The organism is Halomonas kalidii (assembly GCF_030010475.1).
Lineage (GTDB): Bacteria > Pseudomonadota > Gammaproteobacteria > Pseudomonadales > Halomonadaceae > Halomonas > Halomonas heilongjiangensis.
On record NZ_JASCQN010000040.1, the window covers coordinates 222634 to 279676 of the forward strand.

Annotated in this window: 50 protein-coding genes (2 of these 50 running past the window's edge); 27 read left to right on the forward strand and 23 right to left on the reverse strand. The window is 68.4% G+C overall.

Annotated features, from left to right (window positions below):
• The 17 genes from QLQ85_RS12095 to QLQ85_RS12175 all read left to right on the forward strand — a co-directional run.
• On the forward strand, window positions 1–714 hold the 3' portion of the coding sequence (locus QLQ85_RS12095; RefSeq protein ID WP_282739289.1) for an ABC transporter ATP-binding protein. The gene continues 210 nt to the left of window position 1, outside the view; only the last 714 of its 924 coding nucleotides appear in the window; its start codon lies off the left edge, out of view; its stop codon occupies window positions 712–714.
• Window positions 711–1472 carry an ABC transporter permease gene (locus QLQ85_RS12100; RefSeq protein WP_282739218.1) on the forward strand — a complete coding sequence of 254 codons (762 nt, stop codon included), beginning with the start codon at window positions 711–713 and terminating at the stop codon, window positions 1470–1472. The genes QLQ85_RS12095 and QLQ85_RS12100 overlap by 4 nt, the downstream gene beginning before the upstream one ends.
• Before the next feature lie 119 nt (window positions 1473–1591).
• The gene (yejK, locus tag QLQ85_RS12105; RefSeq protein ID WP_282739219.1) at window positions 1592–2614 is read left to right on the forward strand and encodes a nucleoid-associated protein YejK; all 1023 of its coding nucleotides are present in this window, start codon (window positions 1592–1594) and stop codon (window positions 2612–2614) included.
• Window positions 2615–3134: 520 nt separating this feature from the next.
• Complete coding sequence (locus QLQ85_RS12110; RefSeq protein WP_282739220.1) at window positions 3135–4241, forward strand: GGDEF domain-containing protein; 1107 nt, start codon at window positions 3135–3137, stop codon at window positions 4239–4241.
• Window positions 4242–4488: 247 nt separating this feature from the next.
• Window positions 4489–6969 carry an NAD-dependent epimerase/dehydratase family protein gene (locus QLQ85_RS12115; protein WP_282739221.1) on the forward strand — a complete coding sequence of 827 codons (2481 nt, stop codon included), beginning with the start codon at window positions 4489–4491 and terminating at the stop codon, window positions 6967–6969.
• Window positions 6970–7113: 144 nt separating this feature from the next.
• Window positions 7114–8919, forward strand: coding sequence for an ABC transporter transmembrane domain-containing protein (locus tag QLQ85_RS12120; RefSeq protein WP_282739222.1), 1806 nt, complete (start codon window positions 7114–7116; stop codon window positions 8917–8919).
• A gap of 144 nt (window positions 8920–9063) precedes the next feature.
• Window positions 9064–10134 carry an ABC transporter substrate-binding protein gene (locus QLQ85_RS12125; RefSeq protein WP_282739223.1) on the forward strand — a complete coding sequence of 357 codons (1071 nt, stop codon included), beginning with the start codon at window positions 9064–9066 and terminating at the stop codon, window positions 10132–10134.
• Window positions 10131–10913 (forward strand): ABC transporter ATP-binding protein, encoded by a 783-nt coding sequence (locus tag QLQ85_RS12130; protein ID WP_282739224.1) that lies wholly within the window; start codon window positions 10131–10133, stop codon window positions 10911–10913. The genes QLQ85_RS12125 and QLQ85_RS12130 overlap by 4 nt, the downstream gene beginning before the upstream one ends.
• A complete protein-coding gene (locus QLQ85_RS12135; protein WP_282723983.1) occupies window positions 10910–11671 on the forward strand; it encodes an ABC transporter permease in 762 nt (253 codons plus the stop codon). The genes QLQ85_RS12130 and QLQ85_RS12135 overlap by 4 nt, the downstream gene beginning before the upstream one ends.
• Before the next feature lie 17 nt (window positions 11672–11688).
• Entirely contained in the window at window positions 11689–12066 is a 378-nt protein-coding gene (locus QLQ85_RS12140; protein ID WP_282739225.1) for an iron-sulfur cluster assembly scaffold protein, read from the forward strand.
• Entirely contained in the window at window positions 12063–12401 is a 339-nt protein-coding gene (locus QLQ85_RS12145) for a SaoD/DsrE family protein (RefSeq protein ID WP_282739226.1), read from the forward strand. Before QLQ85_RS12140 ends, QLQ85_RS12145 begins: the two co-directional genes overlap by 4 nt.
• A gap of 49 nt (window positions 12402–12450) precedes the next feature.
• Window positions 12451–13386 (forward strand): NAD(P)-dependent oxidoreductase, encoded by a 936-nt coding sequence (locus tag QLQ85_RS12150; RefSeq protein WP_282739290.1) that lies wholly within the window; start codon window positions 12451–12453, stop codon window positions 13384–13386.
• Between the two features lie 79 nt (window positions 13387–13465).
• Window positions 13466–14320 (forward strand): AAA family ATPase, encoded by an 855-nt coding sequence (locus tag QLQ85_RS12155; RefSeq protein WP_282739227.1) that lies wholly within the window; start codon window positions 13466–13468, stop codon window positions 14318–14320.
• Window positions 14321–14323: 3 nt separating this feature from the next.
• Window positions 14324–15502: a vWA domain-containing protein gene (locus tag QLQ85_RS12160; protein WP_282739228.1), complete on the forward strand. Its 1179-nt coding sequence runs from the start codon at window positions 14324–14326 to the stop codon at window positions 15500–15502.
• Window positions 15503–15604: 102 nt separating this feature from the next.
• Window positions 15605–16270 (forward strand): hypothetical protein, encoded by a 666-nt coding sequence (locus QLQ85_RS12165; RefSeq protein WP_282739229.1) that lies wholly within the window; start codon window positions 15605–15607, stop codon window positions 16268–16270.
• Complete coding sequence (locus QLQ85_RS12170; RefSeq protein ID WP_282739230.1) at window positions 16267–17022, forward strand: DUF3307 domain-containing protein; 756 nt, start codon at window positions 16267–16269, stop codon at window positions 17020–17022. The genes QLQ85_RS12165 and QLQ85_RS12170 overlap by 4 nt, the downstream gene beginning before the upstream one ends.
• Window positions 17023–17025: 3 nt before the next feature.
• Window positions 17026–17946 (forward strand): peptidoglycan recognition protein family protein, encoded by a 921-nt coding sequence (locus tag QLQ85_RS12175; protein WP_282739231.1) that lies wholly within the window; start codon window positions 17026–17028, stop codon window positions 17944–17946.
• 22 nt (window positions 17947–17968) lie between these two features.
• Here the strand turns inward: QLQ85_RS12175 and QLQ85_RS12180 are convergent, their stop codons facing one another.
• Window positions 17969–18406, reverse strand: a complete 438-nt coding sequence (locus QLQ85_RS12180) for a hypothetical protein (protein WP_282723995.1) — start codon at window positions 18404–18406, stop codon at window positions 17969–17971.
• A 129-nt stretch (window positions 18407–18535) separates the two neighbouring features.
• Here QLQ85_RS12180 and QLQ85_RS12185 point away from each other — a divergent pair, with 129 nt between their 5' ends.
• From QLQ85_RS12185 to QLQ85_RS12200, 4 genes are all read left to right on the forward strand, one after another.
• Window positions 18536–19129, forward strand: coding sequence for a GNAT family N-acetyltransferase (locus QLQ85_RS12185; RefSeq protein WP_282739232.1), 594 nt, complete (start codon window positions 18536–18538; stop codon window positions 19127–19129).
• 298 nt (window positions 19130–19427) lie between these two features.
• Window positions 19428–21149: a proline--tRNA ligase gene (locus tag QLQ85_RS12190; RefSeq protein WP_282739233.1), complete on the forward strand. Its 1722-nt coding sequence runs from the start codon at window positions 19428–19430 to the stop codon at window positions 21147–21149.
• Window positions 21130–21813, forward strand: a complete 684-nt coding sequence (locus QLQ85_RS12195; protein ID WP_407650383.1) for a transglycosylase SLT domain-containing protein — start codon at window positions 21130–21132, stop codon at window positions 21811–21813. The genes QLQ85_RS12190 and QLQ85_RS12195 overlap by 20 nt, the downstream gene beginning before the upstream one ends.
• A gap of 22 nt (window positions 21814–21835) precedes the next feature.
• Window positions 21836–24520 (forward strand): bifunctional diguanylate cyclase/phosphodiesterase, encoded by a 2685-nt coding sequence (locus tag QLQ85_RS12200; protein WP_282739234.1) that lies wholly within the window; start codon window positions 21836–21838, stop codon window positions 24518–24520.
• Window positions 24521–24529: 9 nt separating this feature from the next.
• Here the strand turns inward: QLQ85_RS12200 and QLQ85_RS12205 are convergent, their stop codons facing one another.
• From QLQ85_RS12205 to rfaH, 5 genes are all read right to left on the reverse strand, one after another.
• On the reverse strand, window positions 24530–25744 hold the full coding sequence (locus QLQ85_RS12205; protein ID WP_282739235.1) for a PqqD family protein: 1215 nt from the start codon (window positions 25742–25744) through the stop codon (window positions 24530–24532).
• Entirely contained in the window at window positions 25744–26082 is a 339-nt protein-coding gene (locus QLQ85_RS12210) for a hypothetical protein (RefSeq protein WP_282739236.1), read from the reverse strand. The genes QLQ85_RS12205 and QLQ85_RS12210 overlap by 1 nt, the downstream gene beginning before the upstream one ends.
• Before the next feature lie 196 nt (window positions 26083–26278).
• On the reverse strand, window positions 26279–26392 hold the full coding sequence (gene ccoM / locus QLQ85_RS12215; protein WP_276308844.1) for a cytochrome c oxidase subunit CcoM: 114 nt from the start codon (window positions 26390–26392) through the stop codon (window positions 26279–26281).
• A gap of 128 nt (window positions 26393–26520) precedes the next feature.
• Window positions 26521–27027, reverse strand: coding sequence for an FKBP-type peptidyl-prolyl cis-trans isomerase (locus QLQ85_RS12220; RefSeq protein ID WP_282739237.1), 507 nt, complete (start codon window positions 27025–27027; stop codon window positions 26521–26523).
• Window positions 27028–27076: 49 nt separating this feature from the next.
• Window positions 27077–27613: a transcription/translation regulatory transformer protein RfaH gene (gene rfaH, locus QLQ85_RS12225; RefSeq protein WP_282739238.1), complete on the reverse strand. Its 537-nt coding sequence runs from the start codon at window positions 27611–27613 to the stop codon at window positions 27077–27079.
• A 155-nt stretch (window positions 27614–27768) separates the two neighbouring features.
• On the opposite strand from rfaH, the gene QLQ85_RS12230 reads away from it, so the two are divergent.
• The gene (locus QLQ85_RS12230) at window positions 27769–29136 is read left to right on the forward strand and encodes an AmpG family muropeptide MFS transporter (RefSeq protein ID WP_282724004.1); all 1368 of its coding nucleotides are present in this window, start codon (window positions 27769–27771) and stop codon (window positions 29134–29136) included.
• Window positions 29137–29160: 24 nt separating this feature from the next.
• On the opposite strand, the gene QLQ85_RS12235 is transcribed toward QLQ85_RS12230, so the two are convergent.
• Both QLQ85_RS12235 and QLQ85_RS12240 read right to left on the reverse strand, forming a co-directional pair.
• Window positions 29161–30993 carry an SEC-C domain-containing protein gene (locus QLQ85_RS12235; RefSeq protein WP_282739239.1) on the reverse strand — a complete coding sequence of 611 codons (1833 nt, stop codon included), beginning with the start codon at window positions 30991–30993 and terminating at the stop codon, window positions 29161–29163.
• A gap of 62 nt (window positions 30994–31055) precedes the next feature.
• Window positions 31056–32300 (reverse strand): ABC1 kinase family protein, encoded by a 1245-nt coding sequence (locus QLQ85_RS12240; RefSeq protein WP_282739240.1) that lies wholly within the window; start codon window positions 32298–32300, stop codon window positions 31056–31058.
• Between the two features lie 131 nt (window positions 32301–32431).
• Here QLQ85_RS12240 and QLQ85_RS12245 point away from each other — a divergent pair, with 131 nt between their 5' ends.
• The 4 genes from QLQ85_RS12245 to QLQ85_RS12260 all read left to right on the forward strand — a co-directional run bounded on the left by QLQ85_RS12245 (window position 32432) and on the right by QLQ85_RS12260 (window position 36750).
• Entirely contained in the window at window positions 32432–34372 is a 1941-nt protein-coding gene (locus tag QLQ85_RS12245; RefSeq protein ID WP_282739241.1) for a DNA topoisomerase III, read from the forward strand.
• Window positions 34369–35268, forward strand: a complete 900-nt coding sequence (locus QLQ85_RS12250) for a ketopantoate reductase family protein (RefSeq protein WP_282739242.1) — start codon at window positions 34369–34371, stop codon at window positions 35266–35268. Before QLQ85_RS12245 ends, QLQ85_RS12250 begins: the two co-directional genes overlap by 4 nt.
• Window positions 35269–35366: 98 nt before the next feature.
• Window positions 35367–35945: a hypothetical protein gene (locus QLQ85_RS12255; protein ID WP_282739243.1), complete on the forward strand. Its 579-nt coding sequence runs from the start codon at window positions 35367–35369 to the stop codon at window positions 35943–35945.
• 145 nt (window positions 35946–36090) lie between these two features.
• On the forward strand, window positions 36091–36750 hold the full coding sequence (locus QLQ85_RS12260; RefSeq protein ID WP_102626304.1) for a peroxiredoxin: 660 nt from the start codon (window positions 36091–36093) through the stop codon (window positions 36748–36750).
• An 82-nt stretch (window positions 36751–36832) separates the two neighbouring features.
• Here the strand turns inward: QLQ85_RS12260 and ppc are convergent, their stop codons facing one another.
• The 5 genes from ppc to cysM are packed head-to-tail and all read right to left on the reverse strand — an operon-like array spanning window position 36833 to window position 45001.
• Window positions 36833–39481: a phosphoenolpyruvate carboxylase gene (ppc, locus tag QLQ85_RS12265; RefSeq protein ID WP_282739244.1), complete on the reverse strand. Its 2649-nt coding sequence runs from the start codon at window positions 39479–39481 to the stop codon at window positions 36833–36835.
• Window positions 39478–40410, reverse strand: coding sequence for a nucleoside triphosphate pyrophosphohydrolase (gene mazG, locus QLQ85_RS12270; protein ID WP_282739245.1), 933 nt, complete (start codon window positions 40408–40410; stop codon window positions 39478–39480). The genes ppc and mazG overlap by 4 nt, the downstream gene beginning before the upstream one ends.
• Window positions 40407–42683, reverse strand: a complete 2277-nt coding sequence (gene relA / locus QLQ85_RS12275; protein WP_282739246.1) for a GTP diphosphokinase — start codon at window positions 42681–42683, stop codon at window positions 40407–40409. The genes mazG and relA overlap by 4 nt, the downstream gene beginning before the upstream one ends.
• A complete protein-coding gene (locus QLQ85_RS12280) occupies window positions 42676–44103 on the reverse strand; it encodes a TRAM domain-containing protein (protein WP_282739247.1) in 1428 nt (475 codons plus the stop codon). Before QLQ85_RS12280 ends, relA begins: the two co-directional genes overlap by 8 nt.
• Window position 44104: 1 nt before the next feature.
• Window positions 44105–45001, reverse strand: a complete 897-nt coding sequence (gene cysM / locus QLQ85_RS12285) for a cysteine synthase CysM (RefSeq protein WP_282724015.1) — start codon at window positions 44999–45001, stop codon at window positions 44105–44107.
• Window positions 45002–45117: 116 nt separating this feature from the next.
• Between cysM and QLQ85_RS12290 the strand changes: the two genes are divergently transcribed.
• Window positions 45118–47856 carry an ATP-binding protein gene (locus QLQ85_RS12290; protein WP_282739248.1) on the forward strand — a complete coding sequence of 913 codons (2739 nt, stop codon included), beginning with the start codon at window positions 45118–45120 and terminating at the stop codon, window positions 47854–47856.
• On the opposite strand, the gene acpS is transcribed toward QLQ85_RS12290, so the two are convergent.
• The 10 genes from acpS to QLQ85_RS12340 form a co-directional block, all read right to left on the reverse strand.
• Window positions 47796–48173, reverse strand: coding sequence for a holo-ACP synthase (gene acpS / locus QLQ85_RS12295; RefSeq protein ID WP_282739249.1), 378 nt, complete (start codon window positions 48171–48173; stop codon window positions 47796–47798). The two genes, QLQ85_RS12290 and acpS, sit on opposite strands and share 61 nt — an antisense overlap.
• Window positions 48170–48976 carry a pyridoxine 5'-phosphate synthase gene (gene pdxJ / locus QLQ85_RS12300; RefSeq protein ID WP_282739250.1) on the reverse strand — a complete coding sequence of 269 codons (807 nt, stop codon included), beginning with the start codon at window positions 48974–48976 and terminating at the stop codon, window positions 48170–48172. The genes acpS and pdxJ overlap by 4 nt, the downstream gene beginning before the upstream one ends.
• Window positions 48977–49013: 37 nt before the next feature.
• On the reverse strand, window positions 49014–49715 hold the full coding sequence (recO, locus tag QLQ85_RS12305) for a DNA repair protein RecO (RefSeq protein ID WP_282739251.1): 702 nt from the start codon (window positions 49713–49715) through the stop codon (window positions 49014–49016).
• Window positions 49716–49876: 161 nt separating this feature from the next.
• The gene (gene era / locus QLQ85_RS12310; RefSeq protein ID WP_282739252.1) at window positions 49877–50776 is read right to left on the reverse strand and encodes a GTPase Era; all 900 of its coding nucleotides are present in this window, start codon (window positions 50774–50776) and stop codon (window positions 49877–49879) included.
• Window positions 50773–51462, reverse strand: coding sequence for a ribonuclease III (rnc, locus tag QLQ85_RS12315; protein WP_282724021.1), 690 nt, complete (start codon window positions 51460–51462; stop codon window positions 50773–50775). Before rnc ends, era begins: the two co-directional genes overlap by 4 nt.
• Window positions 51463–51558: 96 nt before the next feature.
• Entirely contained in the window at window positions 51559–52362 is an 804-nt protein-coding gene (lepB, locus tag QLQ85_RS12320; RefSeq protein ID WP_282739253.1) for a signal peptidase I, read from the reverse strand.
• A 14-nt stretch (window positions 52363–52376) separates the two neighbouring features.
• The gene (lepA, locus tag QLQ85_RS12325) at window positions 52377–54194 is read right to left on the reverse strand and encodes a translation elongation factor 4 (protein WP_282724023.1); all 1818 of its coding nucleotides are present in this window, start codon (window positions 54192–54194) and stop codon (window positions 52377–52379) included.
• A 165-nt stretch (window positions 54195–54359) separates the two neighbouring features.
• Complete coding sequence (locus tag QLQ85_RS12330; RefSeq protein ID WP_282739254.1) at window positions 54360–55784, reverse strand: DegQ family serine endoprotease; 1425 nt, start codon at window positions 55782–55784, stop codon at window positions 54360–54362.
• Window positions 55785–55817: 33 nt separating this feature from the next.
• Complete coding sequence (locus QLQ85_RS12335) at window positions 55818–56006, reverse strand: hypothetical protein (RefSeq protein ID WP_282739255.1); 189 nt, start codon at window positions 56004–56006, stop codon at window positions 55818–55820.
• Window positions 56003–57043, reverse strand: the 3' portion of a protein-coding gene (locus QLQ85_RS12340; RefSeq protein WP_282739256.1) for a MucB/RseB C-terminal domain-containing protein. It continues 18 nt past the right edge of the window; only the last 1041 of its 1059 coding nucleotides appear in the window; the start codon falls outside the window, past its right edge; its stop codon occupies window positions 56003–56005. The genes QLQ85_RS12335 and QLQ85_RS12340 overlap by 4 nt, the downstream gene beginning before the upstream one ends.

A 57043-nucleotide genomic window follows, 5' to 3' on the forward strand; every position in this document is an offset into this window, starting at 1 on the left:
CGTGCCGCCCGCCAGCTGATCGGCCTGGTGCCCCAGGAGTTGACCAACGAGGCCTTCACCACGGTGTGGGACACGGTGACCTTCAGCCGCGGGCTGTTCGGCAAGCCGAAGGACCCGGCGCACATCGAGAAGGTGCTGCGGGCCCTGACCCTGTGGGAGAAACGCGACAACCGCCTGCTGGAGCTCTCCGGCGGCATGAAGCGCCGGGTGCTGATCGCCAAGGCCCTGGCCCACGAGCCCCTGGTGCTGTTCCTCGACGAGCCCACCGCCGGGGTCGACGTGGAACTGCGCCGCGAGATGTGGGAAGTGGTCCGCGAGCTACGCCACCAGGGGGTGACGATCATCCTCACCACCCACTACATCGAGGAGGCCGAGGAGATGGCCGACCGCATCGGCGTGATCCGCCGCGGCGAGATCGTGCTGGTCGAGGAGAAGGCGGCGCTGATACACAAGCTCGGCAGCAAGGAACTGACCCTGCACCTGCACGAGCCCTTGGACAGCGTGCCGGAGTCGCTGGCCGGCCACGCGCTGTCTCTCACCGACGACGGCCATGCCCTGGTCTACAGCTACGACGCCGCCAGCCAAGAGCAGGGCTCGACCATCTCTGGGCTGCTGGCCGACCTCGAGGCGGTGGGGCTGCGGGTCAAGGACCTGCATACCCGCCAGAGCTCGCTGGAGGACATCTTCGTCAGCCTGGTTCGGGAGCGTGCATGAACCTGCAATCCGTCAAGACCCTCTATCTCGCCGAGATGGCCCGCAGCCTGCGCACCGTGCTGCAGAGCATCGTCTCGCCGGTGATCTCCACCTCGCTCTACTTCGTGGTGTTCGGCGCGGCCATCGGCACGCGCATCACCGAGGTCGACGGCGTGAGCTATGGCGCGTTCATCGTGCCGGGCCTGATCATGCTGATGCTGCTGACCCAGAGCGTCTCCAACGCCTCCTTCGGCATCTTCTTCCCGCGTTTCTCGGGCTCGATCTACGAGATCCTCTCGGCGCCGATGTCCTACTTCGAGGTGGTGGTCGGTTATGTCGGTGCGGCGGCCACCAAGTCGCTGATACTGGGCGCCATCGTGCTGGTCACTGCGCGGCTGTTCGTGCCCTACTCCATCGACCACCCGATCATGATGCTGCTGTTCCTGGTGCTCACGGCGGTGACCTTCAGCCTGCTCGGCTTCATCATCGGCATCTGGGCCGACGGCTTCGAGAAACTGCAACTGGTGCCGCTGCTGGTGATCACTCCGCTGACCTTTCTCGGCGGCACCTTCTACTCCATCGAGATGTTGCCCCCCTTCTGGCAGGCGGTGACCCTGGCCAACCCGGTGGTCTACCTGATCAGCGGCTTCCGCTGGAGCTTCTACGGCATCAGCGACGTCAGCCCGGTGATCAGTCTGGGCATGATCCTGCTGTTCCTGGGCGTCGCCCTGGCGGTGGTGGCCTGGATCTTCAAGAGCGGCTATCGACTGAAGCCCTGACGCGGGGGTTCTTGATATCAGCCCTGACGCGGGGGTTCTTGATATCAGCCCTGATCCGGGTTTCGACGACAGCCCCGAGGCGGGTATCATCGCGCCTCGCCAACCCGCCAGGAGCCCCCATGCCGATTCTGCACAGCATCGTCCATCGCATCGACAAGGAGACCGGCGAGACGCCGGCGACGCTCGCCCCGGCCACGGTCGAGCTGGCCCCCTCGCCCGCCCAGGACGACCTGCTGGAAGGCATCAACAAGGCCTACCACGCCAAGCCCAAGGCCTGGGGCCACTTCCTCGCCGACGCTGACGAGGAAGACGCCGGAAGCGGGTCCTCCGCCTTTCCCGCGTCACTGGTCGCCTATCTCGAGGACGAGCGGGACTTCGTCGCCTTCAGCCGTGAGCTGGGGGAGCGCATCGCCGCCCTGGTCGCTGCCCACCTGTCGCTCTCCGGCCACCTGCTGGTGGCCCATACCCGGCAGGGCGATACCGAGACCCTGACCCTGGCACTGCTGCACCATCGCGAGGGCTTCGGCATCGGCGACGACCTGGCCGTCGCCCCGGTGCGCCAGCTTAACCTGAGCCAGATGAGCCTGGCCGCGCGGCTCAACCTGAGCCAGTGGCGCGGCGACTCGCCCTCGAAGCAGTACCTCTCCTGGACCCGCGACCGCGGCGGGCGCAAGCTCGCCGAGGGCTTCGCCGAGCTGCTGGGTGCCACCGAAGGCGTCGACGCCACCGGCGAGACCCGCACCCTGCTCAAGGCCTTCAGCGACTACGTCGAGAGCGAGGACATGCCCGAGGAGCGGAGTCGCGAGAAGACGGAGGCGCTGATCGGCTACGCCAGCGACCAGGCCAGCCGCGGTGAGCCGATGACCCTGGAGGAGCTCTCGGAAGTGCTCGACGAGCAGCAGCCGAAGGCCTTCTTCGACCATATCCGCAACGCCGATTACGGCCTCTCGCCGGAGATCCCGCCGGACAGGAAGACCCTCCACCAGTTCCGCCGCTTCACCGGCCGCGCCGGTGGTGTCTCGATCAGCTTCGACTCCCACCTGCTCGGTTCCAGCATCGAGTACGACGAGGCGGCCGACCGGCTGATCATCAAGCAGGTGCCCAAGCAACTACGCGAGCAGCTCAAGCGGCAGGGTGGATGACGTCCTCACCAGTGGACCAAAGTGTGAGGCCGCCGACACGCCTGATTTTTTTCATCCTCGGTCTGAGCCCGATCTCGCGAACCCGGTCCGAGGGGCTCCATACCGACATGGCGCAAGTGCTTAACCAGACGGGAAAAGCTGGGAGATAATGGGAAACAAGGCTTAGTACTCCGCTCATTCATCGACTGTCGGCATTCTCTTACAACCGGCGTTAGGTTCTGCCCGAGAGGCCTCTCGGGTCGCTGGCAGATCGCACCGTTCTTGGCCATGCTTGTTCCGGTGCCCTCAATCAAGTTAGATGCCGGCGCTCTCCGAACCGGCAAGATCACAACACGACGGAAGGCATCCGGCACACCGTTGCCGATCCAGGTGGATGCCGCGACCTCAAGGAATGTGCCGCATGGCTGCTGGCAAGACAGACACTGGGGGTTCGACTGAACTGGGCTGGCGTGCCGAGTTTCATGACTCGGCCCTGGAAGCCCTCTTCCGCCGTACCATGCAGGCACATGATGCCTGCCAGATGCGCCACGCCCTGTGGGTTGCCGCCGGACTGTTTCTCGCCTTCAGCGTGGCCGACTACCACCTGCTGGGCTTCAGCAACGCCTTCTTCGTCCTGATCACCACGCGAACATCGGTGGCACTGGCCTGCATACTGCTGGCCCTCGCGTTGAGGAAGCGAACCGCCCTGGCGCAACGCCCCCTGCCGATCAACCTGATCTGCCTGCTCGGCATCAGCACCCTGCTGCTGACCATCCCGCTGCGACCCGCCCCGGACGGTATTCATCTCGCCTCGATCGTGGTCGCCAGCATGGCGCTCTACCTGTTCGTGCCCAACCGGCTGCCCTGGATGTTGATCTGGAATGTCTACCTGGTCACCGGCTTCGCCATCGTCGTGCCGCTGTGGGATCCCCTTCCCGGCGGACTGATGGCCACCAGCCTGCTGCTGCTGGGGTTCGTCAACCTGCTGGGCTGGATGAGCGTGCTCCGCCTGAACCGGCTGCAGCGTGAGCAGTTCGCCTCGCTGCTGGAAGAGCGCGCCATCAATCGGCAGCTACAGTCCGAGATCGAGGAGCGCAGCCAGCTGGAGGAGCGGCTGCGTTACATGGCCTGCACCGACGACCTGACCGGGATCGCCAACCGCCGCCGCTTCTTCGAGCTGGCCGAGCGGGAGTTGCGCCGCGCGCAGCGCGACCACTCACCCCTGGTGCTGTGCATGGTCGACATCGACCTGTTCAAGAGCCTCAACGACCGCCATGGTCATGCGGTGGGCGACATCGTGCTGACGACCGTGGCGAGCTGCTGCCAGTCGGTACTGCGCGAGACCGACATCATCGGCCGCTATGGCGGCGAGGAATTCGTCATCGCCCTGCCCAAGGCCAACCTGTATACCGCCACGACCATCGCCGAACGGTTGCGCGAGCGGGTCGCCAGCCTGTCGCTGCCGATGGTGCCCGATCGGCATGCGCTGTCGGTGACGGTGGGCATCAGCCGGGTCGAACCCGGCGAGACACGGCTCGACCCGGCCCTGCTGCGTGCCGACCAGGCCCTCTACGACGGCAAGGCCCGGGGCCGCAACTGTGTGGTGGTCGCTCACCACGGCCCCTCGCTGTCTGCCATGGAGGCCTGATTGCGGCATCAGAGCTCGATGCCCCGGTCCGGCACGAACCGTGCCGGCTCGAATTCGCCGGGGTAACCGCCGGGCGCGAGGTGCAGGTCCGGGAGGCTTCTCAGGCGCATTCCCACTCTCCTTGAAACGATGGCAGCGACCCCGGGGAGGCGGTTGCCGGGTCGCGGTGTTCCGAACTAGCTTGAGTGCCAGACCGTCATGCGTCGAGATGAAGGCTTATCACATTTCGGCACAAGGATCTCTTGCCATGCAGGACGAGGAACGAGGGACTCGGCAAAGGCCGGTGGTGGTGATTACCGGTGCCGCTGGCGGCATCGGCACCGCCCTGACGCGCAGCCTGAAACGCGACTACCGGATCATCGGCCTGGACATGCGGCGCGCCGAAGAGGCGGACGACAGCTACGAGTTCGATCTCACCTCGGCCGATTCCGTCAGGCAGGCCATGGAGCGGCTGGCCGACCGCCATGGCAAGGACATCGCCGCCGTGGTCCATCTCGCGGCCTATTTCGATTTCACCGGCGAGGCATCGCCCCTCTACGACAAGGTCAACGTTCAGGGCACGCACAACCTGCTGGCCGCCCTGGGGGGCCTGAACGTGGAACGGTTCATCTACTCGAGCACCATGCTCGTCCACGAGCCCCAGGTCCCGGGCAGGAAGGTGTCCGAGGATACCCCGCTGGCCCCGACCTGGGCCTATCCACGGTCGAAGGCCGAAACGGAAGCGGTCATTCGTGAACAGGCCGGCGACATGCCCTATACCCTGCTGCGGCTGGCCGGGATGTACGACGAAAGCACCTGCGTCCCCACCCTTTCCCATCAGATAGCGCGTATCTACGAGCGCAACCTGAAGAGCCACCTGTACGCGGGCAATACCGGCGCCGGTCAGGCATGCCTCCACAAGGACGACATGATTGATGCCTTCCGACGCACCATCGACAGGCGCCATGACCTGCCGGCGGAGAACGAGATCCTGATCGGCGAGGAGCATAGCCTCAGTTACGAGGCGCTGCAGAACCGGCTCGGCGAACTGATTCACGGCAAGGAGGGCTGGAAGACGATCACCGTGCCCGGGCCGATCGCCAAGGCCGGCGCCCTGATCGAGGAGAAGAGCGAACCGCTGATACCGGACGATTTCGACAAGGGCGAGAAGCCCTTCATCCGGCCCTTCATGATCGACATGGCCAACGATCACTACGAGTTGGACATCCACCGGGCCCGGGAACAGCTCGGCTGGGAACCCCGCCACGCCCTCTTCGATAGCCTGGCGGATATCGTCGACAGCCTGCTGGAGGACCCGCGCGGCTGGTACAAGGCCAATGGCATCACCCCCCCGGACTGGGTCGAGGTGGCCGACAGGAAGGGGCGCGATCCCGAGCGCGTCCTGGAACAGCACCACGAGCAGTTCCTGCGCCAGCACCATCGGAACCTGTGGGCCCATTTCCTGAACATCGCCCTGGGCGCCTGGCTGATCACCTCGCCATCGACACTGGGTTACGCCACCGGCGGCATGGTCTACAGCGATATCGCCTCGGGGCTGCTGCTGATGGTGCTTGCCGCCATCTCCCTCTCCTGGCGCAACGCCTGGGCACGCTGGGCCTGCGCCACGGTCGGCCTGTGGCTGCTGTTCGCCCCGCTGGTGTTCTGGACCGAGAGTGCCGCCGCCTATCTCAACGGTACCCTGGCGGGGAGCCTGGCCATCGGCTTCTCCGTGCTGGTGCGGCCGGCGCCGGGCGTGTCGCCGGTGGCAGCGACCACCGGCCCCACCATGCCGCCGGGCTGGAACAACAACCCTTCGAGCTGGTTCCAGCGCATGCCGATCATCGTCCTGGCGTTCGTGGGCTTGTTCGTCTCCCGCTATCTGGCGGCCTATCAGCTGGGCCACATCGACGCCGTCTGGGACCCGTTCTTCGGCGGCACGCGGGGCGGGCTCAACGGTACCGAGGACATCATCACCTCCGAGGCCTCCGAGGCCTGGCCGATCCCCGATGCCGGGCTGGGTGGCATCGTCTATCTCCTGGAAATTCTCATCGGCCTGCTGGGCACCACGCAGCGCTGGCGCACCATGCCCTGGGTGGTGGCCTCCTTCGGCATCCTGATCGTGCCGCTGGGGGTGGTCTCGGTGACCTTCATCATCATCCAGCCGATTCTCATCGGCACCTGGTGTACCCTGTGCCTGATCCAGGCGGGCGCGATGCTGCTGCAGATCGCCTATGCCTTCAACGAATTCGTCGCCACCGGGGAGTTTCTCCGGCGTCGCCATCGTGCAGGGGCCCCGCTGCTCAAGATCTTCTTCACCGGCGACACCGACGAGGGCCCCAGCGAGCCGGTGGAGGAAGACTTCCAGCGCACTCCCCTGGCCATCGCCGGAGAGGCGCTGCGTACCGGCGTGACCCTGCCGTGGAACCTGGCGCTGTGCATGCTGATCGGCGCCTGGCTGATGTTCACCCGCGTGACGCTGGGCAACGCGGGCACCCTGGCCGACTGGGACCACCTGCTCGGGGCCTTGATCATCACCGTATCCGTCATCGCCATGGCGGAGTCGGCCCGTCCGGCACGCTGGCTGCTGATCCCGCTGGCGTCGATGCTGTTCTTCACCCCCTTCCTGCACGGCGCCGGCCCGCTGGCGACGCTGTCCAGCCTCGTCTGTGGTGCCGCCGTCATCGTCGCGAGCCTTCGCCGTGGGCCGATCCACGGCCGCTACGGTCGCTGGAGCCGGCTGCTGGGGTAGCTTGAACCACGGCATCTGCAGCCGAAGGCATCCCACCCGCGGAGGCCGGGGGCGATGCCGGCGCCACCACCGGGTTCGCGATGCATGCCGTGGCGGACACTGCTATGGTGCCCCTTCCTGCCACCGCTCCGTCCGAGGCGCCCCATGAGCCTACCGCCGGATCCGCGCATCCTGCTGCGACTGCTGGGGTTGCTGCGACCCTACCGTTGGCGCCTGGTGCTGGCCGGCCTCGCCCTGCTGGCCGCCGCCGCCAGCGTGTTGCTGCTCGGCCAGGGGCTGCGCCTGGTGATCGACCAGGGCTTCCTGGCCGAGGATCGCACCCGACTCAACCAGGCACTCGTCATGATGCTCGCCGTGGTGACCGTGCTGGCCTGCGCCTCGGCGCTGCGCTACTACCTGGTGACCTGGATCGGCGAACGCCTGGCCGCCGACCTGCGCCGCCGGGTCTTCGACCACTTGCTCGAGCTGGAACCGGGGTTCTTCGAAAGCGCCCTGCATGCGGACAGGGGAGCCGGCGAGATCTCGGCGCGACTGACCGCCGACACCAGCGTGCTGCAGAGCCTGTTCGGTTCGTCGGTCTCGCTGGCCCTGCGCAACCTGCTGATGCTGCTCGGGGCGGTGAGCCTGATGCTGGTCACCCAGCCGTGGCTCTCGGCCATCGTGCTGCTCGGCATTCCGGTCACGGTGCTGCCGATCCTCTGGTTCGGTCGGCGGGTCCGCCGGCTCTCCCGCTACAGCCAGGACCGGGTGGCGGAGCTGGGCCGCTACGCCGGCGAGTCGCTTGCCGGCATCCGCACCGTGCAGGCCTTCAACCACGAGGCCATGGCGCGACGCGACTACGGCAGGCGCGTCGAAGAGGCCTTTGCCAGCGCCGTCGAGCGTACCCGCCAGCGGGCCTGGCTCACCGGCATCGCCATGCTGGTGGTCTTCGCCGCCGTCGGCGTGATGCTGTGGCAGGGTGGCCAGGCGGTACTGGCCGGCAACATGACCGCCGGCGAGCTCTCCGCCTTCGTCTTCTACGCGGTGCTGGCCGCCGGGGCCGTCGCCGCCCTGGCCGAAGTGGCCGGCGACGTGCAGCGTGCCGCCGGGGCCGCCGAGCGGCTGCTGGAACTGCTCGATACCCGACCGCGCATCCAGGCCCCGGCCAGCCCCACCCCCCTGCCCGACCCCGTGGCCGGTGACATTCGTCTGGACGGGGTGAGCTTCACCTATCCCGACCGCGAGGTACCGGCACTCCAGCGGCTCGACCTGCATGTCCGTCCCGGCGAGCGGATCGCCCTGGTCGGCCCCTCGGGCGGCGGCAAGAGCACGCTGCTCGCCCTGCTGCTGCGATTCCATGACCCCGACAGCGGCACGCTACGGCTCGACGGCATCGACCTGCGTGACCTGGCACCCCGCTCGCTGCGCCGTGCCATGGGGCTGGTCTCCCAGGAGCCGACGCTGTTCACCGGCACCGCTGCCGAGAACCTGCGTTACGGCAATCCCGAGGCGAGCCAGGAAGCGCTGCACGACGCGGCTCGGGACGCCAACGCCCTGGCGTTCATCGAGGCCCTGCCCCACGGCTTCGACACCCCCCTGGGGCCCGGTGGCGTGCAGCTGTCCGGCGGTCAGCGCCAGCGCCTGGCGATCGCCCGGGCTCTGCTCAAGAACCCGCGAGTGTTGCTGCTCGACGAGGCCACCAGCGCCCTGGACGCCGAGAGCGAGCGCCTGGTGCAGCAGGCCCTCGACCGCCTGATGCAGGGGCGTACCAGTATCGTGATCGCCCACCGCCTGGCGACGGTGGTCGCCGCCGATCGCCTGCTGGTCCTCGACGGGGGCCGTCTGGTTGCCGCCGGACGCCATGCGGAACTGCTCGAAACCAGCCCGCTCTACCGCCACCTGGCCGAACTGCAGTTCGGGCGGCAATCCAGTGAAGAGGCAAGGAACACCGCTTGCCCACCTCCGCTCTGAGTCGGCAGCACCGCTCCGGGATGGCAGCGCCTCCGTCGGGGTAATCAGCACTCGGCGCTATATGCCTAACGCCGTTTATTCTTTGTCGTTTCGTGCCCTCCTTTCGTAGATTCATGGTGTTGAACCCGATCCGGGAGAGCCGTCATGTCGGATTGCTGCCATGATCTGCAGCCGAAGGAGCACGCTGAGCTGGATATCCTCCACATCAGCCGCGACGTCAGGCGTCGCACCCTGCTCAAGGGCATGGCCGGCGCCGCGGGGCTGGCCGCCCTGGGCGGCGTGATGCCCACCTTCGGTCAGGATCTCAAGAAGATACGGCTGGCCTTCTGCAGCCAGCTGCTGTGTGTCGTGCCCTACGAGGCCACCCGCGCGGCGGGCTTCTTCGCCGAGGAGGGGCTCGACGTCGAGCTGGTCTACACCCGCGGCGGCAGTGCGGCCCTGCAGGCGCTCAACGGTGGCGCCGTGGAGTACGCCGCCACCTCCTTCGATGCCGCCCTCAACGCCTTCGCCAGCGGTGCCGACATCGTGCGTTTTGCGACCACCGGCCGCCTGCCGCTGTTTGCGCTGGCCACCAGCGTCGAGGGCGCCGAGACCATCACCCGGGTCAGCGACCTCGAGGGCCGCGTCCTCGGGGTGTCGGCACTGGGCAACGCCGACCATGCCTTCCTGATGTATCTGCTCGAGCGCGCCGGCGTGGACCCGAACAGCGTCGAGTTCGCCACCGTGGGCACCAACCTCTACGACGCCCTGCGTCTCGGCCAGCTCGATGCCGGCATGGTGCAGGAGCCGGCGCTGTCGCTGCTTCAGGAGCGCGGCGCACGGGTGCTGGTCAACGGCATGGACATCGACGACGCCAACGAGTACCTCGGCGGCCCCTACGAGTTCATGGGCGTGGCCGTGCGTCGCGAGGAGGTTGACGAACGCCGCGAGGAGATGCAGCGCCTGGCGCGCGCCCTCGCCAAGGGTCTGGTGTACGTCCAGGAGGCCGAACCCGAGGAGCTGGTGGAGGCGCTGCCGCGCGAGATCATCACCGGCGGCGACCGCGAGATCGTGGCCGCCAGCCTGGCGCGCTACCGGGAATCGCTCTACCCCCGCGAGGTGGAGCTCGACCTGGAGGCCATGCAGCGCGTGATCGACGTGCAGAAGGCCGCCGGCGGCCGCGGCGGCAGCGTCGAGCTCGAGCAGATCGCCAATCCCGACCTGCTCGCCTCATGATGCTGGATATCCGCAACCTGCAGATGAGCTACGGCGACGAGCCGGTGGTCGAGAATGTCGACCTCGGTGTCGCCGCCGGGGAGTTCGTCAGCCTGATCGGCCCCTCGGGCTGCGGCAAGAGTACCCTGCTGCGCGCGGTCATGGGCCTGCAGAAACCCAGCGCCGGTGAGGTGCGCCTGGGTCTGAAGCGCGCGGAGATCGGCCTGCTGTTCCAGGACGACGCCCTGCTGCCGTGGCGCAGTGCCCGCGACAACGTCGCCCTGGGCATGCGCATCCGCGGCCGGGGCAAGGCCGAGGCACGCCACGAGGCCATGCGCTGGCTCGAGTCGGTGGGGCTCGGCCAGTTCGGCGACCGCTACCCGCGCGAGCTCTCGGGCGGCCAGCGCAAGCGGGTGGCAATCGCCCAGGTGCTGGCACTGCGCCCCAGGCTGCTGCTGATGGACGAGCCCTTCGCCTCGCTGGACGCCATCGTGCGCCACTACCTCACCGAGGATCTCCTCGCCTGGGTGGAGGGCGAGCACCTCACCGTGCTCATGGTCACCCACGACCTCGAGGAGGCCGTCGCCGTCTCCGACCGGGTGGTGCTGCTCGGCAGCGGGCCCCGGGCGCATGTGAAGGGGCGCTGGGAAATCGATCTGCCGCGGCCGCGCGACCTCCTGCGCGTCAAGGAGGAACCCCTGTTCGCGACCACCGCACGCCAACTGTGGGATGCGCTCTCCGAGGAGGTGCGCACCCCCGCCTCGCGGCAGCAACCGGAGACGGCGGTGGTGACACCATGAACCAGACGACCCTGTGGCTGCAGCTGCGGCGCACCGCCGCCCTGGCCCTGGTGCTGCTGCTCTGGGAGGGCATCAGCGCCCTGGGCTGGGTCGATCCCTTTTATGCCCCCCCGCCCTCGGCCATCGGCGGCTCCATCGCGCAGCTGTTCATCGACGGCGAGATCTACAAGCACCTCGAGGCGACCTTCGGTGCCGCCCTGCTCGGCCTCTTCCTGGGGCTCGCCGGCGGAGCGCTGCTGGGCTTCATCGCGGCACTGCTGCGCCCGGTGGCGGAACTGCTGGAGCCGGTGATGGCCATGCTAAACGCCATCCCGCGGGTCATCCTCGCGCCGCTGTTCATCATCTGGCTGGGGATCGGCATCGCCTCGAAGGTGGCGCTCTCCTTCATCCTGGTGGTGGTGCTGACCTTCTTCGCCGTCTACAACGGCATTCGCGACGTCGACACGCGGCTCGTGGAGCGCGTGAAGACCCTCGGCGGCGGGCCGCTGGTGCTGCTGCGCGAGGTCTATGTGCCCTCGGTGGTGGCCTGGGTGATGGGCAGTCTCAAGGTCGCGGTGGGCTTCGCCTTCACCGGCGCCGTGGTGGGCGAGTTCGTCGCCTCCAGCCGGGGCCTGGGTTACCTGCTGGCGTTCGCCCAGAGCACCTACAACGCCGAGCTGACGTTCGCCCTGATCGTGCTGGTGCTGGCGTTCGTCATGCTGCTGTTCGGCCTCGCCGGGGCCCTGGAGCGCTACCTGCTGCGCTGGAAGTACCGCTGATGGCTTGCGGCGATACCATGACGCGCCGCCCCATGCGGCTCCACGACTGCCTGGAGCGCGGCCTGCGCACGCGACGCGCGCCGCCGCTGCCGTACGCCGGTGCCTGGATCGAGACCCCCCAGGGTCTGCGCGCCCGCTTCAGCCTGGCGATCCACGACGCTACCATTGCCGAGGCACGCTTCGAGGCCACGCCCTGTGCGACGCTCGTCGCCTACTGCGCCGCCCTGGCCGAATGCGAGATGGGCCGTCCCCTCCACTCGGCCCCCGGCCTGGACGCCGAGGCCCTGGCGGCGCTGCTGCACGGCGTACCGCCCGGCCGCCAGGACCGTGCCGCCCTCGCGGTGGCCGCCCTGCGCGCCGCCCTTCTCACGACCGACAAGGAGTGTGCACCATGAAGGTCGCCTACCTCTTCGCCACCCAGCGCCACAACGTCTCCTACGTGCTCGCCCGGATGATTCTCCCGCAGCTCGAGGAGGACCGCCACGGCGCCGAGGTGGTCGGCATGTTCTTCTTCGAGGACAACAACTACGTGCTGGTGGACGGCAACCCCATCGGCGAACGGCTGCGCGCCGTGGCCGAGAAGCGCGGCATGCTGCTGATGGGCTGCGACCAGTGCTGCTACGAGCGTGAGATCGCCGACCGGCTGATGCCCGGCGTGCCGATCGGCTGCTTCCCGGACCTCTACGCCGCGCTAGCCGACAACGCGCCGGACCAGGTCATCACCCTCTAGGGGTGTTCTCTCTAGCCGGCCCTGGGACCGACGACTTGCTGGTAGTGCCCTGCGTCGCGCATGCTGGAGGTTTCCCCGACTGCTCCGGAGACTCGACATGATCCAGCCTCGCCTCGGCTTCATCGGCCTCGGGCTGATGGGCCATCCCATGACGCGTCGGCTGCTGGAGGCCGATTTCGATGTCACCGCGTGGAATCGCACCCCGGAGAAGGCCAATGACCTGCGCGGCGCCGGCGTACGCGTGGCGGACTATATCGGTGAACTGGTGGAGGGCGTCGACGTGGTGATGCTCTGCCTGGCCGACACCGACGTCGTGGACGAGGTGGTCTTCGGCACCGAGGGCGTGGCCGCCTACGCCAGGCCCGACCAGCTGCTGGTCGACTTCTCCAGCAGCGACCCGGCCGCGACCCGAGAGTTCGCCGCCCGCCTCGAGAGCGAGGCCGGCATGCGCTGGGTGGACGCACCGGTATCGGGTGGCGTGGCCGGGGCCGAGGCCGGCACGCTGGCGATCATGTGCGGCGGCGAGGTAGACGACATCGAGGCCCTTCGCCCCCTTCTCGCCCCTCTCGCCGCCCGGGTGACCCATATGGGGCCGGTGGGCAGCGGCCAGGTCACCAAGGTGTGCAACCAGATGATCGTCGGCTGCCAGGCCGCGGTGATCGCCGAGATGGTGGCGCTCGCCGAGGCCAGCGGCGTCGACGCCAGCCGCCTCACCGAGGCCCTCGCCGGCGGTTTCGCCGACTCGAAGCCCTTTCGAATCCTCACACCGCGCATGGCGGCAAGCGACTTCGAGGCACCGCCCTGGCACCTGCGCACCCTGCTCAAGGACCTCGACATGGCGGTGGCCCAGAGCCAGCGCAGCGGCAGCGCCACGCCCATGTGCGGCCTGGCCGCCCAGTTGATGCGCGCCCACGCCAACCAGGGCCATGCCGAGCGCGACCCGGCGACCCTGGTGAAGGCATACCGCCCGTCGCGGCGGCGGTGATTTGTCGCCGCCGCCCCCCTTACGTACACTTGTTTGATTTCCTGATACCCCTTCCGACGACCGAGCCGAGGCGCGACCCATGGCGTTTGATTCCACTTCCACCTATGTGGCCACCGAGGCCCTCAAGCAGGCGGTGAATGCCGCCGTGACCCTCGAGCGACCGCTGCTGGTCAAGGGCGAGCCCGGCACCGGCAAGACCCTGCTGGCCGAGGAGCTGGCGGCGTCGCTTAACACCCGGCTGATCACCTGGCATATCAAGTCTTCCACCAAGGCGGCCCAGGGGCTCTACGAGTACGACGCGGTGAGCCGACTGCGCGACTCCCAGCTCGGTGTCGAGGGCGTCAAGAACGTCGCCAACTACATCAAGCCCGGCAAGCTGTGGGAGGCCTTCACCGCTGACGAGCGGGTGGTGCTGCTGATCGACGAGATCGACAAGGCCGACATCGAGTTCCCCAACGACCTGCTCCAGGAGCTGGATCGCATGGAATTCCATGTCGTTGAAACCGGCGAGACCATCTCTGCCCGTCACCGGCCGATCATCGTCATCACCTCGAACAACGAGAAGGAGCTGCCCGACGCCTTCCTGCGCCGCTGCTTCTTCCACTACATCGAGTTCCCCGACCGCCAGACCATGGCCGCCATCGTCGACGTGCACTTCCCCGACATCGCGCCGAGGCTGGTCGGCGAGGCGCTGGAGGTGTTCTTCGAGCTGCGCCATGCGCCGGGCCTGAAGAAGCGGCCCTCCACCTCGGAGCTGGTCGACTGGCTGAAGCTCTTGATGAGCGACGAGCTCGCCCGAGAGGCGCTGTATCACCGCGATCCGGTGAAGGCGATCCCGCCGCTCGCGGGCGCGCTGGTGAAGAACGAGCAGGATACGCAGCTGCTCGAGCGGCTGGCGTTCATGATGCGCCGCCAGGGCAACCAGAGGCGCTGAGCGATGTTCATCGGCCTGTTCGAGACCCTGAAGCGCCACGGCGTCCCGGTGTCGCTGCGCGAGCTGCTCGACCTGCATGCGGTCGTGGAGCGAGGCGTGGTGTTCGCCGACATGGAGGCCTTCTACCAACTGGCGCGCACCGTGATGGTCAAGGACGAGCGCCACTTCGACCGCTTCGATCGCGCCTTCGCCGCCTGGTTCGAGGGGCTGGATAGCCTCGACGCCGCCATCGAGGCGCTGATTCCCGACGACTGGCTGCGCCGCGAGTTCGAGAAGCAGCTCTCCGAGGAGGAGAAGGCCCGGATCGAGTCGCTGGGCGGGCTGGAGAAACTGATCGAGACCTTCAAGGAGCGGCTCGAGGAGCAGAAGGAGCGCCACGCCGGCGGCAACAAGTGGATCGGTACCGGCGGCACCAGCCCCTTCGGCGCCTACGGCTACAACCCCGAGGGCATTCGCATCGGCCAGGACGGCTCGCGCCATCGTCGCGCGGTGAAGGTGTGGGACGAGCGCCGCTTCCGCGACTACGACGACTCGCTGGAACTCGGTACCCGTAATATCAAGATGGCCCTGAGACGACTGCGCAAGTTCGCCCGTCAGGGGGCCGCGGAGGAGTTCGACGTCGACGCCACCATCCGCGACACCGCCCGCGACGCCGGCCTGCTCAACGTACGGATGCGTCCCGAGCGCCACAACGCGGTGAAGGTGCTGCTGCTGCTCGACGTGGGCGGCTCCATGGATGACCACATCCGTACCTGCGAGGAGCTCTTTTCGGCGGCGCGCTCGGAGTTCAAGCACCTGGAGCCCTACTACTTCCACAACTGTGTCTATGAGGGGCTGTGGCGGAACAATTATCGCCGCACCAGCGAACGCATCCCCACCCTGGACGTGCTGCACACCTACGGGCGCGACTACCAGGTGGTGATCGTCGGCGACGCCGCCATGTCGCCGTACGAAGTGACCCAGCCCGGCGGCAGCGTCGAGCACTTCAACGACGAGCCCGGCGCCGTGTGGTTGAAGCGCCTGGCCGACAAGTTCCCGCGGCTGGCCTGGCTCAACCCCATGCCGCCGCGGGCCTGGGAGTTCACCCACTCCACCCAGCTGATCCGCCGGCTGATCGACGACCGCATGTACCCGATGACGCTGGAAGGGCTGGAGACGGCCATGCGGGAACTGGCCAAATAGCCCATAAAGGCTATTTTACCTATTTATAGCCCTTATGGGTTATTGATTGGCGACATAGCCTTGCATGGCTATACTGAAGGCGCTTGCTCAAGGAGCGCCTGCATGCCCCAGCGAAACGCCAAGGCCCAACGCATCGCCGTGCTCACCGGTGACGTGATCGATTCGCGAAAAGTGCGCGATCGGCAACACCTCTATCGAGTGCTGGACGACACCCTGGCCGCCCTGGCCAAACGCCAGGGCGGCCGCGCCGAGCGCTTTCGCGGCGACGGTTTCCAGCTCGCCCTGCCCCACGCTCGGCACGCGATGACGGCGGCCATTGCCCTGCGCGCCGCGCTGATCGAGCACTCCGAACCCGAGCAGCGCTGGGACGCACGCATCGCCGTGGCGGTGGGGCCGGCCGAATGGCACGCCGACCTGCGGGTGGCCGAGGCCGACGACGAGCCCTTCGTGGCGTCGGGACGCCACCTGGACGCCCTGAGCGAAAGTACCGATCATCTCGCGTTGACACTACTCGACGAACCCGACGATGGTAGCCTGGCGCTGCTGCTGCGCTACCTGGACGACCTGGTGGCGAGCTGGTCGCACTACTCGGCGGAGGTGGTGCACCTGAGCCTCGAGCGCGAGCTGTCCCAGCAGGCCATGGCCGAGCGGCTCGGCATCCGCCAGCCCAGCGTGCACAAGCGCCTGCGGGCGGCACGCTGGCCGCTGCTCAGCGATACCCTCGCCTATCTCGAGACGCGCCTGGCCGACAAGGACGCACGCCAATGAGCCCGAACGAACTCTCCCTGCTGCTGGGGCTGGTACTGGCCCACCTGGTCGGCGACTTCGTGCTGCAGCCGCGCCACTGGGTAGAGGAGCGCGTACGCCGGCTGCACCGCTCGCGCCACCTGCTCTATCACATCGCCGTGCATGGCTGCCTCACCGCGCTGGCGCTGCTGGTCGCGGCCCAGCTCATGCCGGGCTCGCCCGGCCTACCGGCGGTGCTCGCCGGTGCCCTGGGGGTCGCCGCCAGCCACTGGCTGATCGATCTCATCAAGGCCAGGCTGCCCGGCAAGCTGCGCTGGTTCCTGCTCGACCAGGCGCTGCACCTGGTGGTGCTGTGCGTGTTGTGGCTGGCCTGGCTCGGCAGCCTGGCGCCGCTCGAGTCACTCGGTGCCTGGCTGCTCTCGCCTACGGTGCTCGGCGTGGCCGCGGCCTACCTGATCGTGACGCGCCCCTTCTCGTTCGCCATCGCCATGGTGATGAAGCGCTGGAGCAGCCAGTTGGAGGACACCGGCACCCTGGCCCAGGCCGGCGCACGCATCGGCATGCTCGAACGCCTGCTGGTGCTCTCCCTGGTGCTGCTGGACCAGCTCACCGCGGTGGGGTTTCTGCTCACCGCCAAGTCGGTGCTGCGCTACGGCGACCTGCGCGAATCCAAGGATCGCAAGCTGACCGAATACGTGCTGCTGGGTACCCTGGTGAGCGTCGCCTCGACCCTGGTGCTGGGCCTGACCCTTCGACTGCTGCTGGAGAGCTGAGCCATGTGGCGCCCCCTCGCCGCCATCCTGCTCCTCGCCCTGCTCCTCGCCCTGCTGCTCGGCGCCTGTGCCGCGCCGGGCCGGCTGGAGCCTCGTGACGGCTACGTGGTGGATCACTCCCGTGTCGCGCCCTCCCACCACAGCCGGGTGCGTCATCTGGTGATGCATTACACCGACGTGGACGAGGCCGCGTCACTGGCCGTGCTCACCGGCCCCCACGTCAGCGCCCACTATGTGCTGCCGCTGCCGGCACGCCGCCGGCGGGGTGAGCCGCTGATCTACCAGTTGGTGGACGAGTCACGCCGCGCCTGGCATGCCGGGGCCAGCGCCTGGCAGGATCGCACCAACCTCAACGACACCTCCATCGGCATCGAGATCGTCAACACCGGCCCGAACCGGCCCTATGCGGAGGTGGAGCGACTGCTGGAGGAGAATCCGGATGCCGCCGTGGAGATCGCCTGGGCGCCCTATCCCGACGAGCAGATCGAGGCGCTGATCGCCCTCTCGCGGGACATCATCGCGCGCCACGACCTCCGCCCCACGGATGTCGTGGCCCACTCGGACATCGCCCCGACGCGCAAGATCGACCCCGGTCCGGCCTTTCCCTGGCGACGGCTGTACGAGGCCGGCATCGGTGCCTGGCCGGAGGCGGAGAGCGTGGCACGCTGGCAGGCCGGCTTCACGACCGATCCGCCGGAACTCGCCACCCTCCAGGCGGCGCTGCAGGCCTGGGGCCACCCGATCGAGGCGACCGGCGAGCTCGACCATCAGACCCGCGCGGTGTTGCGAGCCTTCCAGATGCGCTTTCGTCCCACCGACTACCGCGGCCGGCCGGACGCCGAGACCGCGGCGATCCTCTGGGCGCTGCTGGAGAAGTACCGGCCCGCCGGCCTCGATGGCATCGCGCGACGCCACGGCGAGTGAAAGGCCTCGGACGAGGCTTGGATCACATCGTCGCCAGGCGCGCCTCGTCGTCGATCCCCGCCATGCGCACCAGCGCCAGCGCCTCGTCCAGGGAGTCGACCTCCGCGACCCGCACCAGCTCGTCATCGAGGCTGACCGGCTTGCCGGTCTTCTCGGAGAGCAGCCGCTCCAGTCGGGCCACGTCCATGCCCTCTTCGAGGCGGAGAGTATCGACGCCGGCGGACGAGTGGTCGCTGGGCAGGTAGATGGTGCCGTTGGAGAAGTCGACCGCGTAGGCGATCACTCCCGGCACGATGAAGAACAGCAGCCCCACGCCGTTGGCGATGGCCACCACCGGGTCGATGCGACCACTGACCTGCCCCTTGCGTTCGGGGTGGAACAGGGTGCCACAGCCTGCCAGGGCGGTGATCGACACACCGAGAACCAGGCCGGTCAGGCCGCGACGAAGTACAGGATTCATGCACACACCTCCTGGGTGAACGGGCAGCCGATATCGCACATTGTCCGGACACGCATCGGCAGGCAAAATCGGCCTGAGCTTACCATAGCCAAGGTTCGTACGAGCGTTTTCCCTTCCACGGAGGTCTGCATGGGCGATACACGACTCACCACCTGCCAGGGCCAGGCCATTGCCCCCCATCTGGCGGCCCTGGCCCGCCTGCGTATCCGGGTGTTTCGCGACTTTCCCTATCTCTACGACGGCGACTTCGACTACGAGTCGGACTACCTGCGCCGCTATGCCGAGTGCGCCGACAGCCTGTTCGTGCTCGCCTTCGATGGCGACGCTCTGGTCGGCGCGGCCACCGGCATGCCGCTGGCCGCGGATGTCGAGGCGTTCCGCGCCCCTTTCGAGCGCGCCGGGATCGAGCCGGCCACGGTCTTCTACTACGGCGAGTCGGTGCTGCTGCCCGAGTACCGTGGCCGCGGCATCGGCAAGGCCTTCATGACCGAGCGGGAGCGCCATGCCGCGGGCCAGGGGTTTGCGACGGTGGCGTTCTGCGCCGTCGAGCGTCCCGATGACCACCCGCGGAAACCGCAAGGCTACGTGCCGCTGCACGGTTTCTGGCACTCGCGGGGCTACGAACGCCACCCCGAGCTGGCCACCACCTTCCGCTGGAAGGACATCGGCGAACCGGCCGAGACCGACAAGCCCATGGTGTTCTGGCTGAAGTCGCTGAGATGACGGAACAGGACCTTCGCAATAGCCTGCTTCTCCGGGGCTGATCCGTCGACAGGCCTGCGAGGAGGCGCTGTAAACCCATCCCTGGGCGCTACATTTGCCATCCATGGCAAATGACCTCCTCTTCGGCCTGTCCCCGGCGCCCCTCTCCGGCATCGCTGAGTTCAAACGTCACGCCCTTTTGCCGCCATTCACCGTTGGCCGTACAATGCGCCAATTGCCGTCGACGCTGCGGCCCAGCCTGCGCTCTTCTCCCGAAGAAGACGTCTCCAGAAGAACAGCCCGAGGAAACGCCGGACCCATGCGCGCCACCCAACTGTTGATCGCCACCCTCAAGGAAACCCCCGCCGACGCCGAAATCGTCAGCCACCAGCTGATGCTGCGTGCCGGCATGATCCGCCGCCTCACTTCCGGCCTCTACACCTGGCTGCCGACCGGCCTGCGCACCCTGCGCAAGGTGGAACGCATCGTGCGCGAGGAGATGGACCGCGCCGGTGCCCAGGAGGTGCTGATGCCGGCGGTACAGCCCGCCGAACTGTGGCAGGAGTCCGGCCGCTGGGAGCAGTACGGCCCGGAGCTGCTGCGCCTCAAGGATCGCCACGATCGCGACTACTGCGTGGGCCCCACCCACGAAGAGGTGATCACCGACCTGATGCGCCGCGAGCTGTCGAGCTACAAGCAGCTGCCGGTCAACTTCTACCAGATCCAGACCAAGTTCCGCGACGAGATCCGCCCGCGCTTCGGGGTGATGCGCTCGCGCGAGTTCATCATGAAGGACGCCTACTCCTTCCATGTCGACCAGGCCTCCCTGCAGGAGACCTACCAGGCGATGTACGATGCCTATGTGCGCATCTTCACGCGCCTGGGCCTGGACTTTCGCCCGGTACTGGCCGACACCGGCGCCATCGGCGGCACCGACTCCCACGAGTTCCACGTGCTGGCCGACTCCGGCGAGGACGCCATCGTCTTCTCCACCGAGTCCGACTACGCCGCCAATATCGAGAAGGCCGAGGCACTGCCGGCCCCGCCCGGCAGCGATCCCCAGCGCCCCGCGCCGAGCGAGGAGCTGCGCCTGGTCGATACCCCCGATGCCCGCACCATCGCCGCCCTGGTCGAGCAGCACGGCCTGCCCATCGAGAAGACCCTCAAGACGCTGATGGTTCGCGCCGCCGAGGGCGGCCTGATCGCCCTGCTGGTGCGCGGCGACCACGAGCTCAACGAGATCAAGGCCGAGCACCTGCCCGAGGTGGCCACGCCGCTGACCATGGCCACCGAGGAGGAGATCCGCGCCGCGGTGGGGGCCGGCCCCGGCTCGCTGGGCCCGGTGAACCTCGAGATGCCGATCGTCATCGACCGCAGCGTGGCGCTGATGAGCGACTTCGGTGCCGGCGCCAACATCGACGGCAAGCACTACTTCGGTATCAACTGGGAACGCGACGTGGCGCTGCCGAAGGTCGCCGACCTGCGCAACGTGGTGGAGGGGGATCCCTCGCCGGACGGCAAGGGCGTGCTCGCCATCAAGCGCGGCATCGAGGTGGGCCACGTCTTCCAGTTGGGTCGCAAGTACAGCGAAGCGTTGAATGCCACCGTGCTCGACGACAGCGGCCGCGCCACCCATCCCTGGATGGGCTGCTATGGTATCGGTGTGACTCGCGTCGTGGCCGCCGCCATCGAACAGAACCACGACGATGCCGGCATCATCTGGCCCGATGCCATCGCGCCCTTCCAAATCGCACTGGTGCCGATGAACGCCCACAAGTCGCAGCGGGTGCGCGAGGAGTCCGAGCGGCTCTACCAGGCACTCACGGCGGCCGGCTTCGAGGTCCTGCTCGACGACCGCGACCTGCGCCCTGGCGTCAAGTTCGCCGATCATGAACTGATGGGGGTTCCCCATCGCCTGGTGGTCGGCGATCGTGGCCTGGACAAGGGCGAACTCGAATACAAGGGACGCCGTGACAGTGACGCCACCATGGTGCCGGCAGAGCAGATCCTCGACTTCCTGGGTGACCGCGTCGGCCGCTAGGCACCGGCTGGCCGCCGCCTTGCTGGCGGTGGCCGGGCTGCCACTGACCCACGCCGACGATGGCGACACCTTCCTGAGCGCCCTGGCGCCCTCTCCGGCGGTGGAGCCGCTGCAACTGGTGCGGGCCCTGCCCGAGATCCCCGCCTCGCTGCGCACCACCCTGAACGCCTCGCTGGAGGCCCCGCGCTCGCCGGCCGAGATCTGGGCCGCCCGACAGTGGCTCACCGACATGGAGCCTCGCCTGACCCGCTTCGTGAAGGACCCCGCGCTGCGCACCGAGCTGCTGCATCGTGCCTATCAGGAAGCACGCCTGGCCGGCCTGCCCCCGGAGCTGGTACTGGCGGTGATCCAGGTGGAGAGCGCCTTCCAGGCAGAGGCCGTCTCCTCCGCCGGTGCCGTGGGGCTGATGCAGATCATGCCGTTCTGGATCCGCGAACTGGGCCTGCCCGCCGATGACCTCAAGGATCCCTGGCGCAACCTGCGCTACGGCTGCACCATCCTCGCCCACTACCTGGCCGTGGAACGTGGTGATCTGACCCGGGCGCTGGCGCGCTATAACGGCAGCCTGGGACAGACCTGGTACCCGGAACGGGTCATGCATGCCTGGCAGCGCCACTGGCGCCAGTCCGGTGATGGCGGTTCACGAGCCGCGGCACGGCGTTGAGATCGACCGAGGCGAGACAAGGATGCCCGACACCATCGACAAGGAAGCGAGCCAGGACGACCCGACCTCGGGCATCGCCCGGGCCCTGAGCCGCACCGAGCGCGACTATCGTCGTCTCAGGCGGGGCCTCGTCGCGCTGCTGGCACTGGCCGTGGTGGTGATACTCGTCATCCTGCTGTGGGCCGCCCGCGAGCAGAACCTGCAGCATGCCCGCCACACCCACGAGCAGATCGAGACCCAGCTCGAACAGATCCGCCGTCGACTGATCGGCCAGGTACTGGACTACGCGACCTGGGATCTCAGCCACCTGGCCATCCACGCCGACGACGGCCCGGACCTGGAGTGGCTGGAGCTCGAGATGGGGTCCAACCTGCATGACAACCTGGGCATCGACCTGGCCCTGCTGGTGTCGACCGACCAGGAGGTACTCTATGAGGTCCACCGCGGCGAACCCCGCCGCCCCCCCGCGACCGACCACGGGTCCCTGTTGGCCCAGAGTCGCCTCGCCCAGGCCCCCATGACGTCGGGCTTCGCCCTCTGGCAGGAAAGGCCGGTGCTGTTCGCCACCGCGCCGGTACTCCCCGAAAGCAGCCATCACGTCCAGGCACCCTCGCCCCACCGCCTGCTCTTCGCCTTCGAGGTCGACAACGGCCTCATCGGGATACTCCGCGAGGCCACCAACCTGCCCGACCTGCACCTCACCGCCGCTCCCGAACGACCCGGTCGCCTGCCACTGCGCACCCGGACCGGCGCCCCCCTGGCCTGGCTGGAATGGACCCCCTCCGCGCCCGGCAGCGTGATGTTGCGTCGGTCGATGCCCTGGCTGCTGATCACCCTGCTGGGCCTGGGAGGCTTCTCCACGCTGCTGTTCCAGCGCCTGCGCCACCAGGCCCGCGCCAGTCTGGCGACCGTCGAGGAACTGCGCCAGACCCAGTCGCGACTGGCCGCTCAGCAACGTGCCTGGCATGACCTGCGCGGCATGCACCTGCGCGACGCCAGCGAGGAGGAGTTCATCGCCGCCCTGCTCGAATGCAGCTCCCAGTTGCTCGATATTCCCAGGATCAGCCTCTGGCTGCTGGAGGGGGACGACGGCCGCCTGATCTGCCAAGCCAGCCTCGTCCCCGAGACGGTCGGCGAGGAGCTCTTCGGCGAGGACCTCGAGGCCTACCTGGTCGAACTTCACCGCACCCCGGCCCTGGTGGCCGATGATGCCCCCGCCGACCCGCGCCTGACCGGCCTGCACGACTATCTTTGCCGGAACGAGATCGCGTCGATGCTCGATATCGGCCTGTTCGTGGCCGGCGAGCTGCGCGGCGTGCTGTGCTGCGAATCCTCCCGACCACGACGCTGGCACACCGACGAGATCAACGCCCTGACCAGCTTCTCGGGCCTGCTCTGCCAGTTCGCCGAGTCGTTGCGCCGGCGCGAGGTGGAGCGCACCCTGCACCGCCAGCTCCACTACGACCAGGTCACCGCCCTGCCGACGCTGCATGGGCTCGAGGAGTACATCGAGTCGCTGCGGCGACAGGGTCCCTTCCTGGTGGGCATCCTCCACGTCAAGGGACTCAACCAGATCAACGACAGCCTGGGCACGGCCTTCGGCGATGCCGCCCTGCACGAGGTCGGCGAGCTGTTGCGCCGGCGGCTCGCGACCCCGGCGCTGCAAGGGGTTCCGGCTCGTCTGCCGGCCAACCGGCTCTGCCTGCTGCTGCCCGGCGACGATCGCGCGGGTCTGCATGCCCGCCTGGAAACCCTGCTCGACGAGCTCGATGCCCACCCCTGGCTCAACGAGAACGCCCCGGCCTCGCTGCACTTCTCGCTGGGCCTGGCGGGTTACCCTCAAGATTCTCGGAACATCGATCGCCTGCTGCAGCGGGCCGAGCTGGCCCTCGAGAGGGCACGCGGCGAGGCCCGTCACCGACTGGCCTTCTACGACGATGCCCTGGGGCAGTGGCAGCGCCACCAGAGCCGGCTCGAGCGCGAGCTGCGCGACGCCATCTCCCGGCGCGAGTTCCGGCTCTACCTCCAGCCCCAGTTCGCAGACGGCGGCCGGCTGCATGGGGCCGAGGCCCTGCTGCGCTGGATGCACCCCGAGCGCGGCCTGCTCGGCCCCGGTGACTTCATCGCCGAGGCCGAGCACTGCCGACTGATCCAGCCGATCGGCGACTGGGTCCTGGGAGAGACCCTGGCGCTGCTGGCCGGCCCGCTACGCGACACCGACCTGATGCTGGCGGTCAACGTCTCGGTACAGCAGTTGCGCGACCCCGACTTCCCGGCCCGCGTCGAGTCCCTGCTGCAGTCCCATGCCCTGCCGGCCCATCGCCTGGTGCTGGAGGTGGTGGAGTCGCTGCTGGTGACGCCCGGCGTCATGCCGCGCCTGGCCTCCCTGCACGCCCTGGGCCTGTCGATCGCGCTGGACGATTTCGGCACCGGCTACTCCTCGCTGCGCTATCTGCAGGAGCTCGAGGTCGACGAGATCAAGCTCGACAAGGTCTTTCTCGACCCGCTCAAGTTGCGGCAGGACGCCCCCCTGGCCCGTTCGATCATCGCCCTGGCCCGGGCATTGGACCTGCGCCTGGTGGCCGAAGGAGTGGAGACCGCCGACCAGGCCGACTTCCTGCGTCGACAGGGCGTGACGCTGATGCAGGGCTACTACCTGGCACGCCCCGAACCGACGGGCGTCTTCCTGCGCCGCCTCGACGCCTGAATGCGGCACTCAGGCGGACCCTATCAGCTCCGCCTCGGCCAGCATGCCCAGCAATGCGCACACGTCGGCTTCGATCCTCTCCGCCGGCACGCCGCCGTAGTGCTCACTCAGCAGGTCGGCGATCTCACCGGCCGTCAGTGCCTCGCAGGCCAGCAGGGCCCATACTGCCCGACCGCTGGCGTTGAGCCGATGGATCGCGCCGCTCGGTCCGTGAATCAGGAACAGCTCCTCACCGAACGGATAATCGCGCACGGCTTCCCGTGCCCGCCAGCGCCGGCCGATCGGCACCCTGGCCCCGGCCCGAGGCACGGCGTGATGAGCGGTCAAGGATACCGCCGCCGAGCCCCGGCCGGGCGACGGATCGCCCAGATGTGCGACCAGGCAGCGTGCGGCCGCCAGCGGCTCGGCGTAGCGCAACAACAGGCAGGGCAGCGAGGCCATCAGCGGCAGGAAACGGGCCATCAGTGTCTCGCTCGGCTGCCCATGGGCGAAGTTCTGGCACAGCAACTGCAACACCCCCTCGCCGGGCGCCAGCTCGACGAGCTCGGGCGCGGCCAGCGTGTCGTCGCGCTCGATCAACACGATGGCGCCCAGGGGACGACGCTCTCCGTGCCGTGCCAGCAGGGGCTCCGGCAGGGCGAGATAGCGGTAGCGCTGATCCTCGGGGCCGGCATGACGCTCCGCGAAGTCGTGCAGGCGGGGATCGAGACGGGGGGGCAGCGGCAAGCGGAGACGCGGGGCGATACCCAGCGCCATGCCCTCGCCTTCCGGTGTCAGCGCCAGGACATCATCGCCGAAGACGCGTTGGCCGGCGGCGGCCAGAGCCGCGCTCAGGGTGCTCTTGCCGGCGCGGTGCGATTCGGGGAAAAGCACCAGTCGGCCGGCGACCTCCACCGAACCGCAGTGCAGGCCGATCAGGTCGGGATGACGCGTGAAGAAGGCACCGACCAGGTCGGCGACCAGGCTGCAGGCCGCGGCCACCGGGGTGGGCAGGTGCAGCCCGTGGGGCAGCTCGGGCGAGTGCTGGCGGTACCCCTGTCCGGCGCCCCGCGCGTCGTGAGCCAGACGGATCGCCGGTCCCGGCCCGCGAGCCGTCTGGGGAAACGACCGCCAACCGGGCGTGACCTCACCGAGCAGGGAGTGCATCTCGGGGACGTCGTTCAGGCGCAGCACCGCTTCCAGCCCCTCGAAGCCCAGGTCAAGCACCCGCGTGCCAGCCGACATCACCAGCGACTCGGCTCGAGGTAGTCGGGGTGATGGTCATGCGTATGGTAATGGTAGATGTGGCGATGGTAGCCGCCGCTGGGGCGACTGTAGCTCGGTCGCGAGTAGCTGGGCCGGGAGTAGCTGGGGCGACTGTAACTGGGCCGCGAGTGGCTGGGATGGCTGTAACCGGATCGCCGGTCGCGCGGCTGGTCATGCCAGGCATGGGCCTGGCCCAGGCTGAAGAGGGTCGGAGCCACATAGGCGCCGGCGATGCCGACGCCCAGGGTGGCGAGCAGACGGCGGCGGCTCAGGCGCTTGCCTTCATCGGGAGGGGTAGCGTGACGCTGCGCTTTCATGACACTGTCTCCTGGTTATCGAACAGTGTTCATGATACTCGTCGCGCTCGACTCGCTCCAGTTGACGACGGCACCTGGCCAGCCCTTGCCCGACATTTCCTCGGGGCCTGCACATTCGCAAAAAAAAAGCCGACCCATATGGGTCGGCAACTGGGGGGTTGCCCCCCCTCCCCTGACGACTCGATGAGCGGCTGGCTCAGTGCTTCTTCCTGCGATGGTCGCGAATGATGAATCCGATCCAGCCGCCCAGGAAAGCGATCATCATCGCGACGGTGACCAGCCCGAAGACTACGGCGTCATCCCAATACATGGTGCTGTCCTCCCGTCTCGATGTGTTGAGAGGACTGTAGTCCGTCGGCGCCGGGGAGTTTCTGACCTGAGTCAAGTTTGCCGCCGAGCGGGGCGGCGACACGGGCTTTCCCTTGACCCAGGTCAGATCTAGGGGAGTTTCCTGTCTTCCACGCTGCCGGGATCGGTACCCGGCGGCAGCGGATGTCCCTTGGCGAGCTCGGCGCGGGTGGCCTCCCGCACGCCCAGTACCTCGAGACGATAGCGCAGGGTGTGTCCGGCCAGCGGATGATTGCTGTCGATCAGCACGCTGTCGTCGCGCACCTCGACCACGGTGACGACCTGCGGACCGTCGTCACCCGGAGTCTGGAAGCGCATGCCCGGAACCAGGTCATCCACCGGGAAGGCCGAGCGCCCCACCTCGCGGACCAGGGCCTCGTTGCGCAGGCCATAGGCCTCCGCCGGCATCAGGGTCACGCTGAGCTCGGCGCCCTCGGCCCGCCCCTCCAGCGCCCGCTCGAGGCCGGCAACGATGTTGTGGTGCCCGTGGAGGTACTCCAACGGCACCTGGCGGGCCCGGGAGTCATCGAGAACGTTGCCGTCGGTGTCACTGAGCACGTAGTGCAGGGTCACGACCCGCTGGGGGGCGATCGTCATGGGGCTCTCCTGTGCAGGATGGAACGAGCGGCGGGAGTGAGCGGGACGTTCAGCGACGGCGCAACTGGGAAACCGGCATCTCCAGTTGCTGCTGCTTGTGCAGCATGCTGAGCAGCACGATGGCCCGCTCCTCGCCCTTGTGGCTGGCGAAGACCGCCTGCAGGTCCTTGAACGGCCCCTCGGTGATCTCCACCACGTCGCCGGCCCGGAAGTAGAGGTTGACCGTGGCGTCCTGGCGGTCGGCGCCGTGGTGGCGCAGGGTCTCGACCAGGCCATCGTCCACCGCCAGTGGCATGTCGCCGAAACCGACCAGCCGGAGCACGCCACGGGTGGAGCGGATGGGCCGCCAGTTACTGACCAGGCGGTCGAGACGGATGAAGAGGTAGTGGGGGAAGAGCGGTTCGTTGATCCACTCCAGCTTGCCGCGACGCTTCTTCTGCACCTCGAGCACCGGATGAAAGACCTCATAACCCTGGTTGCCCAGATGCTCCGCGGCGCGAAAGGATTCACCGCCCTTGCACTGAATCACGTACCAGTGGGGTACGGCGTCACCGCCATATTCCGAACTCGCGTCGACTTCGCTCATGGAACTCCTGATCGGGTGCATGCTGGTATCACTGACGGGGCTCTGCAACAATCGATCCCATGGGAAGCGGCCCGGCCGTCACTCTCCAGTCTAACATCGTTGGGGCGAGCCGCGTGCCCCCCTTCGCCCGAGGTTCGCAAGGAGTGCACCCCGTCATGCTCACCCCCACGGCCCATCGCAGCTGGCGCGCCGCCCTGGCCATCTACCTGCGCGCACCGGTCATCACCATGCTGTTTCTGGGCTTCTCCGCCGGCCTGCCCTTCCTGCTGGTCTTCTCCACTCTCTCGGCCTGGCTGCGCAGCGACGGAGTGGAGGTTGCCGCCATCGGCTTCTTCTCGTGGATCGGCATCCTCTATTCGATCAAGTTCTTCTGGGCACCGGTGGTCGACCGCCTGGCCCTGCCGCTGCTGACCCGGGTCTTCGGCCAGCGCCGCGGCTGGATGCTGCTGGCCCAGGCGATGATCGCCGCGGGCCTGGTCGGGCTGGCCGGCCTCGACCCGGTAGGCCACCTGGGGCTGGTCGCCGCCTTCGCGCTGTTGGTGGCCTTCGGCTCGGCCACCCAGGACATCGCCATCGACGCCTTCCGCATAGAGTCGGCACCCGACGATGTCCAGGCGGCCATGGCGTCGACCTATATCATCGGCTATCGCGGAGGGCTGCTGGCCGCCGGGGCGGGAGCGCTGTACGTCGCCTCGGCGCTCTCCTGGGAAGCCGCCTACCTGGCCATGGCCGCCCTGGTCGGGGTCGGCGTGATCACCGTGCTGGTGCGCCCCGAGCCCGCCCGCCTGTCGCTCAACACCCAGTTGATCCACGAGCCGAAGGTGCGCGCCTTCCTGCGCGCCAGCCGCGGCAAGCCCAAGTCGACCAGGCGCATGGGCGCCTGGCTGATCGGCGCCGTGGTCTGTCCCTTCACGGATTTCATCGGCCGCCATCGGCTCAAGGCGTTGTGGCTGCTGGTCTTCATCGCGGTGTTCCGCATCAGCGACCTGGCGATGGCCTCCATGGCCAACCCGCTCTACATCGACCTGGGGTTTACGCTGGCCACCATCGCCAACGTCACCAATGTCTTCGGCATCGCCATGAGCATCGGCGGCGGCATCCTCGGCGGGCTGCTGGTCGCCCGCTACGGCATCGGGCCTCTCCTGGTGCTGGGGGCGGTGGCGGCGACCCTCACCAACCTGCTGTTCGCGGCCCTGGCGCAGGCCGGACAGAGCCTGCCGATGCTCGTCGCCGCCATCGTCGGCGACAACCTGGCCAATGGCCTGGCCAGCGCGGTGTTCATCGCCTTTCTCTCGAGCCTCACGTCGCGGGCCTACACCGCGACCCAGTACGCCCTCTTCTCGTCGCTGATGACCCTGCCCGGCAAGTTCCTCAGCGGCTTCGGCGGTATCGTGGTAGCTGCCGAGGGCTATGCCACCTTCTTCGTCGTGGCGACGGCGCTCGGCCTGCCGGCCATCGGCCTGGCGATCTGGATCAGCCGTGACCGCGAGCTGGTGCCACCCCCCGCCGCTCGGGCGGCCTGACCAACACCCCGGCGAGGCAAGCGATCAGCCGGGCAGCTGCTCCCGCAGCCACTGCAGTGCCCCGGGACTGGCCCGCCACTGGTCGCGCATCAGGGTACGATACTGCCAGGCCTCGGCCCGGGAGCCGGGCTCGGCGATACCGTCGCCGCCGGTGGTCACCGGCCGCGGGTTGTCGGCACAGAGCATGGCCAGGGCATGGGGGTTGTGGCGGCGGGCCGCCGCCAGGGCCTCCAGGGCCTCCTCGGGGCGTGCCAGGCGATAGAGCGCCAGCACCCGTCCCATCAGCAGCCCCAGCAGCGGGGCGGGCTCCTCGGACTCCTCCTCGAGGGCCCGCTCGCTCAACTCGAGGGCCTCGCGATCGCGCCCCTCGCGCAGCAACTGGTCGAGGACCAGCTCGCGCAGCCCCAGGCCGTCCTGGTCGTCCAGCACCAGCAGTCGCTCGGCGAGCTCCCGGGAACGCTGCCTGGCCCCGCGCTCCATCCCCACCACCAGGGCCAGGCCGGTACGCAGCAGTACGGCGTTGTCGGCGTCATCCCAGGTCAGGGTACCTTCCCCCGCGGCCTGGACCTGCTCGAGCCAGCGCTCGAGCCGGTCGGCCAGGGGGGCAAAGAGGCTTGGCGCCATCCACGGCAGGCTCCCGAAACGGCTGGTCAGGGCCAGCGCCAGGCCCTGGACCACCCGTGGCGAATCCAGCCACTCCGGGTGGGAACAGAGTTCGGCGAGCCAATCGGCGGCATGGGGCCAGGGATCGTCGTCGAAGCCCATCGGCGCATCGCCCACCACCTGCACCCGGAAGTGTTCGAACCAGGCGGCGAACAGGGTGTCCTCGCGAGCGCTGGCGTGATACTCCAGGCGGCCCTGGTCGGAACGCTGGATCGTCAGCCGCGGCGCCGTCGGCAGCGCCTCGAGCAGCGCCTGCAACGAGGCCAGCGGCCCGGCCAGGTCCTCCTCGGCGTTGAGCAGCTGCTCGGCCAGGGTCGCACCGGGGTTGTCGGCCAGGTCGGCCAGGAACTGCAGCTGGTCCGGGTCCAGGTCCCCCTGGCGAGCCAGGCGCCGGAACCAGAAGCGGGCCCGCTCGGCGGCCTCCCGCTCGTGGCCCTCGTGGAGCAGCAGCATGGCCTCGATATAGGCCAGGGTCGGCGAATCGGGCAGCGCCTGCTGGGCACGCACGAAGGCGGCCCGGGCGCTGTCCAGGTCGTCGTTGTCGAGGTGCATCAGGCACAGCCGCTCCAGTGCCACCCCACGCAGGAACAGCGGCCCACGGTCGAGCACCTCGTCGAGCAGGGCGGTGCGCTTGCGATGGAAGCCGCGCTCCTGGTAGAGGTCGACGAGGATCTCGAAGGCCGGCTCGGCCTGCTCGGGCAGGCGCGACCAGTCGGCGCGTTCGAACAGCGACTCGAGGATCTGCTGGGCACGCCCCCGCTGGCCGCTCTCCGCTGCGATCAGCCCCGCCTCGAGCAGGGCCTGGGCCGGGGCCCGGCCACTCTCGAGCGCGGCCTTGAGCACCTCGCCCTTCCAGTCGCGCAGCGAGAGCATCCACATCAGGTGTTCGGGCACATGGCCGGGCAACGAGACGGCACCGCAACAGTGCTTGGTCTTGCGGCCCGAGTCGCACCAGCAAGGCTCGTTGCGGCCCGGCCGGGCGAGGGGCTCGCAGGCGAAGCCGAGCCGCTCCAGGGGAGTCTGCGACCAGAGTTCCGGTGCCAGCGCCTGGGCATGGGCCAGGTTGCCGCCCAGCAGGCCAGCGCCCTCCTCCCGGGCCCAGGCCATCAGCGTCGGATAGCGTTCGTCCTCGCGAATGGCCGCCAGGGCACCCGAGGCAAAGCCCAGCAGTTGTTCCACCCATACCGCCAGCATCGCAGCCTCCGCAGACAGAAAACGGCACAGTCTAACAGTCCAGTGGCGTCCTGGGCAGGCACTCAGTGCCGCGCCCAGGCCAGCAACGGACGGGTACGGGCGTGCATGTCGAGACGAGCACCCAGCCGCACCAGGTTCCAGTAGTGGCCATTGAGGGTGCGCGAGAGCAGCAGGGTATCCGCCGGTGGCTGCAACCGGTCCATGGCGGCCCAGACCTTGGGACTGAGCTCGCGGAGTCGGCGATGGATGCGAACATCGGCAAAGTCCTGCGCGCCCGGCCGGAACAGGGGCGTGACGGCCTCGGCGGCCTCGCGGTAGAGCGACAGCGGCGCCCCCTGGCCCTGGCGCCCGCCCAGCGCCAGCAGCGCCTCGTCCATGGCCAGGGGATCCCCGGCCAGCGTGGCCTCGAGCAGCCGCATCATCGCCACCAGCCGCGCCTCGGGCACCGGAATCACCGCCCCCAGGTCGTAGATCACCAGCCGGCCTTGAGGGTCGGCGGCGAAATTGCCGGCATGGGGATCGGCATGCAGTTCGCCGTGGGTGAAGAGCTCCTCGGTGAGCCAGTCCGCCAATGCCGTCGCCAGGCGCTGGCGCACCTCGGCATCGGCCCCCTCCAGCTCGCGCAGCGGCGTGCCGGCCACATGGCGCATGGCCAGCACCCGGGGGCCCGAGAGTTCCGGCAGCGGTTCGGGAATCACCAGTGCATCGAGATGGGCATAGCGGGCCCGGTAGCGAGCCAGCGCCTCGGCCTCGGCATGATAGTCGAGCTCGCCGCGCAGGCTCGCGGCGAGCTCCTCGAACAGGGCATCGAGGCGGGCCTGCGGGACCCGGAGCCAGCGCCCCAGCCGCATCAGGCGACGTACCTGCACCAGGTCGCTCTCGAGCACCTCGGCGAGTCCGGGGTACTGGACCTTGAGCACCAGGGTCTCGCCGCCACGGGTCACGGCCCGGTGCACCTGGCCCATGGAGGCGCTGGCGAAGGGCCGCCGTTCGATGTCGCGGAAGTGGGCGTCGAGGTCGCCGTACTGGGCGACCAGGGTCTCGCGGATCGACGCCCAGGGCATCGGTTCGGCCTGGCGCTGGAGGCGCGCGAGCTCGTCGGCGAGGTCCGGCGGCAGCAGGTCGTCCCACTGGGCCATGATCTGGGCCAGCTTCATGGCTGGTCCCTTGAGCTCGGAGAGCCCCTCGAACAGGGCCTCGCCCAGGGCCCGCCAGTCGGCCTGGCCGCCCAGCCGGGTGCGCAGCAGGGCGCCACCGGTACGGGCGCCCAGCCCCAGCAGGCGCCGGGTACGGCCACGTTCGCGCATATCGTCGCTCCCCGGCTATGGGATACAGGACATTCGATACAAGAACTGTACACGAGTAGAGCAATGTTACATCTGGCGAGGGCCATGCAATACTGTAAGAATGTCCATATCATGAACCGGTGAGAACCAGGATGCGACTGATCATCGCCGAAAAGCCCAGCCTCGCCAGGGCCATCGCCGAGGCCCTGCCCGGACACCAGGGGCGCGTGGAGGGTGCCATCGTCGCCGGCGAGACCACGGTCACCTGGTGCCTGGGGCACCTGCTGGAGCAGGCCCCCCCGGATGCCTACGACCCGGCCTTCAAGGCATGGCGGCTCGACCACCTGCCGATCCTGCCCGGCCGGTGGAAGCTTACCCCGCGACCCAAGGCACGCAGCCAACTGGCGGTGATCCGCCGGCTGCTGAAGGGCGCCAGCGAGGTCATCCATGCCGGCGACCCGGACCGCGAGGGCCAGTTGCTGGTACAGGAGGTGATCGAGCACCTGGGCTGGAAGGGGCCGGTGTCGCGGCTGCTGGTCAGCGATCTCAACCGACCGGCGGTACAGCGTGCCCTCGGGCGTATCGAGGACAACGGCCGTTTCCTGCCACTCTACCGGGCGGCCCAGTCCCGCGCCCGGGCTGACTGGCTCTACGGCATCAACCTGACACGGGCCTGGACCCTGACCGGCCGACAGGCCGGCCACGACGGGGTACTCTCGGTGGGCCGGGTGCAGACCCCGGTGCTGGGGCTGGTGGTACGCCGCGACGCCGAGATCCGCGACTTCGAGCCCCGGCCCTTCTTCGTGCTGTGGGCCGATCTCGCCGTGGCCCGCGGTCAGCTGCGCGCCTGGTGGGTACCCGGCGAGACCCACCCACTGGACGACCAGGGCAGGCTGCTGGCCCGCGAGCCCGCGGCGGCCCTGGCCACACGCCTGCCCGGCGCCGAGGGTCGCCTCACCGCGCTGGAGACCCGCGACAAGCGCCAGGCCGCCCCGCTGCCTTACTCGCTCTCGGCGCTGCAGGTCGACGCTGCCCGACGCTTCGGGCTTTCGGCCAAGGCCGTACTGGATATCTGCCAGCGCCTCTACGAGCGCCACAAGCTGATCACCTACCCGCGCTCGGACTGCCGCTACCTCCCCGAGGAGCACTGGGCCGCCGCCCGGGCCACCCTGGAGGGGGCCTGCGGCGCCGATGCGCCCCTGCGCGGCTGGCTGGCCGGCGCCGACTTCTCGCGACGCTCGAAGGCCTGGAACGACAAGCGGGTCGGCGCCCACCATGCCCTGGCCCCCACCGGCAAGCCTGCCGACCCCTCGCGACTGGAAAAGGCCGAGGGCGACGTCTTCCGGTTGATCGCCCGTAACGTGCTCGCCCAGTTCTACCCGCCGCTGGCCACCCGCGAGGTGAAGGCCGAGTTCACCCTCCTCGGCGAGTGCTTCCGCGCCCGCGGCCAGGAGGTGCTGGAGCCCGGCTGGAAGCCGCTGTTCAGCACCCGCGACGAGGCCCCGCCGCTGCCGCCGCTCAGTGAGGGCGAGGCGTGCCGGGTCCTGGAGGCCGGGGTCGAGGACCGCGAGACACGGCCACCGGAACCCTTCACCGACGCCAGCCTGATCAAGGCGATGATGAACATCGGTCGCTACGTCGAGGACCCGGCGGTCAGGCGCACCCTGCGCGAGCACGACGGCCTGGGCACCGAGGCCACCCGTGCCGGCATCATCGAGACCCTGCTGGAGCGCGGCTACCTGGTGCGCCGGGCCAAGGCGCTGCGCGCCACCCGACTCGGCAGCGCGCTGATCGCCTCGCTGCCCGAGGCGGTGGGTCGCCCGGAGCGCACCGCCCTGTGGGAACAGCGCCTGGGCGCCATCGCCGAGGCGGGCGACGATCCGGCCCCCTTCGTCGCGGCCCTGATCGAGGACCTGCACGGCCTGCTCGCCGCTACCGATGCCGGACGACTGAGCCAGGCCCTGGCCCAGGCACGCGGCGAGGAGGCGCCATCACCCGGCCGCGGCAAACCCGCAAGCCGCCGGCGCGGCGCCCCCGCCAGGGGGCGTCGCCGCTCGCCTGGCGCCTCGCGCGGGAAAGGCTCCCGCTCATGAGCGCCCACCTGATCGTCGGCCCCGGCGCACTGGGGCGCCTGGTGGGCCTGAGCCTGGCGAAGGATGGCCGGGTGACGCTGGTCGGCCGGCGCCCGCTGCCCGTCGCGCAGACGCTGATCACGCCGGAGGGGGAGGCGCTGACGCTGTCCGTGCCGACCCTCACCCTGGACCGGCTGCCATCGCTCACCGACGACATCGTGCACCTGGCCACCAAGGCCTACGCCGCCGACGCCGCCCATGCGGCCATCGCTCCGCGGCTCGCTCCCGGTACGCCGCTGGTGCTGTGGCAGAACGGCTTCGACTGCCAGCCGCGGCTGAGCGAGTATCACGACGGCCCGGTGCTGTGCGCCACCACCACCGAGGGGGCCTGGCTGGCCGGCGATGACCGCGTGGTGCATGCCGGCCATGGAGTCACCTTCCTCGGTGACCTAGGCAATCACCACCTCCCGCTGGCTCGCTCGCTGGCGACCGCCCTCACGGCGGCCGGCTTGACCACCGCGGCGGTACCCGACATCCGCATCCGCCTGTGGCGGAAACTCGCCGTGAACGCCGCCATCAACCCCCTGGTGGCACGCTTTCGCATCCGCAACGGCCAGTTGCGCGACCGGCCCTTCCGGCCCATGGTCGAGGCAGTCATCGAGGAGGTGGCGGCGATCATGGCCGCCGAGGGCATCGCCCCGCCCGACGGCTGGCGCGTCCTGGTCTGGCAGGTGGTGGCGGGCACCGCCAACAACCGTGCCTCCATGCTTCAGGACGTGCTGGCCGGCCGACCCACCGAGCGCGAGGCGATCCTCGGCCCGCTGCTGGCGGCGGCGAGACGTCATGGTATCGAGGCCCCACGGCTGGCCGGACTCGATGCCGCACTCGCTCGGGCGAACCCCGCCGGCCCATGTTGAACCATCGCCTGGCAGGCCGAAGGCTCTCCTGCTAATCTGAAACGATCCAAAACACGAGCAAGCGGACTCCAGGAGCCTCGCGCTCAGGGTCGGGGATCATGAAACCGGGTTTCCCACTTGCCATTGCCCTGGCAACCAGTCTGACTCTCTTCTCGTCACCGCTGCTGGCGGATGTCGACACCCCCTCCTATGCCGCCGGCGAGGCCACCGACCTGATGTACCTAGAGAACGGGATGGTGCTCGAAGGGCGTGATCTCGAGTCGCCGGACGGTCATACCTCGGGATTCCGCTTCACGGCCGGCTTCTCGCCGCTGGCCCTGCCCCGACTCGATCTCGGTGCCGAATTCACCTACCGCGAGAGCGACGAGGTGCCGACCCGTTTCGGCGACCAGCCGCTGATCCTCAACACCACCAGCCTCGGTGGCAGCCTCGTCGCCGGCGTTCGCCTCGGACACCTGGGTCTCTATGCCAAGTCGGGCTTCGCCGAATGGGAGGGCGACCCGATCAATCGACCCGACCCCTTCGCCATGGCCACCGCCGGCACCGCCCGCGTGCAAGGTTTCGGCGCCCGTCTGCAGCACAATCGCCTGGTCAGCCGGCTGGAGTTCGAGGAGATCGACGCGCCGAGCATGGAACATCTCAACCTGATCACCGCCTCGGTCCACTACCCCTTCTAGGCCCCGGACCACATCGATCCTCCCGACCCTTGACCCGGGGGCGGCTTCTGGGTGCATGCTCTATATTCAATCAGCCGGACAGGCGATCCCGCCAGGCGGGATCCTTGCCGCACGACGTCATCCACCCATACCGGGAGCCACGACGATGAGCCTCAGAATTGGTGATACCGCGCCGGACTTCACCGCGCAAACCACCCAGGGCACCCTGAACTTCCACGAATGGATCGGCGACAGCTGGTGCATTCTCTTCTCCCACCCCAAGGACTTCACCCCGGTCTGTACCACCGAGCTCGGCTACATGGCGAAGTTGAAGCCCGAATTCGACAAGCGCAATACCAGGATCATCGGCCTGTCGGTGGACCCGGTCGACAACCACACCGCCTGGTCGAAGGACATCGAGGAGACCCAGGGGGCGGCGCCCAACTACCCGATGATCGGCGACGAAACGCTGGAGGTCGCCAAGCTCTACGACATGCTGCCTGCCGAACTCGAAGGCACGGCCGAGGGACGCACGCCCGCGGACAATGCCACCGTGCGCTCGGTGTTCGTCATCGGGCCCGACAAGAAGGTCAAGGCGATGCTCGTCTACCCGATGACCACCGGGCGGGACTTCAACGAGGTGCTGCGCCTGCTGGATTCCGTGCAGCTGACGGCCAAGCACACCCTGGCCACCCCGGTGAACTGGCGGCCGGGCGAGGACCTCATCATCCCGCCGTCGGTCAGCGACGAGGAGGCCCGCAGAAAGTACCCGGAAGGCTTCACCACGCTGAAACCCTACCTGCGTACGGTCAAGCAGCCCTCCTGACGGCCAGCCGGCCGACAGCGCGCAGCGCCCCGGCCACTGCTGGCCGGGGCGCTGCGCTTCGAACACCGGGAAAGCACCGGCCTCAGCCGGTATTGCGCAGCCCGGCGGCGATCCCGGCCATGGTCACCATCAGCGCCCGTGACAGGTCGGCGCTGATCGCCCCGTCGGCATCCCGGTTGCGCTGCAGCAACTCGGCCTGCAGGCCATGGAGGGGATCGATGTAGGGGTTGCGCACCTCGATAGCCTGGCGAATCAACGGCGTATTCTCGAGCAGCTCCTGCTGGTCGAGGACCTGGAGCAACACCTCGTGCAACCGAGTGAAGCGATTGCGCAGCTTCTCGCCCAGCGCCTTGAGCGAGGGCTCGTCGACCAGGCGATTCTCGTAGTAGGCGGCGATGCCCACGTCGGCCTTGGCCAGCAGCATCTCGAGCATGTCCAGGTAGGTGCCGAAGAAGGGCCACTGGTCGCGCATCTCCTGCAGCACCTCGAGCCCTCCCTCGTCCTCCAGGCGTCGGGCGAACGCCTCGCCACTGCCCAGCCAGGCCGGCAACATCAGCCGCGTCTGGGTCCAGGCGAAGATCCAGGGGATCGCCCGCAGGGTCTCCACCCCACCGTCCTGGCGGCGCTTGGTGGGCCGCGAGCCGAGCGGCAACCGCCCGAGGGCCCCCTCCGGCGTCACCGCACGGAAGTAGGGCACGAAATCGGGATCCTCGCGCACCACCCCCACGTAAGCGCCATGGGCGACCGCGGCCAGCCGATCCATCTCCTCGCGCCACTCGGCACGCGGGGCCGGCGGCGGCAACAGCGTCGCCTCGAGCACCGCACAGGCGTAGATCTCCATGGAGCGCAGGGCGATATCCGGCTGGCCGAACTTGAAGCGAATCATCTCGCCCTGCTCGGTCACCCTCAGGCTGCCGTTCACCGAGCCGGGCGGCTGGGAGAGGATCGCCGCATGGGCCGGGCCGCCACCGCGCCCCACGGTGCCCCCCCGGCCATGGAACAGCGTCAGGTCGACGCCGTGGCGGCGACACACCTCCACGAGGGTCTCCTGGGCGCGATACTGGGCCCAGGCCGCGGCCAACTGGCCGGCATCCTTGGCGGAGTCCGAGTAGCCGATCATCACCTCCTGGCCGTCGCCGACCAGCGCCCGATAGCCGGGCAGCGCCAACAGCCGGTCGATCACCTCGCCGGCATGATTGAGGTCGTCGAGGGTCTCGAACAGCGGCGCGATGGGCAGGCGCACGTCGCCACCCACCTCCTTCATCAGCAGCGCCACGGTGAGCACGTCCGACGGCTGAGCCGCCATGGAGATGATGTAGGTGCCCAGCGCCTCGGGCTGCTCGGCGGCCACGATCCGGAAGGTGTCGATCACCTCCCGGGACTCGGTGGAACAATCCCAGCGTCGTGGAATCAGTGGCCGACGCGAAGCGAGTTCCTCGAGCAGGAACTCCTGGCGCTGCTGCTCGCTCCACTCCCGATAGCGGCCGAGGCCCAGGCAGTCGGTGAGCTCCTCCATCACCTGGGCATGCCGACTCGCCTCCTGGCGAAGGTCGAGCTTGGTCAGGGTGACGCCGAACACGGCGACCCGCCGCAGGGTGTCGAGCAGCACCCCGTTGGCGATGGTGTCGAGTCCCACGTCGCACAGCGAGCGGTAGCAGGTCAGCAGCGGCGCATAGAGCTGGTCACGATTCTCGATGATCGGGCCGCCCTCGAAACTGCGTCCGTCGAGCTCGGCCTTGGCCCAGTCGCGCGTTGCCTCGACGCGGCTCACCAGGCGCTTGAGCAGCTCCCGGTACGGTTCCGCGACATCGCCCACCTCGGCCTTGAGCGCACTGTTGGCCTTCCACATGGAGAGTTCGGCCTTGAGCTGCTCGAGATCGCGCAGGTAGAGGTCCGCGGCCATCCAGCGGCCCAGCAGCAGCACCTCCCGCGTGACCCGGGCGGTGACATTGGGGTTGCCATCGCGGTCGCCGCCCATCCAGGAGGCGAAACGGATCGGCGCCGCATCGAGCGGTAGCCGCTCGCCGGCGGTCTCGAGCAGCAGGTTGTCGAGATCGCGGTGGAAATCCGGCACCGCCTGCCACAGGGAGTTCTCGATCACCGCGAAGCCCCACTTGGCCTCGTCCACCGGGGTCGGCCGCTCGTGGCGAATCTCGTCGGTGTGCCAGGCCTGGCTGATCAGCTCCTCGAGTCGCCCCTCCGCCCGCACGCCACGCTCCAGATAGTCGGTGGAGGACTCGATGGCGGTGAGGCAGTCGTCGATGGCGTCGTACTTCTGGATCAGGGTGCGCCGGATGACCTCGGTGGGGTGGGCGGTGAGCACCAGCTCGACACGCATGCCGGCGAGGCTCTCGACCAGCTTGCGTGGCGAGTGGCCTGACCGGCGGGCGCGCTCGAGCAGCTCGGAGAGCACCGGCTGGGAACCGGGCTTGTAGTCCTCGACACGACGGAATCGCGCCCGGTAATGCTGCTCGGCGATATTGGCCAGGTTGAGAAACTGGTTGAAGGCTCGGGTCACCGGCAGCAGGTCGCAGTCGGGCAGACGGCGCAGGTACTCGATCAGCTCGCGACGGCTCTGCTGGTCGCCCTGGCGACCGCGCTTGGCGAAACCGCGGATGGTCTCGATCTTGTCGACGAACCCGGTGCCGAGGTCGTCGGCGATGGTACGGCCCAGGCTGTCGCCCAGGATACGAACATTGTCACGCAGCGATTCGTGCAGGTCGTAGCTCATGACCGGCGATCTCCGGGGTTGTCATTGCAGTGGGCAGGAACAGGACAGCGGGCGGACTCGGCCGAGGCCTCGTCCCCCTTGGCCGCCTGCCAGTGGTGCTCCATGGCCTCGAGGCCGGCATCGGGCAGCGCCACCCCCTCGGCGGTCAGGGCGGTTTCCACATGGCGGAAGCGGCGCTCGAACTTGGCATTGGTGGCGCGCAGGCACTGCTCGGGATCGGCCTTGAGGGTACGGGCCAGGTTGGTCACCGCGAACAGCAGATCACCCACCTCCTCGGCGGCGTGATCGCGGTCCCCCTCGGCCAGCGCCTGCTCGACCTCGTCGAGCTCCTCGCGAATCTTGGCCAGTACCCCGCGGGCATCGGGCCAGTCGAAGCCGACCCGCGCGGCGCGCTTGGAGAGCTTGGCGGCCCGGGACAGCGCCGGGAGGGTACGCGGAATATCATCCAATACCGAAGCCGCGGCGGTGTCTCGCACCGAGTGACGCCCCTCCGTCGAGCGTGCGCGCTCGGCGCGCTCCTCGGCCTTGAGCGACTCCCAGTGCGAGCTGACCTGGCGGGTCTCGACCTGCTCGGCAGTGACGCCGGGCGGGCGCCGCGAGGCCAGGGTGCCGTCGGGAAACACATGAGGATGGCGGCGCAGCATCTTGGCGGTCAGCGTGTGCACCACGTCATGGAAGTCGAAGCGTCCCTCCTCGGCAGCGAACTGGGCGTAGTAGACCACCTGGAACAGCAGGTCGCCGAGTTCGGCGGGCAACTCGTCGTAGGCGCGTCGCTCGATGGCGTCGGCCACCTCGTAGGCCTCCTCCAGGGTATGGGGCACGATGGAGCCCCAGTCCTGCTCGAGATCCCAGGGGCAACCGTCGCCGGGGTCACGCAGCACCGCCATCAGCGTCAGCAGGTCATCGAGGTCGAAACGGGTCTCGCTCATGCCGATTTCCCCTTGCGCCTGCCCGGCTTGCCACCGCTGCGCAGCCGCCGCACCTCGATGACGTTGGGCAGTTGCTGGATGCGCGAGAAGAGCCGCCCCAGGGTCTCGAGGCCGTCGACTTCGACGGTGATCGTCATGCGGGCGATGCCGTCGTCGGTGTCGGTCAGGGTGTTGACCGAGAGCACGTTGACCTTGTCATGACTGAGCACGCCGGTCACGTCACGCAGCAGGCCGGAGCGGTCCCAGGCCTGGATCTCGATCTCCACCGGGTACTGGGTCCTGGCCCGCTCGCCCCACTCCACCTCGATGATGCGCTGGGGCTCGTCCATGCGCAGCTGCAGGATGTTGGGGCAATCCTGACGGTGCACGGTGACGCCGCGCCCCTGGGTGATGAAGCCGACGATGGCCTCGCCCGGCACGGGATGGCAACAGTTGGCCATGCTGGTCTTGAGGTTCCCCACGCCGAGCACCGTGATGTCGGAGCCAGCCCCCTTGCCGGCGGCCTTGCGCGGCTTGGCCAGCAGCCGGTCGAGTTGCTCCTGGTCGTCGCTCTCGCCGAACAGCTGCTGGGCCTGGTGCAGCACCTGGCCGATGCGCAGGTCACCGGCCCCGAGCGCCGCGTACATGTCGTCCGGGGTGGTGTAGTTGACCTTGCGCGCCAGGGTCTCGAGGTCCATGCCCTCGACGTCGAGCCGCTTCATCTCACGCTCGAAGAGTGCCCGGCCCTCCTCGAGGTTCTGGTCGCGGGCCTGATGCTTGAACCAGGCCTGGATCTTGGCCCGCGCCCGGGAAGTGCGCACATAGCCGAGGCTGGGGTTGAGCCAGTCGCGGCTCGGCCCCCCCTTGCTGGCGGTGAGGATCTCCACCTGCTGGCCGGTCTTGAGCTTGTAGGTGAGCGGCACGATACGCCCGTTGACCTTGGCCCCGCGGCAGCGATGGCCCACTTCGGTGTGTACCCGATAGGCGAAGTCGATGGGCGTGGCGATGCGCGGCAGGTCGATGACGTGGCCATCCGGCGTGAAGACATAGATGCGATCCGGCGCGACGTCGCTGGAGAGGCCTTCGCGGATGTCGCCGAAGTCGCCGACCTCCTCCTGCCACTCGAGCACCTGGCGCAGCCAGGCGATCTTCTCCTCGTAGCTCGAACTCTTGCCCCCGGTATCGTGCCCCTTGTAGCGCCAGTGGGCGCAGACGCCCAGCTCGGCCTCGTCGTGCATGGCGAAGGTACGGATCTGGATCTCCAGCACCTTGTTCTCGGGCCCCATCACCGCGGTGTGCAGCGACTGGTAGCCGTTCTTCTTGGGGTTGGCGATGTAATCGTCGAACTCGTTGGGCACGTGGTGCCAGCGCGAATGCACCAGGCCGAGCACGGTGTAGCAGTCGGCCACCTCGGGCACCAGGATGCGTACCGCGCGGATGTCGTGGACCTGGGAAAAGTCGATGCGCTTGCGCTTCATCTTTCGCCAGATCGAATAGATGTGCTTCGCCCGTCCGTCGACGTCGTAGCGCGCGATGCCCTGGGCATCGAGCATCCCCTTGAGGGTCTCCACCACGTCGTGGATGTAACGGTCGCGGTCGAGGCGCTTCTCGGCCAGCTGCCGGGCGATGGCCTTGTAGTCGTCCTCGTGCAGGTAGCGGAAGGAGAGGTCCTCGAGCTCCCACTTGAGCTGGCCGATGCCGAGGCGATGCGCCAGGGGGGCATAGATGTCGAACACTTCCCGGGCGACCCGCTGGCACTTCTCCCGAGGGGCGTCCTTGACCTGACGCAGCGCACAGGTGCGCTCGGCGATCTTGATCAGGGCGACGCGCACGTCATCGATCATGGTGACCAGCATCTTGCGCAGGTTGTCCTGCTGATCATGCTGGCTCATGCCGTGGCTGGGCAGCTGCGAGGTGCTGATGGCCGCCATCTGCAAGACGCCACCGATCAGCGCGGCGACCTCCTCGCCGAAGCGCTTGCCGACCGCCTCGATCTCGATCAACCCCTCGCGCACGGCGCGGTAGAGGACCGCCGCTTCCAGGGCGGCCTGGTCGAGCCGCAGCTCGCCGAGGATATCGGCCATCTCCAGCCCCATGCGAAAGCTCGAGCCGTCGGCCAGCCAGGTGCGGTGAGGGCGGTCGGACTCCCTCTCCAGCTTCTGGGCGAGCAGGCAGGCCTCGCGCATCTCCGCCGCATCACGCAGCTTGACGTCCTCCTGCAGGCGCTCGATCCACTGATCGATATCGACCCCCCCGGCGTCACTCAGCGGCTGGTCTTCACGGACTTTAACCATCGGGTGTGACTCCTAGCGGCTGCCGCCCTGTCCGCGGGTGCTCGAACAGCAGCATGGATTCCAGGTGTGAGGTGTGGGCAAACATGTCGGCCACCGCGATGCGGCTGGGCCGGTAACCCCCATGCACGAGCCGTGCCGCATCCCGTGCCAGCGTCGCCGGATCGCAGGAGACGTAGAGCAGGCGAGGCACCGGGTGCTCGACGAGCGTCCGGCAGACAGCCGCCGCCCCGTCGCGGGGCGGGTCCAGCACCACCACCTCGGGCGGCCCGCTGGCCAGCAGCTCGGCGACGACCCCGGCCCGGCCCAGGTCGGCTTGGCGAGTGTACACCTCGAGGTCGTTGCGTCGGGCATTTCCGGCCAGCCGCTCGACCATCGCCGGACTGCCCTCCACGGCGGTGACCCGGGCCCCGGCTGCGGCCAACGGCAGGCTGAAGTTGCCCACCCCGGCGAAGAGATCCAGGAGTGCCAGTCCCTCGACATTACCGAGCCAGGCCAGGGCGGTCTGGATCAGTTGCCGGTTGATCTTGGCGTTGGCTTGCAGGAAATCGCCCGGGGCGAAGCCCAGGGTGAGTGCCTCGCCGGGGCCCGGCACCCGGCAGCTCAGCGCCGGTGCCGGTGTCAGCCACTCGAGCCTGGGCGTCTCGCGTCCCAGCAGCCGAGCCAGGTGCAGGCCGTGGCGCTCGGCGAAGGCCAGCCAGCGGCCCCGGTCGGCGTCGTGCTCACGCAGCTGGCGCAGCACCAGCACCACCCCCTGGTCGCTCTCCAGCAGCTCCAGGTGGCCCGCCTGGCGCGGCGCCTCGAGGCTAGCCACCAGAGCGTGCAACGGGGTCAGCAGGGCGTTCAGCGACGGCACCAGGATGGTGCAGTCGGCGATGTCCACCAGACGGTGGCTATGGCGGGCGCGAAAGCCGAGATGCACGCCCCCTTCGGCATCGACCTTGATACCCAGGCGTGCGCGGCGACGGTAGCCCTCGCCCGCCCCGGCGAGCAACTGCGGTGCCAGCGGCGGCTCGATGCCCTGGCGGGCGAGCAGCTCGAGCAGCACCGCGACCTTGTGGTGCCGCTGGGCGTCGAGGGCCAGGTGCTGGAGATCGCAGCCGCCGCAGCGGCCGAAGTGCGCGCAGGGCGGCGTGACCCGCTCCGGCGAGGGGGTGACGAGCTCGCGCACATGGCCCTCGTCGAAGCGCTTGCGGGCACGATGCACGGCCACCTCGAGCCGCTCGCCAGGGAGCGCCCCGTCGACGAACAGGGTCTTGCCGGCCGCCGTATGCGCCACCCCGCGGCCATCATGGGCCAGCCGCTCGATGGTCACCGGCCCGTCCCCGGCCACGCGGGGCGACGCCGGCGGTACCTGGCGCCCCTGCAGTCCGGAAACGCCGGAACGCATCCGTGCGGGGCGCCGCTTGCCCAGTCCCGCCACCTCAGAGCTCCGGGGCGAAGAGACCGGTGGAGAGGTAGCGATCTCCCCGGTCGCAGACGATGAACACGATCACGGCATTCTCGACCTCGGCAGCCACCCGCAGGGCGCCGGCCAGGGCACCCCCCGAGGAGACCCCGGCGAGGATGCCCTCCTCGCGGGCCAGGCGCCGCATGTGCTCCTCGGCCTCGTACTGCCCGATATCGAGCACCCGGTCGACCCGGCTGGCATCGAAGATGCTCGGCAGGTACGCCTGGGGCCAGCGGCGGATGCCGGCGATGCTGGCGCCGTCCTCGGGCTGCAGACCGACGATCTGCACCTCGGGGTTCTGCTCCTTGAGGTACTTCGATACGCCCATGATGGTGCCGGTGGTCCCCATGGAACTGACGAAGTGGGTGATGGCACCATCGGTCTGCTCCCAGAGCTCCGGTCCCGTACCGCGATAGTGTGCCAGGGGGTTGTCGGGGTTGGCGAACTGATTCAGCGGCTTGCCATCCCCCCGGGCGATCATGGTCTCGGCGAGGTCGCGGGCTTCCTCCATCCCCCCCTCCTTGCTGACGGAGATCAGCGTCGCGCCGAACGCCGCCATGGCCTGCTTGCGTTCGCTGGAGGCGCTCTCGGGCATGATCAGCACCATCCGGTAGCCCTTGATCGCGGCGGCCATGGCGAGCGCGATACCGGTGTTGCCGGACGTGGCTTCGACGAGGGTGTCACCCGGGGCGATCTCGCCGCGCGCCTCGGCCTGCTCGAGCATGGAGAGCGCTGGACGGTCCTTCACCGAACCGGCCGGGTTGTTGCCCTCGAGCTTGGCCAGCAGGGTATTGTGGCGTCCGGCGGTGATGCGCTTGAGGCGGACCAGCGGCGTATGACCGACGACATCCTCGATGGTAGGGAAATGCATGCAACCTTCCTTGTGGAAACGTCTTTTCGGCATTATATCCGGGCCATCCCGGAGTGGACAGGCATCCTCGCTCGCTGTGTCATACTGTCCTGAAATCAATACCGAAGAGCCCACCGATGTCGCTCAAGAACCGACTGTTCGTGCTGCTGCTGGGCCTGCCACTGCTGCTCCTTTCCGGTCTCACCGGAATCGCCCTCCACCTGGAGTCCGAGCATCGCCGGCAGGTCCTGCACGAGCGTCTCGCCACCGCCGTCGACCTGCTCGCTCCGGAGCTGAATGCCGCCCTGGCCGAGGAGGACCACCCTGCACTCGAGACGGTGGCCGGGCGCCTGCTCGATCTGGAGGAGATCCGCGCGGTGGGCATCCGTGACGCCACGGGAACGCCACGGCTCGAGCTCGGACGGCTGCGCGCGGCCCCGCTGCCCGTCGACGAGGGGGAAGTCCACCTGGATACCGACGGTAGCCTGTGGCGCCTGCAGGCTCCGCTCTCCGCGGGAGCGGCGGATCGCCCTACCCCGACCTGGCTGGAACTCGACATCGATGCCATGCCCCTGGTGCTGGACCACTACCGGCGCCTGGCCAGTGCCGGGCTGGGCCTGCTGGTGGCCGGGCTGCTGCTGTGGCTGATCGCCTATATCACCAGCCGCCGCCTGATCGCTCCGGTCCAGGCCGCCGATCGGGCCCTGGAGCGGCTGGCCAACGGCGACCACCCGCCCCCCCTCACCTGCGCCTCCCCCCCTGAACTGGCCAGGCTGGCCGAGCGCGTCAATGCCCTGTCCGATCACCTGGACCACGCCCGGGATGAGGTCCAACGCCAGATCGAACAGACCACCGCCGAGCTGCAGGAGTCGATGGAGACCATCGAAGTCCAGAACATCGAGCTCGACATGGCCCATCGCCGGGCACTCGAGGCGAGCCGCATCAAGTCGGAGTTTCTCGCCAACATGAGCCACGAGATCCGCACCCCGCTCAACGGCATCATCGGCTTCTGCCGCCTGCTCGGGCGCTCGCGGCTCGAGCCGCGGCAGCGCGAGTGGCTCGACCACGTCCATCGCGCCTGCGACAACCTGCTGATGCTGGTCAACGACGTGCTCGACTTCTCGAAGCTCGAGGCCGGTCGGCTCGAACTCGAGCACGTACCGCTGGACATGGTGATGCTGGTGGACGAGGTCCTCGCCCTGCAGGCGCCCCAGGCCCATCAGAAGGATCTGCAACTGATCGGACTGGTCTACGACGACGTCCCCGTCACCCTCAGCGGCGATCCGCTGCGCATCCGCCAGGTGTTGACCAATCTGGTCAATAACGCCATCAAGTTCACCGAACGGGGCGAGGTAATCGTACGGGTGATGGTGGAACAGGCCGAGCCCGGCCGGGTGACCCTCCGGGTCAGCGTCAGCGATACCGGTATCGGCCTCTCGCCCGAGAGTCGTCAGCGACTCTTCCAGGCCTTCCGCCAGGCCGACCCCAGCCACTCACGGGAGTTCGGCGGCACCGGCCTGGGATTGACCATCTGTCGTCAGTTGGTGGAACAGATGGGCGGCGAGATCGGCGTGGAGAGCGAACCCGGCGAGGGCTCGACCTTCGCCTTCACCCTGGCGCTGGAAGGCGACGAGAGCCGCGAGCGCCCCCCGGAACTGCAGCTCTCCGGCGAGACGGTGCTGCTCGACGAGCCGCATCCCGCCACCCGCCGGGCGCTGCATCACCTGCTCACCCGCTGGGGGGCCCGGGTGATCGACGCCGGGCAGCCGCCAAACCGCGAGTGCTCGCCTGCGCTGCTGGTGGCGGGCCTCCCCCACCAGGCCCTCGATGCCGCGGGTCTCGCGACCTGGCAGCGCCGGCTCGACACCATCGCCTGCCCCGCCCTGCTGCTGGCCAACACCAGCCCCCTGGACCTGCCGCTGCTGGTTCCCCCACGGGGTGGCGAGGTGTTGAGCAAGCCGCTCTCCCGGGTCGCCCTGATGGAGGCGGTGCAACGCCAGCTCGGCGGTGACCTGTCACCCACTCGCCCCGCCTCCGGTGCCGAGGCCGAGGATGAGACGGGGCCGTTACGCCTGCTGGTGGTGGATGACACCGAGTCCAATCGAGTGCTGCTGCGGGAACTGATCCAGCGTCCGGGGATCGAGGTGGAGCTGGCGGCGAGCGGCGAAGAGGCCCTGGCCATGGCTCAGGAGCGGCGCTACGCCATGGTATTGATGGATATCCGCATGCCGGGCATGGACGGCGTCGAGACCACGCGGGCGCTGCGCCGGCTACAGGGGGCCTGGAACCACCTGCCCATCATCGCGGTCACCGCCCATGTCCTGGAGAACGAGCGCCAGCGCCTGCTGGCCAATGGCCTCGATGACGTCCTGATCAAGCCGCTGGCCCCCCAGGACCTGGCGGAGCTGCTTCAGCAACATCTGGACCTACCCGCCCTGCCGCTCCCGGAGGCCGATGCCACGCCCCCCGCGCAGACGGCAGACGATGGCGAGCTGGCGGTGGTCGACCTGGACCTCGGCACCCGCCTCGCCGGGGGACGCGAGCCCCTGGCCCGGGAACTGCTGGCACGCCTGTCGGGATCGCTGCAGGACAGCGAGAGGGAGATTCGCGAGGCACTGGAACGCCAGGACGACGAGGCACTACTCGACGCCATCCACGCCCTCAACGGCGCCTGCCGCTACTGCGGAGCGCCACGCCTGGCGCTGCTCGCCGAGACCCTGGAGACACGCCTTCGCTCACGGGGGCGGGAGGGCGTGACCCCGCTGCTCGATGATCTCTTCGCCGCCATGGCGGGACTGCGTGACTGGCAGGCGAATCAACCCTCGAGCACGACGAAGGCCACTGCCAGTTCCGCCTCGTCGGTCAACGACAAGTGAATGGAGCGCACACCGGCGACCCCGGCCAGTTCATGGGCCTTGCCGCTCAGCACCAGTGACGGGCGCCCCAGGGCATCGTTGACCACCTGGATCTCGGTCCAGCGCATACCGCGCCGCAACCCGGTGCCCAACGCCTTGACGAAGGCTTCCTTGGCGGCGAAACGCTTGGCCAGGAAGGCCGCCGGCAGGCCGTGGCCATGGAAACGCTCCAGTTCCTCCTCACCCAGCAGGCGCAGGGCGAAACGCGAGCCATGACGGGTCATGGCCGTCTCGAAGCGACCGATACGCGCGATATCGGTGCCGACGCCGATGATCATCGGCAGCAGCCACCCGCCGCGTCGTGCTCGTGTCCGTGATCATGGTCGTCGATTGCCGCCAGCAGGCCGGCCTCCTGACCGGCGACCGCCAGTCGCTTCATCTCGACCACCGCTTCCTTGAGGCCAACGAACAGGGCCCGGGCGATGATGGCATGGCCGATGTTGAGCTCGTGGATGCCGGGAATCGCCGCGATGGGCTCGACATTGTGGTAGTGCAGGCCGTGGCCGGCGTTGACGACCAGCCCCAGTTCGCCGGCCATTTCGGCTGCCGCGGAGAGCCGTGCATGCTCGCGGCGGGCGCGCTCCCCCGACGCCTCGGCATAGGCCCCGGTGTGCAGCTCGATCACCGGCGCACCGGCCCGCTGAGCCGCGTCTATCTGATCGGGTTCGGGGTCGATGAACAGCGATACCTCGCAGCCGGCATCGGCGAGCCGCCGGCAGGCCGCGGCGATGGCATCGAAACCACCGACCACATCGAGCCCCCCCTCGGTGGTCAGCTCCTCACGCTTCTCCGGCACCAGGCAGACATGTGCCGGCCGCACCTCCTCGGCGAGACGAATCATCTCTTCGGTGACCGCCATCTCCAGGTTCATGCGGGTATTGAGCACCTCGGCCAGGATGCGCACGTCACGCTCCTGGATATGGCGACGGTCCTCGCGCAGGTGGATGGTGATGCCGTCGGCGCCCGCCTCCTCGGCGAGCAGCGCGGCCTGGACCGGATCCGGATAGCGGGTGCCCCGCGCCTGGCGCAGGGTGGCGATATGATCGATGTTGACGCCGAGCAGGATGCGCGGGGGATGCATGCGGGATCTCCAGAGCGGATGGGATGAGAAGCGTGTATCAGTGTGGGCCGTTACGGCGTCGCGCGGCAAGCTCCTGCATCAGCGCCCGGGAACGCAGCGGACGGACGCCGAGCAGCGGCGCCAGGGCCGCGCGGGTCAACGCCTTGGCCGGGCCGGCGAGTCCCGGCTCGCCCCAGTCGCCGGCGGCCAGCAGGCGCAGGGTACGGCCATCGATGCCCGGCTCACCGGGGACGAAGGCCCGCGAGGCGCTATCGAAGCGGTATCGGCGCTGGGGGTCCAGGCCACGGCCATCGGGTTCGACGAATCGCGGCGTGGCGTCCAGTGCCTCGAGCAGCGAGAGCTCCAGCCGACGCAGCGCCGCGGCGCGCCCTTCCGGCCGTGGCAGCGCCTCGCGCAGGGCGGCATAGAAGGCGAACACCTCGGCTACCGGAAACTCCACCGGCAGCACGCGGGTGAGCAGCTCGTTGGCATAGAGACCGCAGAGCAGTCCCTCGCCGACCAGCAGGGCGGCTGCGCCGTGGCTCTCCATCAGGCGTAACCGCTTGAGCTCCCCCTCGCCGACCCAGGTGACGTGCAGCGGCGCGAAGGGCTGCAACCGTGAGCGTGATCGACTCCCCGGGCGCTGCACCCCCTGGGCCACGGCCCGCACCCTGCCATGCGCGAGCGTCAGCAGCTCGACCAGGGCACTGGTCTCGCGGTAGGGACGCTTATGGAGAAGGAATGCCGGCTCTGGCTGCATGGCCTTTCCGTGAGGTTCGATGCAGAAAGCGCCGAGGTTTCCCTAAGGGGTCAGACCCCGGCGGGGTCGATACCGCAAGCAAGATGCACCAGGGCAGTGACGGCGACCCGGCTGGGGTCTGACCCCATAGGCACCGCCATCCCTGGAGGACACCGCAGCCATCAGTCCAGGTTGTAGCCGAGGCTCTTCAGCGCCCGCTCGTCGTCGGACCAGCCACGCTTGACCTTGACCCAGAGGTTGAGCATCACCTTGGCACCGAGCGCACGCTCCATGTCGAGGCGCGCCTCGCGGCCGATGCTCTTGATGCGCTCGCCGTTCTCGCCGATCAGGATCTTCTTCTGCCCCGCCCGTTCGACCAGGATCAGGGCACTGATGTGCACTACCTTGCCCTCGTCGCGAAACTCCTCGATCTCCACGGTCATCTGGTAGGGCAGCTCGTCACCGAGCTGGCGCATCACCTTCTCGCGCACCAGCTCGGCGACCAGGAAGCGCTGGCTCCTGTCGGTGACCTGGTCCTCGGGAAAGTAGTGGATGCCCTCCGGCAGGTGCTTGGCCACCTCGGCCTCCAGCTCAGGCACGTTGGTGCCGTGCTTGGCCGAGATCGGCACGATCGCCGCGAAGTCGCGCCGGGCACCGACCTCCTCGAGCCAGGGCAGCAGGCTGGTCTTGTCCTGCAGCCGATCGACCTTGTTGACCGCCAGGAGCACCGGTGCCTCGACGTGCTCGAGGCGCTGCAGCACCACCTGGTCCTCGTCGGACCAGCGGGTGCGGTCGATGATGAACACCACGCAGTCGACGTCGCGCAGGGCCTGGGTCGCCGCCTGGTTCATGAAGCGATTGATCGCCTTGTTGCGATCCTTTGCCATGATGTGGATGCCCGGGGTGTCGACGTAGATGAACTGCGTCTCGCCCTCGGTCTTGATGCCCATCACCTGATGACGGGTGGTCTGGGGACGCCGCGAGGTGATCGAGATCTTCTGGCCGAGGATGCGGTTCATCAGCGTCGACTTGCCGACATTGGGACGGCCGACGATGGCCACGAAGCCACAGGTCTGGGTCATGCGCGTGCTCCTCTGGGCTCGAGCCGGTCCAGGGCCCTCTCGGCGGCCTGCTGCTCGGCATGGCGACGACTGGCGCCGGTCCCCGTGGTGTGCTCGTCGAGCATCTCGATGTGACACTCGACGGTGAAGGTCTGGGCATGGGCCTCGCCCTCCACCGAGACCACCTCGTAGCGCGGCAGCGGCGACTGGCGCGACTGCAGGAACTCCTGCAGTCGGGTCTTGGGATCCTTCTGGGTATCCTGCAGGCTGATCGCCTCGAGCCGCTCGGCATACCAGGAGAGCACCCTGGTGCGGGCGATGTCCATGCCGGCGTCCAGATAGATGGCGCCGATCACCGCCTCCACGGCGTCGGCGAGGATCGACTCGCGGCGGTGGCCCCCGCTCTTCATCTCGCCGGAGCCCAGGCGCAGGTGTTCGCCGAACCCCATCTCCCGGGCCAGCTCGGCCAGGGTCTGGCCCTTGACCAGCCGGGCGCGCAATCGCGACAGCTGCCCCTCACGGGCCTCCGGAAAGCGCTGGAAGAGCGCCTCGGCGATCACGAAGTTGACGATCGAATCGCCGAGAAACTCGAGGCGTTCGTTGTTCTGGCCACCGAAGCTGCGGTGCGTCATGGCCAGCTCCAGCAGGGCGGCGTCGCCGAAGGAGTGGCCGAGGCGTCGGCTGAAGGCGTTGAGGGAGTTGCTCACGAAGCTCCTGAATGATCGATGTCGGGGCTGAAAGGTTCGGGACACGGGCAGGGCCCGGCACGAGGAAACAGCGTGCCCGGGCCAGGTCGACCAAGCCTAGTGGATGCGCCGTACGCTGCCGAAGCTGGGCAGACCGCCATCCCAGTGCATCCACACGGCGAAGGCGCGGCCGACGATGTTCTCTTCCGGCACGAAGCCCCAGTAGCGGCTGTCGTTGGAGTGGTCGCGGTTGTCGCCCATGGTGAAGTAGTGACCCTCGGGAACCACCAGCTCGCGCATCTGCGGCCCCGGGTCTCGAGGATTATTGTAGATACGGTGAGCCAGCGCGCCCAGGCGCTCCTCGAGCAGCAGCTCGCCGGGGGCCTCGGCCCCCGCCTCATCCAGCAGCATCTTGGCGACCGGCTCGCCGTTGACGTACAGCTGCTTGCCTTCGTAGCGTATCCGGTCCCCCGGCAAGCCCACCACGCGCTTGATGAAGTTCACCGAGGGCTCGTCGGGGAAGCGGAACACCATGACGTCACCGCGCTCGGGCTCATTCAGCTCGACGAGGCGGGTATGGATCACCGGCAGACGCGGGCCGTAAGTGAACTTGTTGACCAGGATGAAATCCCCCACCTCCAGGGTCGGGCGCATGGAGCCCGAGGGGATCTGGAAGGGTTCGACCACGAAGCTGCGCAACAGCAGTACCACCAGCAGCACCGGGAAGAACGACCGGGAGTAGTCGACCGGCCACGGCTCCTTGAGCGCCTTCTCGCGGGCACGCTCGTCGAGCCCCTCGGTGGTACCCGCCTCGGCGGTCGCCAGGCGCCGCCGTCGTGCCGGGCGCCACCAGACCAGATCCAGCAGCCAGATCAGGCCGGTGACGGCAACCGCCACCACCAGCAGTAGAGAGAAGTCCATGCGGTCATCCGTTCCTAGTCATTTACCTTGAGCACGGCGAGGAAGGCATCCTGGGGAATCTCGACCCGGCCAACCTGCTTCATGCGCTTCTTGCCCGCCTTCTGCTTCTCGAGCAGCTTCTTCTTGCGCGAGACATCACCGCCGTAACACTTGGCCGTGACGTTCTTGCGCAGCGCCTTGACGGTGGAGCGGGCCACCACCTGACCGCCGATGGCGGCCTGGATGGCCACATCGAACATCTGACGCGGAATCAACTCCTTCATCTTCTCGACCAGCACCCGCCCTCGGCCGTGAGCATGATCGCGATGGATGATCACGGCCAGGGCATCGACCTTGTCGCCGTTGATCAGCACGTCGAGACGCACCAGCTTGGCCGCCTGGAAGCGCTCGAAGCTGTAGTCCAGGGAGGCATAGCCCTTGGAGATGGACTTGAGGCGGTCGAAGAAGTCCATCACCACCTCGGACATGGGCAACTCGTAGACCAGCTGGATCTGACTGCCGAGGAACTGCATGTCGCGCTGGGTACCACGACGCTGCTCGCATTCGGTGATGACGTTGCCGACGAACTCCTGGGGCACCAGGATGCTGGCCCGTACGATGGGCTCGCGCATCTCCTCCACGTCGGCCATGTCCGGCAGCTTGGAGGGGTTGGCAACGTACATCACCTCGCCGCTCTTCATGGCCAGCTCGTAGACCACGGTGGGCGCGGTGGTGAGCAGGTCCAGGTCGTACTCGCGCTCGAGACGCTCCTGGATGATCTCCATGTGCAGGGTGCCGAGGAAACCGACCCGAAAACCGAAGCCCAGGGCGTCGGAGTTCTCCGGCTCATACTCCAGAGAGGCGTCGTTGAGCGCCAGCTTCTCCAGGGCGTCACGGAAGTCCTCGTAGTCGTCGGCACTGACCGGGAACATGCCGGCATAGACCTGGGGCTTGACCTTCTGGAAGCCGGGCAGGCGCTCCACGTCCGGGGTCTTCGTATGGGTGATGGTGTCGCCCACCGGCGCCCCCTGGATCTCCTTGATGCCCGCGACGATGAAGCCCACCTCTCCGGCCCGCAGGATACCGGTCTCGCGACGCAGGGGAGTGAAGATCCCCACCTCGTTGGCCTGCCAGTCCCGTCCGGTAGACTTGATGCGGATCTTCTCGCCCTTCTTCAGGGTGCCGTCGAACAGCCGGACCAAGGACACCACCCCCAGGTAGTTGTCGAACCAGGAGTCGATGATCAATGCCTGCAAGGGCGCGCCCGGATCCCCCTTGGGCGGCGGAATGTCGCGTACCAGGCGTTCGAGCAACGCGTCGATGCCCATGCCGCTCTTGGCCGAGACCTGGCAGGCATCGGTGGCATCGAGGCCGATGATCTCCTCGATCTCGTGGGAGACCTTGTCGGGGTCGGCCTGGGGCAGGTCCATCTTGTTGAGCACCGGCAGTACCTCCAGCCCCTGCTCGATGGCGGTGTAGCAGTTGGCCACCGACTGCGCCTCGACGCCCTGGCCGGCATCGACCACCAGCAGCGCCCCTTCACAGGCATACAGCGACCGCGATACCTCGTAGGAGAAATCGACGTGTCCCGGGGTGTCGATGAAGTTGAGCTGGTAGGTGTTGCCGTCTTTCGCGTGGTAGTCCAGCGTCACCGACTGGGCCTTGATGGTGATGCCACGCTCGCGCTCGAGGTCCATGGAGTCGAGCACCTGCTCCTTGAGCTCACGCTCGCTCAAGCCACCGCAGGTCTGGATCAGGCGATCGGCCAGGGTCGACTTGCCATGGTCGATATGGGCGATGATCGAGAAATTGCGAATATGCTTGAGCTGATCGGAGGGGGTGTCTTGGGACATCGAGTCGCTTCTGCTGGTTGGTGTCGGGCCACGGCCGGGCGTCGTGACGCTGGCATGCGGGAAAGAGAATGGGCGCTATTGTAGCGGGATGCGCCTGGCAGGAACAGCAACCCGACGGCGCGTGCCGTCGGGTGGCGGTTTCAGGGACGCCCGCCGGGGGGAGTCTCAGTCATCGGCGAGGCGCAGGGCGACGAACAACGACCGCCCGTCGCGATAGAGACGCACCGGCACGGCGCGGTCGGAGGGCAACGACTCCACCACCTCGACCAGTTGGTCGGCGCTGCCCACGATCTGATGGTCGATGCTGACCAACACGTCCCCCGGACGGATGCCGGCAGCGGCGGCGGCACCACTCGGATCGAGCTCCCGGATCAGCACGCCATCCTCGATACCGAGCCGCTCGAGCTCCTCGGCCTCGAGCTCGCTCACGGCCAGGCCCAGCCGGGGCTGACGTCCACCCTGCTCGGCACGGGTCACGTCTCGACCCTCGGCATCGGGCCAGTCGCCCACGGTCACCGTCTCGCGACGCTCCTCACCGTCACGCAGCAGCACCAGGTCCACCTCGCTGCCGGGGCTCGTGCGGCCGATCAGTCGCGGCAGGGTACTGGAACGATCGACCTCGTCGCCATCCACCTCGAGGATGACGTCGCCGGCCTGAAGGCCGCCACGGGCCGCGGGCCCCTCCGGATCCAGATCGGCGATCAGCGCGCCACTGGGGCTGTCCATGCCGAAGGACTCGGCCAGGTCACGGGAGACCGGCTGGATCATCACGCCGAGCCAGCCGCGACTCACGCGACCGTCATCGCGCAACTGGCCGGCCACGTCCATGGCCACGCTGATGGGAATGGCGAAGGAGAGCCCCATGAAGCCACCGCTGCGGGTAAAGATCTGGGAGTTGATGCCTACCACTTCGCCGTCGAGGTTGAACAGCGGCCCCCCGGAGTTGCCCGGATTGATGGCCACATCGGTCTGGATGAAGGGGACATAGGCATCCCGCGGCAGGGTACGGTTGATGGCACTGATGATGCCCGCCGTCACCGAGGAGTCGAAACCGAACGGCGAACCGATCGCGGCCACCCACTCACCGACCCGGAGGGCATCGGAGTCCCCCAGGGTCAGGGGCGGCAGGTCGTCGGCATCCACCTTGAGCAGCGCCACATCGGTGCGCTCATCGGCGCCGATGAGTTCGGCGGCGAGCTCCCGGCGGTCGTTGAGACGCACCAGGATCTCGTCGGCCCCCTGTACCACATGGGCATTGGTCAGGATGTAACCGTCCTCGCTGATGATGAAGCCGGAGCCCAGCGACTGGAGCTCCCGGGGGCGTCCCTGGCCACCGCCGCCCGGCGGCGCCGGGAAGCGATCGCCGAAGAAGTGACGGAAGATCTCCGGTATTTCCTGGCCACCGAATCCGCCGAAGGGATCCTCACGGCCCCGCTCCATCCGGGTGGTGGAGATGTTGACCACCCCCGGGGCCGCCTGCTCCACCAGTTCGGTGAAGTCCGGTAGCTCACGGGCCATGGCCGACTGCCAGGCCAGCAGGGTCGCGGCCAGCAGCATCCACAGGGATAGATGTCGAGTCTTGCGCTTCATGGAGTGCTCCTGCGAATGATCAAGAGGAAATGGTCATATGATCGGCGACTGGCGGATCAGGCCGACGCGTCGGGCCCGACCGGCCACCGTGGCTGGTCCAAGGATCGCCACGTCGACGAAGATGGTGACGCCATGTCGCGAAACCAAGCCCCGGAGGTGGTCCGTGAAGCCGACCATCCCGGCTTTCACGGCCAACAGAGTCTGCCGCGGTCCGGCGCTCATGGCCCCTCCTCCGCGACTCCGCCGTCATGAGTCACCGCCGATGGGGCAGCCTCCTCGGCGCGCCACTCCAGGGTATCGGCCACACGCAGCAGCACGCGGGGCGGCAGCTCTCCCATCACCACCACCTGCCGGGGCTGCCCACCCAACTCGCGATGACGTACGGCGGCATGGGAGACGCCGAGGCGGTGCATCCCCGGGGCCAGCAGTTCATCGGTCCCTTCGATGGGCTCGACGAACAGACTGAGGGTGGAGAGACCGTCGCTATAGAGCCGATGATCGACCGTGTCTGCGTGCCGCGAACTGCGGGTGTCCACCGGCTGGGGCACGAACCCCTCGGGCAGCCAACCGATGTCCCAGGGATCGGACGGCGCCTCACGGTAGCGGTCGAGGACCACATGCCCGTCATGGAGCCGCGGCCGGTCGAGTTCGGTGAACTGGAAGGTCTCGACAACCCGCCCCGCCTCGTCGAGCAGGACCTGTTTGAGGGGCAGGGCCGTGGTCGCGTCGAGCCATAACCGGTGACCGAAACGAAAGCTGTCGAGGGGGTCGATGTCCAGGCGCACGGTGCGACGGCTGGCAATGCGCTCCTCGCCACCCAGTTGCAGGCGATAGAGGCCGTCGAGGTGGGCGGCGATCCCGGACGGCGAGGCAGGCGCCTCGCCGTCCGCCTCGGCCCAGCTCAAGCGACCGATGCGACCGCGACGCTCGAAGACCAGCGGCGGGCCATCGAGGAAACTGGCCATCTCGCGTTCGATGCCATCCTCGATGTGGTGGGAAAGGGCCAGGGTCCTGATGCCGTCATAACCGATCCGCACGGCACGCGCCTGGAAGACGTAGCAGTGACTGGCCCAGAGGCTGCGCTCGAACCAGTCGATGGCAGTTTCCGGGGCTTCCCGGCCGGCCAACTCACGGCAATCGAAACGGTCGCCGCCCTCGGCGTCGGCCGCCAAAGCCGGAGCGTCGACGGCGAGCACCAGACCGGCCCCGGCGAGCAGCGATGCCGCCACCAACCGCCGTACCTGACGCTTGCGAACGAC

What these genes read in the sequence shown, in the direction of transcription:
- QLQ85_RS12115 (WP_282739221.1), top strand. Translation starts at nt 4,489, where the DNA reads ATGCAGGACGAGGAACGAGGGACTCGGCAAAGGCCGGTGGTGGTGATT.
- QLQ85_RS12140 (WP_282739225.1), top strand. Translation starts at nt 11,689, where the DNA reads ATGACGCGCCGCCCCATGCGGCTCCACGACTGCCTGGAGCGCGGCCTG.
- QLQ85_RS12330 (WP_282739254.1), bottom strand. Translation starts at nt 55,784, where the DNA reads ATGAAGCGCAAGACTCGACATCTATCCCTGTGGATGCTGCTGGCCGCG.
- QLQ85_RS12130 (WP_282739224.1), top strand. Translation starts at nt 10,131, where the DNA reads ATGATGCTGGATATCCGCAACCTGCAGATGAGCTACGGCGACGAGCCG.
- QLQ85_RS12220 (WP_282739237.1), bottom strand. Translation starts at nt 27,027, where the DNA reads ATGACGATCGCCCCCCAGCGGGTCGTGACCCTGCACTACGTGCTCAGT.
- QLQ85_RS12110 (WP_282739220.1), top strand. Translation starts at nt 3,135, where the DNA reads ATGCGCCACGCCCTGTGGGTTGCCGCCGGACTGTTTCTCGCCTTCAGC.
- yejK (WP_282739219.1), top strand. Translation starts at nt 1,592, where the DNA reads ATGCCGATTCTGCACAGCATCGTCCATCGCATCGACAAGGAGACCGGC.
- acpS (WP_282739249.1), bottom strand. Translation starts at nt 48,173, where the DNA reads ATGATCATCGGCGTCGGCACCGATATCGCGCGTATCGGTCGCTTCGAG.
- QLQ85_RS12135 (WP_282723983.1), top strand. Translation starts at nt 10,910, where the DNA reads ATGAACCAGACGACCCTGTGGCTGCAGCTGCGGCGCACCGCCGCCCTG.
- mazG (WP_282739245.1), bottom strand. Translation starts at nt 40,410, where the DNA reads ATGAGCGAGACCCGTTTCGACCTCGATGACCTGCTGACGCTGATGGCG.
- QLQ85_RS12210 (WP_282739236.1), bottom strand. Translation starts at nt 26,082, where the DNA reads ATGAAAGCGCAGCGTCACGCTACCCCTCCCGATGAAGGCAAGCGCCTG.
- QLQ85_RS12155 (WP_282739227.1), top strand. Translation starts at nt 13,466, where the DNA reads ATGGCGTTTGATTCCACTTCCACCTATGTGGCCACCGAGGCCCTCAAG.
- QLQ85_RS12120 (WP_282739222.1), top strand. Translation starts at nt 7,114, where the DNA reads ATGAGCCTACCGCCGGATCCGCGCATCCTGCTGCGACTGCTGGGGTTG.
- ppc (WP_282739244.1), bottom strand. Translation starts at nt 39,481, where the DNA reads ATGAGCTACGACCTGCACGAATCGCTGCGTGACAATGTTCGTATCCTG.
- QLQ85_RS12255 (WP_282739243.1), top strand. Translation starts at nt 35,367, where the DNA reads ATGAAACCGGGTTTCCCACTTGCCATTGCCCTGGCAACCAGTCTGACT.
- QLQ85_RS12205 (WP_282739235.1), bottom strand. Translation starts at nt 25,744, where the DNA reads ATGTCGGCTGGCACGCGGGTGCTTGACCTGGGCTTCGAGGGGCTGGAA.
- QLQ85_RS12290 (WP_282739248.1), top strand. Translation starts at nt 45,118, where the DNA reads ATGTCGCTCAAGAACCGACTGTTCGTGCTGCTGCTGGGCCTGCCACTG.
- QLQ85_RS12245 (WP_282739241.1), top strand. Translation starts at nt 32,432, where the DNA reads ATGCGACTGATCATCGCCGAAAAGCCCAGCCTCGCCAGGGCCATCGCC.
- era (WP_282739252.1), bottom strand. Translation starts at nt 50,776, where the DNA reads ATGACCCAGACCTGTGGCTTCGTGGCCATCGTCGGCCGTCCCAATGTC.
- QLQ85_RS12235 (WP_282739239.1), bottom strand. Translation starts at nt 30,993, where the DNA reads ATGCTGGCGGTATGGGTGGAACAACTGCTGGGCTTTGCCTCGGGTGCC.
- QLQ85_RS12125 (WP_282739223.1), top strand. Translation starts at nt 9,064, where the DNA reads ATGTCGGATTGCTGCCATGATCTGCAGCCGAAGGAGCACGCTGAGCTG.
- QLQ85_RS12190 (WP_282739233.1), top strand. Translation starts at nt 19,428, where the DNA reads ATGCGCGCCACCCAACTGTTGATCGCCACCCTCAAGGAAACCCCCGCC.
- ccoM (WP_276308844.1), bottom strand. Translation starts at nt 26,392, where the DNA reads ATGTATTGGGATGACGCCGTAGTCTTCGGGCTGGTCACCGTCGCGATG.
- QLQ85_RS12200 (WP_282739234.1), top strand. Translation starts at nt 21,836, where the DNA reads ATGCCCGACACCATCGACAAGGAAGCGAGCCAGGACGACCCGACCTCG.
- QLQ85_RS12145 (WP_282739226.1), top strand. Translation starts at nt 12,063, where the DNA reads ATGAAGGTCGCCTACCTCTTCGCCACCCAGCGCCACAACGTCTCCTAC.
- QLQ85_RS12250 (WP_282739242.1), top strand. Translation starts at nt 34,369, where the DNA reads ATGAGCGCCCACCTGATCGTCGGCCCCGGCGCACTGGGGCGCCTGGTG.
- lepA (WP_282724023.1), bottom strand. Translation starts at nt 54,194, where the DNA reads ATGTCCCAAGACACCCCCTCCGATCAGCTCAAGCATATTCGCAATTTC.
- recO (WP_282739251.1), bottom strand. Translation starts at nt 49,715, where the DNA reads ATGCAGCCAGAGCCGGCATTCCTTCTCCATAAGCGTCCCTACCGCGAG.
- lepB (WP_282739253.1), bottom strand. Translation starts at nt 52,362, where the DNA reads ATGGACTTCTCTCTACTGCTGGTGGTGGCGGTTGCCGTCACCGGCCTG.
- QLQ85_RS12335 (WP_282739255.1), bottom strand. Translation starts at nt 56,006, where the DNA reads ATGAGCGCCGGACCGCGGCAGACTCTGTTGGCCGTGAAAGCCGGGATG.
- QLQ85_RS12165 (WP_282739229.1), top strand. Translation starts at nt 15,605, where the DNA reads ATGCCCCAGCGAAACGCCAAGGCCCAACGCATCGCCGTGCTCACCGGT.
- QLQ85_RS12180 (WP_282723995.1), bottom strand. Translation starts at nt 18,406, where the DNA reads ATGAATCCTGTACTTCGTCGCGGCCTGACCGGCCTGGTTCTCGGTGTG.
- QLQ85_RS12175 (WP_282739231.1), top strand. Translation starts at nt 17,026, where the DNA reads ATGTGGCGCCCCCTCGCCGCCATCCTGCTCCTCGCCCTGCTCCTCGCC.
- QLQ85_RS12260 (WP_102626304.1), top strand. Translation starts at nt 36,091, where the DNA reads ATGAGCCTCAGAATTGGTGATACCGCGCCGGACTTCACCGCGCAAACC.
- QLQ85_RS12170 (WP_282739230.1), top strand. Translation starts at nt 16,267, where the DNA reads ATGAGCCCGAACGAACTCTCCCTGCTGCTGGGGCTGGTACTGGCCCAC.
- QLQ85_RS12160 (WP_282739228.1), top strand. Translation starts at nt 14,324, where the DNA reads ATGTTCATCGGCCTGTTCGAGACCCTGAAGCGCCACGGCGTCCCGGTG.
- QLQ85_RS12100 (WP_282739218.1), top strand. Translation starts at nt 711, where the DNA reads ATGAACCTGCAATCCGTCAAGACCCTCTATCTCGCCGAGATGGCCCGC.
- QLQ85_RS12185 (WP_282739232.1), top strand. Translation starts at nt 18,536, where the DNA reads ATGGGCGATACACGACTCACCACCTGCCAGGGCCAGGCCATTGCCCCC.
- QLQ85_RS12230 (WP_282724004.1), top strand. Translation starts at nt 27,769, where the DNA reads ATGCTCACCCCCACGGCCCATCGCAGCTGGCGCGCCGCCCTGGCCATC.
- cysM (WP_282724015.1), bottom strand. Translation starts at nt 45,001, where the DNA reads ATGCATTTCCCTACCATCGAGGATGTCGTCGGTCATACGCCGCTGGTC.
- relA (WP_282739246.1), bottom strand. Translation starts at nt 42,683, where the DNA reads ATGGTTAAAGTCCGTGAAGACCAGCCGCTGAGTGACGCCGGGGGGGTC.
- QLQ85_RS12240 (WP_282739240.1), bottom strand. Translation starts at nt 32,300, where the DNA reads ATGCGCGAACGTGGCCGTACCCGGCGCCTGCTGGGGCTGGGCGCCCGT.
- rfaH (WP_282739238.1), bottom strand. Translation starts at nt 27,613, where the DNA reads ATGAGCGAAGTCGACGCGAGTTCGGAATATGGCGGTGACGCCGTACCC.
- pdxJ (WP_282739250.1), bottom strand. Translation starts at nt 48,976, where the DNA reads ATGCATCCCCCGCGCATCCTGCTCGGCGTCAACATCGATCATATCGCC.